This is a genomic window from Halobacillus trueperi, from assembly GCF_003386945.1.
GTDB classification, from domain to species: Bacteria; Bacillota; Bacilli; order Bacillales; family Halobacillaceae; genus Halobacillus; species Halobacillus aidingensis.
This window is the reverse complement of sequence record NZ_QUAE01000026.1, coordinates 1-42,297: the sequence shown is the minus strand read 5'-3', so window position 1 is coordinate 42,297 and position 42,297 is coordinate 1. Positions and strand designations below refer to the sequence as shown.

At 44.5% G+C, this 42,297-nt stretch carries 40 protein-coding genes and 2 riboswitches; of the genes, 16 read left to right on the top strand and 24 right to left on the bottom strand.

The window, feature by feature from the left end:
- Positions 1-344: 344 nt before the first annotated feature.
- Complete coding sequence (locus DYE48_RS18930; RefSeq protein WP_115824932.1) at positions 345-536, top strand: hypothetical protein; 192 nt, start codon at positions 345-347, stop codon at positions 534-536.
- A 65-nt stretch (positions 537-601) separates the two neighbouring features.
- Here the strand turns inward: DYE48_RS18930 and DYE48_RS18925 are convergent, their stop codons facing one another.
- The 7 genes from DYE48_RS18925 to DYE48_RS18895 all read right to left on the bottom strand — a co-directional run bounded on the left by DYE48_RS18925 (position 602) and on the right by DYE48_RS18895 (position 7,085).
- Entirely contained in the window at positions 602-1,045 is a 444-nt protein-coding gene (locus DYE48_RS18925; RefSeq protein WP_115824931.1) for a YueI family protein, read from the bottom strand.
- A 63-nt stretch (positions 1,046-1,108) separates the two neighbouring features.
- Positions 1,109-1,990 (bottom strand): diacylglycerol/lipid kinase family protein, encoded by an 882-nt coding sequence (locus tag DYE48_RS18920; protein ID WP_115824930.1) that lies wholly within the window; start codon positions 1,988-1,990, stop codon positions 1,109-1,111.
- Between the two features lie 26 nt (positions 1,991-2,016).
- Positions 2,017-2,475, bottom strand: a complete 459-nt coding sequence (locus DYE48_RS18915; protein WP_089654718.1) for a GNAT family N-acetyltransferase — start codon at positions 2,473-2,475, stop codon at positions 2,017-2,019.
- 14 nt (positions 2,476-2,489) lie between these two features.
- Positions 2,490-2,765 carry a GNAT family N-acetyltransferase gene (locus DYE48_RS18910; protein ID WP_115824934.1) on the bottom strand — a complete coding sequence of 92 codons (276 nt, stop codon included), beginning with the start codon at positions 2,763-2,765 and terminating at the stop codon, positions 2,490-2,492.
- 263 nt (positions 2,766-3,028) lie between these two features.
- The gene (locus DYE48_RS18905; RefSeq protein WP_115824929.1) at positions 3,029-4,471 is read right to left on the bottom strand and encodes a carbon starvation CstA family protein; all 1,443 of its coding nucleotides are present in this window, start codon (positions 4,469-4,471) and stop codon (positions 3,029-3,031) included.
- A gap of 143 nt (positions 4,472-4,614) precedes the next feature.
- Positions 4,615-5,343: a LytR/AlgR family response regulator transcription factor gene (locus tag DYE48_RS18900; protein WP_115824928.1), complete on the bottom strand. Its 729-nt coding sequence runs from the start codon at positions 5,341-5,343 to the stop codon at positions 4,615-4,617.
- Entirely contained in the window at positions 5,340-7,085 is a 1,746-nt protein-coding gene (locus DYE48_RS18895; protein ID WP_115824927.1) for a sensor histidine kinase, read from the bottom strand. Before DYE48_RS18895 ends, DYE48_RS18900 begins: the two co-directional genes overlap by 4 nt.
- Before the next feature lie 328 nt (positions 7,086-7,413).
- Between DYE48_RS18895 and DYE48_RS18890 the strand changes: the two genes are divergently transcribed.
- Entirely contained in the window at positions 7,414-8,196 is a 783-nt protein-coding gene (locus DYE48_RS18890; protein ID WP_115824926.1) for a carbon-nitrogen family hydrolase, read from the top strand.
- A gap of 159 nt (positions 8,197-8,355) precedes the next feature.
- Here the strand turns inward: DYE48_RS18890 and DYE48_RS18885 are convergent, their stop codons facing one another.
- Positions 8,356-9,447, bottom strand: a complete 1,092-nt coding sequence (locus DYE48_RS18885; protein ID WP_115824925.1) for a nitric oxide synthase oxygenase — start codon at positions 9,445-9,447, stop codon at positions 8,356-8,358.
- 66 nt (positions 9,448-9,513) lie between these two features.
- Positions 9,514-10,842, bottom strand: coding sequence for an FAD-dependent oxidoreductase (locus tag DYE48_RS18880; protein ID WP_115824924.1), 1,329 nt, complete (start codon positions 10,840-10,842; stop codon positions 9,514-9,516).
- A gap of 136 nt (positions 10,843-10,978) precedes the next feature.
- Here DYE48_RS18880 and DYE48_RS18875 point away from each other — a divergent pair, with 136 nt between their 5' ends.
- Both DYE48_RS18875 and DYE48_RS18870 read left to right on the top strand, forming a co-directional pair.
- Positions 10,979-12,151: a pyridoxal phosphate-dependent aminotransferase gene (locus tag DYE48_RS18875; RefSeq protein WP_115824923.1), complete on the top strand. Its 1,173-nt coding sequence runs from the start codon at positions 10,979-10,981 to the stop codon at positions 12,149-12,151.
- A 232-nt stretch (positions 12,152-12,383) separates the two neighbouring features.
- Positions 12,384-12,587, top strand: a complete 204-nt coding sequence (locus DYE48_RS18870) for a hypothetical protein (RefSeq protein ID WP_115824922.1) — start codon at positions 12,384-12,386, stop codon at positions 12,585-12,587.
- A gap of 23 nt (positions 12,588-12,610) precedes the next feature.
- Here DYE48_RS18870 and DYE48_RS18865 read toward each other — a convergent pair whose 3' ends face one another.
- Positions 12,611-14,065 carry an aldehyde dehydrogenase family protein gene (locus tag DYE48_RS18865; protein WP_115824921.1) on the bottom strand — a complete coding sequence of 485 codons (1,455 nt, stop codon included), beginning with the start codon at positions 14,063-14,065 and terminating at the stop codon, positions 12,611-12,613.
- Positions 14,066-14,132: 67 nt separating this feature from the next.
- Complete coding sequence (locus tag DYE48_RS18860) at positions 14,133-14,576, bottom strand: GNAT family N-acetyltransferase (RefSeq protein WP_115824920.1); 444 nt, start codon at positions 14,574-14,576, stop codon at positions 14,133-14,135.
- 254 nt (positions 14,577-14,830) lie between these two features.
- On the opposite strand from DYE48_RS18860, the gene DYE48_RS18855 reads away from it, so the two are divergent.
- Both DYE48_RS18855 and DYE48_RS18850 read left to right on the top strand, forming a co-directional pair.
- Positions 14,831-16,204: a DUF2254 domain-containing protein gene (locus DYE48_RS18855; RefSeq protein ID WP_115824919.1), complete on the top strand. Its 1,374-nt coding sequence runs from the start codon at positions 14,831-14,833 to the stop codon at positions 16,202-16,204.
- Between the two features lie 184 nt (positions 16,205-16,388).
- Positions 16,389-17,270 carry a cation diffusion facilitator family transporter gene (locus DYE48_RS18850; protein ID WP_115824918.1) on the top strand — a complete coding sequence of 294 codons (882 nt, stop codon included), beginning with the start codon at positions 16,389-16,391 and terminating at the stop codon, positions 17,268-17,270.
- A 39-nt stretch (positions 17,271-17,309) separates the two neighbouring features.
- Here DYE48_RS18850 and DYE48_RS18845 read toward each other — a convergent pair whose 3' ends face one another.
- Entirely contained in the window at positions 17,310-17,735 is a 426-nt protein-coding gene (locus tag DYE48_RS18845; protein WP_115824917.1) for a pyridoxamine 5'-phosphate oxidase family protein, read from the bottom strand.
- A 208-nt stretch (positions 17,736-17,943) separates the two neighbouring features.
- Between DYE48_RS18845 and DYE48_RS18840 the strand changes: the two genes are divergently transcribed.
- The gene (locus DYE48_RS18840; protein WP_115824916.1) at positions 17,944-18,792 is read left to right on the top strand and encodes an alpha/beta hydrolase; all 849 of its coding nucleotides are present in this window, start codon (positions 17,944-17,946) and stop codon (positions 18,790-18,792) included.
- Between the two features lie 108 nt (positions 18,793-18,900).
- On the opposite strand, the gene DYE48_RS18835 is transcribed toward DYE48_RS18840, so the two are convergent.
- A complete protein-coding gene (locus tag DYE48_RS18835) occupies positions 18,901-19,581 on the bottom strand; it encodes a class I SAM-dependent methyltransferase (RefSeq protein ID WP_244199482.1) in 681 nt (226 codons plus the stop codon).
- Positions 19,582-19,750: 169 nt separating this feature from the next.
- Positions 19,751-19,924: riboswitch (cobalamin riboswitch) on the top strand.
- Positions 19,925-20,090: 166 nt separating this feature from the next.
- Here DYE48_RS18835 and DYE48_RS18830 point away from each other — a divergent pair.
- The 5 genes from DYE48_RS18830 to DYE48_RS18810 all read left to right on the top strand — a co-directional run bounded on the left by DYE48_RS18830 (position 20,091) and on the right by DYE48_RS18810 (position 25,646).
- On the top strand, positions 20,091-22,304 hold the full coding sequence (locus DYE48_RS18830; protein WP_115824914.1) for a ribonucleoside-diphosphate reductase subunit alpha: 2,214 nt from the start codon (positions 20,091-20,093) through the stop codon (positions 22,302-22,304).
- Positions 22,305-22,321: 17 nt separating this feature from the next.
- On the top strand, positions 22,322-23,362 hold the full coding sequence (locus tag DYE48_RS18825) for a ribonucleotide-diphosphate reductase subunit beta (RefSeq protein ID WP_115824913.1): 1,041 nt from the start codon (positions 22,322-22,324) through the stop codon (positions 23,360-23,362).
- 201 nt (positions 23,363-23,563) lie between these two features.
- Complete coding sequence (locus tag DYE48_RS18820) at positions 23,564-23,896, top strand: P-II family nitrogen regulator (RefSeq protein ID WP_244199481.1); 333 nt, start codon at positions 23,564-23,566, stop codon at positions 23,894-23,896.
- A gap of 29 nt (positions 23,897-23,925) precedes the next feature.
- Entirely contained in the window at positions 23,926-25,335 is a 1,410-nt protein-coding gene (locus DYE48_RS18815) for an ammonium transporter (protein ID WP_115824912.1), read from the top strand.
- 215 nt (positions 25,336-25,550) lie between these two features.
- The gene (locus tag DYE48_RS18810; protein WP_075037849.1) at positions 25,551-25,646 is read left to right on the top strand and encodes a putative holin-like toxin; all 96 of its coding nucleotides are present in this window, start codon (positions 25,551-25,553) and stop codon (positions 25,644-25,646) included.
- Between the two features lie 197 nt (positions 25,647-25,843).
- On the opposite strand, the gene DYE48_RS18805 is transcribed toward DYE48_RS18810, so the two are convergent.
- On the bottom strand, positions 25,844-26,797 hold the full coding sequence (locus DYE48_RS18805) for a YndJ family transporter (RefSeq protein ID WP_167449557.1): 954 nt from the start codon (positions 26,795-26,797) through the stop codon (positions 25,844-25,846).
- Between the two features lie 171 nt (positions 26,798-26,968).
- Here DYE48_RS18805 and DYE48_RS18800 point away from each other — a divergent pair, with 171 nt between their 5' ends.
- Both DYE48_RS18800 and DYE48_RS18795 read left to right on the top strand, forming a co-directional pair.
- Positions 26,969-27,535 (top strand): sigma-70 family RNA polymerase sigma factor, encoded by a 567-nt coding sequence (locus DYE48_RS18800; protein WP_208639670.1) that lies wholly within the window; start codon positions 26,969-26,971, stop codon positions 27,533-27,535.
- Positions 27,528-28,175, top strand: coding sequence for a hypothetical protein (locus DYE48_RS18795; RefSeq protein ID WP_115824909.1), 648 nt, complete (start codon positions 27,528-27,530; stop codon positions 28,173-28,175). Before DYE48_RS18800 ends, DYE48_RS18795 begins: the two co-directional genes overlap by 8 nt.
- 73 nt (positions 28,176-28,248) lie before the next feature.
- Here DYE48_RS18795 and DYE48_RS18790 read toward each other — a convergent pair whose 3' ends face one another.
- The 4 genes from DYE48_RS18790 to DYE48_RS18775 all read right to left on the bottom strand — a co-directional run bounded on the left by DYE48_RS18790 (position 28,249) and on the right by DYE48_RS18775 (position 32,213).
- The gene (locus tag DYE48_RS18790; RefSeq protein WP_244199480.1) at positions 28,249-28,905 is read right to left on the bottom strand and encodes a uracil-DNA glycosylase; all 657 of its coding nucleotides are present in this window, start codon (positions 28,903-28,905) and stop codon (positions 28,249-28,251) included.
- Between the two features lie 90 nt (positions 28,906-28,995).
- Positions 28,996-29,982 carry a sodium:calcium antiporter gene (locus DYE48_RS18785; protein ID WP_089654742.1) on the bottom strand — a complete coding sequence of 329 codons (987 nt, stop codon included), beginning with the start codon at positions 29,980-29,982 and terminating at the stop codon, positions 28,996-28,998.
- A gap of 149 nt (positions 29,983-30,131) precedes the next feature.
- The gene (locus DYE48_RS18780; protein WP_115824907.1) at positions 30,132-31,643 is read right to left on the bottom strand and encodes a phytoene desaturase family protein; all 1,512 of its coding nucleotides are present in this window, start codon (positions 31,641-31,643) and stop codon (positions 30,132-30,134) included.
- A 12-nt stretch (positions 31,644-31,655) separates the two neighbouring features.
- Positions 31,656-32,213, bottom strand: a complete 558-nt coding sequence (locus DYE48_RS18775; protein ID WP_115824906.1) for a methyltransferase family protein — start codon at positions 32,211-32,213, stop codon at positions 31,656-31,658.
- A gap of 166 nt (positions 32,214-32,379) precedes the next feature.
- Here DYE48_RS18775 and DYE48_RS21275 point away from each other — a divergent pair, with 166 nt between their 5' ends.
- Positions 32,380-32,538 (top strand): hypothetical protein, encoded by a 159-nt coding sequence (locus tag DYE48_RS21275; protein ID WP_167449556.1) that lies wholly within the window; start codon positions 32,380-32,382, stop codon positions 32,536-32,538.
- Here the strand turns inward: DYE48_RS21275 and DYE48_RS18770 are convergent.
- The 6 genes from DYE48_RS18770 to DYE48_RS18740 form a co-directional block, all read right to left on the bottom strand.
- On the bottom strand, positions 32,535-32,756 hold the full coding sequence (locus DYE48_RS18770; protein WP_115824905.1) for a hypothetical protein: 222 nt from the start codon (positions 32,754-32,756) through the stop codon (positions 32,535-32,537). The two genes, DYE48_RS21275 and DYE48_RS18770, sit on opposite strands and share 4 nt — an antisense overlap.
- Positions 32,757-33,348: 592 nt before the next feature.
- Entirely contained in the window at positions 33,349-34,587 is a 1,239-nt protein-coding gene (locus DYE48_RS18765) for a dicarboxylate/amino acid:cation symporter (RefSeq protein ID WP_115824904.1), read from the bottom strand.
- 661 nt (positions 34,588-35,248) lie between these two features.
- Positions 35,249-37,027 (bottom strand): PLP-dependent aspartate aminotransferase family protein, encoded by a 1,779-nt coding sequence (locus tag DYE48_RS18755; RefSeq protein WP_115824902.1) that lies wholly within the window; start codon positions 37,025-37,027, stop codon positions 35,249-35,251.
- Positions 37,028-37,164: 137 nt separating this feature from the next.
- Positions 37,165-37,275: riboswitch (SAM riboswitch) on the bottom strand.
- Positions 37,276-37,348: 73 nt separating this feature from the next.
- Positions 37,349-38,494 (bottom strand): trans-sulfuration enzyme family protein, encoded by a 1,146-nt coding sequence (locus DYE48_RS18750; protein WP_115824901.1) that lies wholly within the window; start codon positions 38,492-38,494, stop codon positions 37,349-37,351.
- Positions 38,495-38,553: 59 nt separating this feature from the next.
- Complete coding sequence (locus tag DYE48_RS18745) at positions 38,554-39,153, bottom strand: NUDIX hydrolase (protein WP_167449555.1); 600 nt, start codon at positions 39,151-39,153, stop codon at positions 38,554-38,556.
- Between the two features lie 225 nt (positions 39,154-39,378).
- Positions 39,379-41,523, bottom strand: a complete 2,145-nt coding sequence (locus DYE48_RS18740) for an EAL domain-containing protein (RefSeq protein WP_115824899.1) — start codon at positions 41,521-41,523, stop codon at positions 39,379-39,381.
- Positions 41,524-41,635: 112 nt separating this feature from the next.
- Here DYE48_RS18740 and DYE48_RS21270 point away from each other — a divergent pair, with 112 nt between their 5' ends.
- Positions 41,636-41,806 (top strand): hypothetical protein, encoded by a 171-nt coding sequence (locus DYE48_RS21270; protein WP_167449554.1) that lies wholly within the window; start codon positions 41,636-41,638, stop codon positions 41,804-41,806.
- Positions 41,807-42,297: the final 491 nt, after the last annotated feature.

Genomic DNA, 42,297 nt, shown 5'->3' with positions numbered 1-42,297 from the left:
GGGTTCGTTTCTCACTTTCATGGTAGGGGGTGGTTGGGAAGCTGCGAGACTCCCGTGGGAGAAGGAGATAGGCGAGATCCCGCAGGACGCAGTCCGAGGAAGCTCGGCGCTCCCCCACAGGAAAGTGAGTTGCTTCCCAGCCACCCCTGACGCTCAACTCAGCAACGAACCCCGAAACATCTCGAAATCAAGTCTTCAACAATCCTGCCAAATAGTTGAATAAGGACTTCATTTTAGACAGGATCCGTGCTTTGTGTGGACAAGCCGGCAAATTATTTTTTTAAAAGCTAAATATTCCACGTTTGTACATCATATATTGGAAGTACAAAGGAGGTGGAATAAAGATGGATTTCAACAACCGTGTGTTCTTGTTTTTAGCTGCTCTTCTCTCCGGGTATGCGCTTTACAGCATCGGTGACTCTGGTGCGAACTTTTTCGATCAATTCTTGTTCTACGCCGGCTACATTGCAATGATACTTTTTTCTTTTGCTATTATTATCGTCGGGCTGGCAAGATTCTTGAATCAGTACAAATAAAAATTGGCCTCTCTATGTGAGAGGGACGTGTGAAAAAAAGGCTGCGGATATCCGCAGCCTTCCTTTTATTTTGATGGTTTAAAAAGAGACTTGAAAAAGTCTGTCCACCCGTTCTGCTCAGATGACTCTCCGACTTCTTTTTGTTCTTCAATCCTTATATGCTCTTTTTCAATCGCATAATCCAATGTAAGGACAGCCCCGAATTCTGAATGTGTTTCCTGGTTCGAAACGGTCGAATGATGGATGTTATGCTTCTCGGCTAAATCCATGTAGGGAGATAAAAACCGGTAGCTCACATCTCCGTTCAAAAGCAGATTGGCATCTTGATAGCTTTTCATCAGATCCACCAACTCTTCCTGCCCCTTCTCCTGCATCACCTGACCCTTCGTCAGAGCGATCAAGACTCGTTCTCTTAACGTACCAAGGTATTGTTTTCTTTCTCCTGGTTTTGTTTGCCGGCTTCCATAAATGCCTTCCTGTAAGTAATCTTCCATATCTGGTTTCTTCATAGATGCACCTCATTCACTCCTAGTATGGCACAGAAAAAAGGCTGTACACATGACAGCCTTTACCTATTTTACAACGACGGATATATGAGAAGGAAGAACGGACAACTCCACAGGAAGGGAATCTCCTTCTTCTCCATCGACGTTCGTGACCAGGTTTTCTTCCGATGTAATACGGATATGATCCGCTTTGAAGTATTCCACGTCCTGCTCATCCTTAAGTCCACCTCTAAGAATGGCTGAAACGATGGACGCAAGACGAATCATATTCACTTTAGGTACGATATACCCGTGGATTTTCCCGTCATTCACTTTCGCTTCCGGAGATAATTTTTCAAATCCGCCTGCTGAATTTGTTAAAGCTGCTAGGAAAAGAAAAGATTCGCCTTCCCATGCCTTATCGTCATATTCAATCCGCATGGGATAACTGCTATGCTGGGTCAAGGTTTTCATCCCTTCCATCATATACGCAAGCGGACCAAATTTCGTTTTTTGTTCAGGTGTCACTTCATATGTCGCTTCAGCAAGGGCCCCCACTGCCACGATGTTAACAAAATACTGGTCATTAAACTTCCCAATATCCACAGATTTTGTCTGATCGGAACGGAGAACATCAATGGCCTCTTCAACCTTCAGTGGAATATCAAGGGCTCTTGCAAAATCATTGACTGTCCCAAGTGGAATAATTCCCAGACGCGGGCGATGACTTTCGTCTACCATCCCATTGATTGTCTCATGGAGCGTGCCATCTCCCCCCATAGAAACGACGAGATCGAACTCACCTCTGCAGGCGTTCTGGCAGTACTTTGTCGCATCAAACTCTTTTTCTGTTTGAGCAACTTCCACTTCGTATCCTTTTTCCGATAAAATGTGCTCGATTTGTTCAACATGATCGACGGCTTCCTCTTTTCCTGAAGAAGGATTGACGATCAGCATAGCCTTTTTCATTCTCTATCTCCTCTCCAATACATCCTTTATCCTTCTGCTTGATATTCATAAAGGGTGCTGACAGAAGAAAAACCGATTTTGCGGATGAATTCACTCACCCCATTCTGATGAGGCCTAAGGCTTACCTGGATGACTTTTGCTTCCTGTTCATACATCCACTGGACTAGTTCGTCACACAGTTCTGTACCAATGCCTTCCCGCCTGTAAAATTCATCCACAAATACTTCCCTGACATATCCATACACATCCTCTTCCCCATGGGCCTCGATAATGCCAAGGACATATCCGATCATTCTTCCATTCATATCAGCAACCAGCAGCTTCTGTTTCGGGTTCTTTGCTAAAAATTGATCTGCCGCCCAATACTTACGATTCCTCACTTCTTCATTGGTCAGCCTTTCTGAGCTCGTCACATGTAGAAAGTCGATGCTGTACCTTGTAAAGTGCATCAAATCCTTTTCCTCAGGTTCCCTGATTTTCACCATCAGAAACTCCCCCTCTAAGCTTTTAACACCACTTGATATTCCGGTGTATTTTCAATAACTTCCCGGGCGAAGGAGCAGACCGGGTCGATTTTTAATTTATGTTTGCGTGCGTAGTTCACGGCATAATCAATTAATTCTGCACCCAAACCTTTTTCGCGTTCAGACGGGGCAACGAAAGTACTTGTAATGACCATTGTATTATCATTCTCTTCAAATAGAAGCTGAGCTTTCGGTTCCTCTTCTTCTCCTATATAAAATGTTCCTTGTTTCTCTTGGATTTCTTGTTCCACAACAATCTCTCCTTTCCCTATAAAGGATACCCTTTCATCTCCAAGAAAAACATGACCTTCCCGTACGAGGGTAGAAGATAGTGATTGTATTAGCTGAGTATTCGGCAAAGATAATGAAGAATTCGACAACGCTATTTTAAAATCTGACACCGCTAATTGAGTATTCGACATAATAGAGGTGCTCAACATTCAACTCTCCTTAATAAATGCCTATAGAAAAAAGAAGAGCACCTACTTTTATAAAAGTAAGTGCTCTTTTAACATTAGGCCGTTTGTTTCAAATCTTCTTCTAATGGAATATCCTTCTGTAATCCACGGCGGGCGGCTATGATGAAGGCAGTGACAACGGCAACGGTGCCGATGGCTGCAACAACGTAGGAAACATTCAGAGCCAGGCCGAATCCGATCGGCGCGTTCAAGATATAGGTGAATGTGGCCATGGTCATGAACGTTGCAGGCACGGCGGCAATGAAGTAATTTTTACGGGATAGGAACAAGTACATCGCTCCTACCCAAAGCGCGATGACAGCTGTCGATTGGTTCGCCCAGGAGAAGTATCTCCATAGAAGTGTGAAATCGATCCGTGTCAATGCAAATGAGATGACGAACAATGGAAGTGCAATCCATACACGACTCATGATTTTCTTTTGTGGAACTTTAATATAATCCGCAATAATCATACGGGCGCTTCGGAATGCTGTATCTCCGGATGTGATTGGCAGTATGATGACACCAAGGACAGCAAGTGTACCACCGACAGCGCCTAACATAGCGATGGAAACTTCACTGACAACAGCTGCTGGTCCTCCGCTTGCAAGGATTTCATTCAGTCCTGCAGAACCGTTGAACAAGCTCATAGCTGCCGCTGCCCAGATCATGGCAATAATACCTTCGGCAATCATCATTCCGTAGAAAATACGACGTCCTTGTTTTTCTTTTTGTGTCGTTCTTGAGATGATAGGAGTTTGTGTCGCGTGAAAGCCTGACAGGGCACCACAAGAAATCGTTAAGAACAACAGTGGGAAAATCGGTGCGTTATCCGGGTGCATATTTGTAAAAGTCAATTCTGGGATGGGTGCTCCTGTTACGATAAGAGATACTCCGACTCCAATCGCGCTGATGAGTAGAAGGGCACCGAAAATCGGATAAAACCGTCCGATGATTTTATCGATCGGAAGCATCGTCGCTAACAAATAGTAAGCGAAAATCACAAGCAGAATGACAGGAAGAGCAAGCCAGCTGCTCGTCATGTTGTGTAAAAGGTCTGCAGGCGCTGTAACGAAGACAGTTCCTACAAGGACAAGCAAAAGAATCGCAAACGCATTGACTACATGCTTCATGACTTTTCCTAAAAACTTCCCTGCAAGCTCAGGCAGGTGGGCGCCACGGTTACGTATGGAGATCATTCCCGTTAAATAATCATGGACAGCGCCCGCAAAAATGGCTCCAAACACAATCCACAGAAAAGCGACAGGTCCATATAAAGCTCCTAGAATAGGACCGAAAATAGGACCTACCCCCGCGATATTCAAGAGTTGGATTAACGCATTCTTTTTTTCTCCCATCGGCAGGTAATCGACACCGTCACCATGAGAATAAGCAGGCGTTTCACGTCCTGTGTTGACGCCAAACGTTTTTTCAACATATTTACCGTACGTAAGATAACCGACAATTAAAAGTGCAATACTCACTAGAAAAGTAATCATTGTATTTCCTCCTTTTCGCGTTCATCTGTAATCGCTTACATAAAATATATCAAGAGAACGCTTCCAAAAGAGGGTTTTCTGTTTAACATGTTAGAATTAATGTCCAAGATGTCGTTCAAGAGGATTGAAATACAACGAAAAAATTACAACTCCAGCTTCTTACGTAATTCCTTCACGTAGTTCCGGCTGACGGAAAGCTTCTCCTCCGTCTCCTGCAGTTCCAACTGATAGGCTCCATTGAACCACGGAGTTAATCGATGCACGAAATCCAGATTCACAAGATAACTTTTATGAATTCGGAAGAAAGAGAAGCCTTGGAGCCGCTTCTCCACATCTTTGAGCGCATCTTTCGTTTCATAGACCTTTTGTTTGCCGACGATTTTTGTAATCCGATCCTCCCTGTGTACGTACATAATATCAGAGGGGTCCAGATATTCAATCGTATCCTCCACCTCAACTGCCAACTTGGAAGGAGATTTGACCACCTTTTCTTCTACCGGCTTCAATTTCTTCTCTATTCTTTCCACGGTTTCACTCAACTGTTCCTCATCAAAAGGTTTGAGCAAGTAATCGATCGCCTTCTGACGAAAGGCTTCGACAGCAAAATCTGGATACGCGGTTGCAAAAACGATCTCTGGTACCTTCTTGAGCTCTTGAACTGCCTTCGCTACCGCCATTCCATCCATCTTCGGCATTTCCACATCAAGAAAAAGAACGTCCGGCTGAAGCTTCAACGTCTGCATGACTGCTTCATCTCCTGATCCCGCTTCCCCTACAACTTCAATGCTCTCGTAAGGTTTTAGCAAAAAATTCAATTCTTCCCGACTGAAGCGCTCATCATCAACGATGAGCACCGTAATTTTTCCGTTCATGACCCTGTCTCCTTTTCATGAAGAGGGACCGTAAATGCAATGGTTGTCCCCTTTCCTTGCTCACTCATAATTTTTAGCTTCGCACTCTTTCCGTGCATGTATTCTAAACGTTTGTTGACGTTATATAGCCCGAACCCCGTCCCTCTTTCTGACGTGACTGATTGTTCTCCCAAGTTGCGTAATCTCATCGGTTCAATTCCTTTTCCGTTATCTGCTACGCTGATGTTGACGTTTTCTTTATCTCTACGGACACAAATCGTGATTTCCGCTCCCCCTTCCTGGTCTTTAATCCCATGTTTGATGCTGTTTTCGACCAGGGGCTGTAAGGTTAAAGGCGCGATTCGTGCTGATAATGCTGATTCATCAACATCATAGTGAACATGGAGGCGATCGACAAAACGCGTTTCTTCGATGAGAAGATAGGACTTTACATGTTTCAACTCTTCTTTTAAAGACGTCCAGGTTTTGGTGGTCGCCCCTAAGTTTTGCCTGAAGAACTTGGAAAGAGCAATAAGCAGCGCTCTTGCTCGATCAGGTTCCGTACGAGTCAACGAAACGATGACGTTTAACGAATTAAATAAAAAATGTGGATTGACTTGTGCCTGCAGGGCCTTCACTTCCGCTTCACGAGCAAGTTCTTGTGCTTTTTCAGCATCAGCAAGCTCAAGCTGCTGACTAAGGAGGGCACTCAATCCCTGGATCAATTCCAATAGAACATTCGAGATTTCTTTTTGTGACGAAACGTAAAACTTCAAGGTTCCGACCACTTCTTGACGCTTCTTCAATGGAACGATGACGGCTGCTCCAAGTGGACAGTCCGCCTGTTGGCATTGAATCTCTTCATGACTGACTACAACACGCTCTCCTGTCTCAATGACATCACGAGTGGCGTCCGTTTGAATCGGCTCTCCCGCCTTATGATGGTCATCGGCCTGTCCAACATGAGCGAGGATTCTTTGTTTATCCGTCATGGAAATCGCACTCACTTGAACTTCCCCATAAATGATCTGGCACGCCTTTTCTGCAGAATCCATCGTCAACCCTTTTCGCAGGTGAGAGACCGTCGATTCTGCCAATTTCAGTGCTTTTTGTGCCTGCAAAGCTCCGACTTTCTCTTCTTCATGAAGAACATTGCGGATGATTAATAAGAACAATGCGGAACCGACACCGTTCGCTACAATCATGGGGGCTCCAATCTCCTGGACAAGGGCCCACGCACGCGGAAATGGATCAGAGATAAGAAGGATGATCCCCATCTGCACCGTCTCTGCAAGGGCCCCAACAAATAAAGCTGTCTTCAGTTTTAAAGACTCCTCTTTTTTATGGAAGTAACCTGCAATGATTCCTGCTACCACAGCAGATATCCCGCAAGCGACCCCCGTGAATCCTCCAAGGGAAAAACGATGCAAACCAGCAATGACTCCGGCCCCTATACCAATGCGGTAACCACCGAAAAGACCGGCTGCCACGATTCCAATCACTCTTGAGTTCGCCAGTGCTTCCGATTCGACAAGGTTATAAGCCCAGCGTCCATAATCAAGTGAACTTGTATTATAAGTGATGCCTGTATATGTACCAATGATTCCGAACAACCCGAAAAAAGCGATCGCCATGTACCGCTGACGTTGGTCCAGCGTTTTTTGATCGATCAGCTCTCGAAAAAAACGGAAGCGAGTAATAATGAAAGCAACCGTTACGATAATCCCGAGCCTTTCAAGCATCGGAAGAAACAACTCAAACATAATCCCACTTCCTTTTTCATACCTCTACTCTTTCTTTCATATATGCTCCCTTTTGTGGTCGGATCAGTTTCGAGACGTTTGTCTGAAGGGATGGTGGTTGGGAAAGCGAGTTATTCCCCGCAGCCCCATCCACTCAAAAAACATCTGGAAATCGAGTCTTTCACAATCCTGCCATATAGTTGAATAGCCGTTTATGTTTATTGTAGCATGGGCGGTTTGTTTCGATACACAGAATACAGGCAAGAGATGAAACCTTCTCATCTAGGTAAAATGCTAATCGAAAACGTCAGAATTTTTTGATACACTAAGAAGAAAATGAGGTGATAGGATGACAACAAAAATAGCAATTATTCAAATGGACATCGTCTTCGGTAACCCTGAAGAGAACCGTAAACTTGCACAGGAGAAAATAAAAGAAGCCGCCGCACAAGGAGGCGAGGTCATCTTGTTGCCTGAATTGTGGACGACAGGCTATGATCTTTCCCGTTTTGAAGAAATAGCAGAAACACTCGAAGGCCCGACGCATCAGCTCTTGATTTCTTTAGCAAAGGAATTCAAGGTCACCATTGCAGGCTCCATCGCTGAAGAAGAAAACGGTAAGTTTTACAACACCTTCGTTGCTTATAACGCTGAAGGTGATCGGCTGTTCAACTACCGGAAAGCCCATCTGTTCCGTTTGATGAATGAAGAAAAGTTTTTAGAATCAGGAAACCAAAAAGGGAATTTCAATCTTGGTGAGGTGCCTGTGGCCGGTGTCATTTGTTATGATATCCGTTTCCCTGAATGGATGAGAACACACATGCTGGATGGCTCGCGTGGGTTGTTTGTCGTTGCAGAGTGGCCAAAACCCCGGGTTGAGCATTGGCGGAATCTATTGATCAGCCGGGCGATTGAAAATCAATGCTTCGTCATCGCCTGCAACCGTGTAGGTGCTGATCAAAACAATGAGTTTGGAGGCCATTCAATCGTTGTAGACCCGTGGGGCAACGTATTGGCTGAAGGTGGTTTTGATGAAGAAATCGTGTATGCCGACGTCGACTTCACTGCTGTCGAGGCGATTCGCGAGCAGATCCCTATTTTTCAAGACCGACGTCCGGACTTGTATGAATGAGTTCTTACTAGATCATCGAATGGATATTTATCATCTTTAGTTGATATATCTTGTATTTAATTGATTTATCACATTTTTAATTGATATATCCGTCATTTGATTGATATATTTCATATTCAGTCGATACCACCCACAAATAAGACAAAAAATCCTTCCGAATCACTCGGAAGGATTTTTTTCATAGGCCGGAGTTTGGTAGAAATAGTTCGGTGTGTCCATCCGGTTTTCGTATGCCGAATGAAAGATGTGTGTCGCTGCTGGCGAAATGGGTGGGATGAGCCATGTCCAGTCACCCTTGACCTCACGTCCGCACGACTGTTCTTTTTTCTCAAACTGATGGAACTGTTGAGCTGCTGTATGATGGTCGACAAGGCTTACCCCATCGGATTGATAAGAAAACAGGACAGCCTGATTAAGCTCAATCAAAGCGCGGTCCTTCCACAAGGATGAATTCCGTTTCGTATCAAGCCCCATGGCTTCCGCTACGACGGGCAAAAGATCATACCGAAAGTCATCAGCGAGGTTACGGGCCCCGATTTCTGTTTCCATATAAAAACCGTTGAACGGGGCGGCTGTATAATCAAGCCCACCGATTTCAAGTCGCATATCAGAAATCACCGGGACGGCATACCACTGCATGCCTAAGTCTTCAAACCAAGCATATTCAGGGTGACGAAGTGGTACTTCTAACACCTTGTCTAAAGGGATTTCGAACCACACGGGTTCCCGTCCATCCACTTGGACGACAAGAGGCAGCACATCAAACGACGTGCCTCCCCCTTTCCAGCCGAGCTTCTCACATTCCTTCGTAAACGCAACAGAAGCCGGGTCTCCAATCACACTTTCATTCTCTTCATAGCCGGCGTAACGGACGAGTTGATGATTCCAAACCCGTACTTCTCGCTCCGAGGTTTTGGGTTTGAAAATAGTAATCGTCGAGCGGATACGTCCCCCATTCGTGGCATAATCCAAGTGTTCAAAGAGTACATCGCGCATGCCTTCTTCTGTATCGACATGCCTGGCATCAAACACCTTCAAGCTGTTCCAAAAGAGACGTCCAATGCAGCGGTTGCTGTTCCGCCAGGCGACTTTGGCGCCATATTCAAGCTCGGGATAGGTGTGCGTATAGCTTCCCGTCTCACCAATTTCCTGCTCGATTTCCTTGAGCCTCTCATTTGTACCAGAAAGCTGTTGCTCCTGATGGTATTGGCGAACGAATGCTTCCGCCTTTTTATATAAATCTGTATTCACAGCATGAATCCTCCTGTATGGTGCTTCATTCCTATCCTACCATACACAAAGAACTTCCTACACGATTCAGTCTGCTTTGCGGGCTGCTTGCTGCACAGGATCCCACACGCTGTTATAAGGAGGTGCATAAGCAAGATCCAAGTCTTCTAATTCATCGATCGACATTTCATGGAATAGAGCAGTGGCCAGGACATCGATCCGTTTATCAGCTCCCTGACCTCCAATGATTTGAGCCCCGAGCAACAGACCGGTTTGCTCATGATAAATGATTTTCAATGTCATTGGATTTTGCTTGGAATAATAGCCGGCGGCATGTGTGGATCCAATCGTGATTTTTTTAAATGGAATCTTTTCGTTCTTAGCCTCCCGTTCAGAAAGACCTGTGCGGGCAAGCGTTAAATCAAAGAATTTCAATATCGACGTACCCACAATCCCTCGGAACGACCTTCTATGATCAATCATGTTCAGTCCTGCGATCTGCCCTTGTTTGTTGGCATGTGTGCCTAATGGAATATAATCATCCTTTTTCTTGATCCGGTGATACTGGGTGGCGCAATCCCCGGCAGCATAGATGTCCAGGATGCTTGTCTCCATAAAAGCATTCACGGCAATCGCGTCGTTCATCCCTTTGTACACGCCCGTATTTTTCATAAAGGAGGTGTTCGGCGTCACTCCTACGGCGACAAGGACAAGGTCGGATTCATATTCACCTTTATCCGTGATAACCGATTGAACATGCTGCTCCCCTTTGAATCCTTCGACCGATTCACCGAGGTGTAGTTCCACACCGTTCCGTTCGGCTTCTTCATGGACCATCTCCCCCATTTCCTCATCGAAGATTTTCGCTAGTTGAGGTCCGCGGTCAATCAAACGTACTTTCTTTCCAATTGACACAAAGCTTTCCGCCATTTCAAGCCCTATGTACCCGCCGCCGATAATGGTTACATGTTCCTTCTCCTTTGTAGTCGCTGTCATGATCTCCTTCATATCGGGAATGGTCTTTAGTGTGTAAATCCCTTCAAGCTCCCGTCCTTCCCATGGAGGCATGACCGGTGCTGCACCGGAAGCTACAAGCAGACGATCATAGGACAACTCAAATCCCTGATCCTCATGATCTTTTCCGTATACGACTTTATGATCGCAATCCACTTCCGTTACCGTGTGATAGGTGCGGACATCAATGCCGTACTTTTCGCGAAACGTTTCAGGGTCACGCGCGATGAGGTCTTCTGTAGACTCGACATCTCCGCTTAATACATACGGCAGGCCACACTGTCCATAAGAGGTGATCCCTCCATGTTCCAACACGGTAATCGAATGCCCCTCACTATTCCTTACAATTTGCATCGCTGCACTCATCCCTGCAGCATCTCCTCCGATAATAACGAAATCCATCCCAATCACTCCTTTTACGTACCTTCTATTCTCTTATTCTTTGCCTATATGGTTCCCACTCAAACTTCTCTCATGTTAAACTAACGATATTATCTTTTTGTACGACTTTTCAAAAAAAACATTCGAGGTGAAGGACATGAAGCAATTCCAAACATCCAAAGCCATACAGCGGCTTCCGGACCAATTTTTCGCAACTATGATCGATAAATTAAATCTTTACAAAAATCGTGGTTATGACACCTTGAACTTAGGGCAGGGAAACCCTGACCAACCCACCCCCTCCCACATTGTGCAGTCCTTACAGGAGGCGGCTGAAAACCCGGATTTCCACAAATATCCCCCCTTCCACGGTTATGAGTTCTTAAAGGAAGCCGTAGCTGAATTTTACAAGCGCGAATACGACGTAGACATTGATCCTGAAACAGAAGTCGCCATTATGCCTGGAAGCAAAACAGGGCTCGTTGAGCTTAGCCAGTGTTTCCTTGATCCAGGGGATGTCGCGCTCGTTCCCGATCCCGGTTACCCGGATTACTGGTCCGGCATTGAAATGGTCGGCGCAGAAATGAAGTCGATGCCCCTTCGCGAAGAGAATGGCTTTTTGCCTGACTACAGTGAAATTGATAAAGAGAGCTGGGAAAAAGCAAAGCTCATGTTCCTAAACTATCCCAATAACCCGACAGGAGCTATGGCTGGTGAGGACTTTTTTGTAGAAACCATCCAGGAAGCAGAAAAGAACGATGTCTGTGTCGTTCATGACTTCGCCTATGGGGCCATAGGATTTGATGGGAACAAACCGCTCAGCTTTATGCAATTCGAAGGTGCGAAAAATGTCGGTGTTGAGGTTTATACAATGTCTAAAACTTACAATATGGCCGGCTGGCGTGTCGCTTTTGCTGTCGGTAACCCAAGCGTCATCCATGCGCTTGAGGTCATCCAGGATCACTACTTCTGCAGTATTTTCGGCGGATTGCAGAAGGCATCAGCCACCGCCTTATTGAGTTCCCAGCAATGTGTCACAGATCTTGCCGAAACCTATGAAAAAAGACGTGACCTTCTCGTTCATGGTTTAGAAGAAGCAGGGTATCATGTCGCCCCCTGCCAAGGTTCCTTCTTTACATGGCTGGAAGTACCTGAAGGCTATACCTCCCAAGGCTTTGCGGATGATTTATTGGAATCGACAGGGTTGTTCGTTGCCCCTGGAATCGGCTTCGGTACGCACGGAGAAGGTTATGTGCGCATCGGGTTGAACAATTCGGAAGAAACATTGCGGGATGCCGTGAAACGATTCAAAGCATTTAAGCAGAAGTAAGATCAAGGACAGTACTTTCCAACTCGAAAGTACTGTCTTTTTATTCTTTCACTATAACAAGTGCTTCCATAATTCAATCATAAAGCGCAAGCGTATACGGACCTCCTGCTCCTGTCGAAACAAGTCTGATCGTTGGATAATTTTTTTAAAAATAATGATTGAATACTTGTTCAAAATGTATTTTAATTATCTTATACAAATATCCTACGCGGACTGTACAGGAGGGATTCACATGTATACGCTTATTAGAAAAGATGATCGTTTATTAGAAGTTTTAAAAGACCCAATTGATCGTAGAGACAGGGTTTTCCCTCAAGAAGAAGAAGCTGTGAAGTATGCTGAAAAATTGAATGGATATATACAATCCGGACCGAAGTGGGAAGTGCAGGAATATTTGATAAATGAACTTAAAAAAAGCAGAAGCTCCATTTCCTGAGCTTCTGCTTTTTCCTATTCGATTTAAAAAGGAAACTCGCGATAACCGTTCATCACGCCGATCCATTTAACGGTTGTGAATTTATCCAAAGCCCATTCGCCCCCGAAACGTCCGAGGCCGGATTCCTTTTCACCACCAAAAGCGACGTGTGCTTCATCATTCACGGACTGATCATTCACATGAATCATCCCCGTCTCCACACGTTTGGCTACTTCCACCCCGCGATGAACATCACGAGTGAATACAGAACCGCTCAATCCGTATGGAGAGCTGTTCGCCGCTTTGATCGCTTCTTGTTCAGATGAAACTTGGATCACGGAAGCAACAGGGCCGAAGACTTCATTCTTCGCAATCGGCATATCGCTCGTTACACCCGTCAAAACGGTCGGCTGCATGACACTGCCATCTGTCTCCCCACCTGTGAGAATTTCAGCGCCTCGGCCAACACTTTCTTTTACATCTTCCTGGATCCGCTCAATGGCATCCTTGTTAATAAGTGGGCCAATGACAGTATCTTTCTCCGAAGGATCGCCAGCTTTCAGGCTCTCAACCTTCTCTTTGAATTTTTCGATGAACGAATCATGAACACTCTCATCGACGATGATTCTGTTCAACGACATGCAAATCTGCCCCTGGTGCAGGAACTTCCCGAAAGCCGCCGCTTCCACCGCTTGATCGATATCCGCATCCTCAAGGACGATCATGGCATTGTTCCCGCCTAGCTCCAGGGCTGTCTCCTTAATATATTTCCCTGCGAGTTCACCGATATGGCTGCCGACTTCCGTCGAGCCTGTAAATGAAATCAGCTTCGCTGCCGGGTGTTTCACAAAAGCATCTCCGATTTCTGATCCTCGACCGACGACCACATTGATCACACCCTCTGGGAAACCTGCTTCTTCGAACAGATCGGCAATTAACAACCCTGATGTAACAGGTGCATCAGACGCCGGCTTAACGACGACGGTATTCCCGGTCGCTAAAGCTGGAGCAATTGACCTCATCGCTAGATGAAAAGGGAAATTCCAAGGGCCGATGACGCCGATGACACCTTTCGGAGACCGGTACACCCGGTTTTCCTTGCCTGGTGTGTTGGACGGTAAAATCTGGCCGCTCATCCGCGTCGGAAAACTAGCCGATTCCCGAATGATGCCGACAGCTGCCTGATATTCAACCTCTGCTTTGACAAGCGTGCTGCCCGCTTCTTTCACGAGCCAATCGATAATTTCATCTTTCCTCTCATCAACCACTTTCAATAGTTGATCAAAATACGCCTGCTTTTTAGCAGGAAGAGTCGTCATCCATGACTCCTGAGCATTTACGGCTGCCTCGTAGGCTTCGTTTAGATCATCTTCATTTGCAGAAGGGATCGAAGCAATCGTTTGCTGTGTATAAGGATTGACATTATCTACATATTTCTCACTGGAACCACTCTTCCATTGACCATTGATGTATTGTTTAGTAAATGTTTGCGGACTCATTTCAAAACCTCCATTCGGAAACTTTTCACAAAGCTATCATTCCCGGTTATAGAGGAATTGAAACGATTTAGACTTCCATCAGCATATCCACGTGTGGAATTCCATCTTCAAGGTATACATCTGACACCTCTTTGAATCCAAAAGAACCGTAGAAATGACGCAAGTGCTCCTGGCCATGCAGCCAGATGTGGTTGACCTTATAATCTTCCTTCAACACATGGATTGCACGGTCCATCACTTGACGGGCATAGCCACACCCTCGATGCCCTTCTTTAACGAGCACGCGGCCGATACTGTGGTACTGCTCATCTTTTTCTGGGGGGACGATGCGGCAGTAAGCCACCATCTCCTCTTCTTTTTCCATCCATATATGTAAACAACCTTCGTCTCTTCCGTCGACTTCAGGATAAGGACATTCCTGTTCAACAACAAAGACCTCAACCCTTGTCTGTAAAATCTCATATAATTCCTGCTTTGAAAGTTCAGCGAACGTTTTATGTACCCAGTTCATGTTGGATCCCCCTTTTCCATAATTATTCTCAATATACCTCACCGTTCTTGAGCTGACAAAGGTTCAGTCTATGAAAGTGAACGAAATGACAAAACATTCACGTCCAGCTTGCTGATGGTTGGATCGTAACAACGGAATGGCTAATTCTTTTGTGATTAGAGAGTTTTTGTAGAAAAAATATCCTATTCTCGTTTTATTGATTCTGACAAAGGGGAAACTACGATTATAATTCTTCGTCAGAAAGGAGGACCCCTATGTTTTTAAAGTTGCTACCTGTATCGATACAAAAGTATGCGAAAATGTCTAAACGGCAGCGTAAGCATGAAATGCAGATGACCTTATGGTACATGCCTTTTTACTATATATTATTGTCCATATTTTTTGTTGTGGTCACCCTGTTGTTGGATATCGTTTTTCAAATCGAACAGTATACGTTTGAAGTGTTCAGAATCAACGCAGATATTACCCGGATGCTTGTCAGTACACTCATTGGTGGTATTCTGACTCTGAGCGCTTTCACATTGAACTCCTTGCTCGTCGTCTTGACAACATTCAGTGGTCAGTTCTCACCAAGGATGCTTCTCAACTTCGTCGCAGACCGCAGGACACAGCACGCACTTGGGATATTCAATGGTAATTTTGTTTATGTTCTGCTCGTGTTCCTATTTATCGGAAATACAAGGCACGAATTCTTCGTAGCGGTGCCGATCGTCACAATTTTCCTTGCTTTCACATCTTCCGTTACATTCATTTATTTTATCAACCATGCAACAACTTGGATGCAAGTGCACAATATCACAGATACAATGAAACATTCTTCCGAGAAAATCATCAACCAGACCTTGAGGAAAGACCTTGAACAGTACCGGACCGAAGAACCAGGGGACTTGAGAGAAGCTGAACGATCGAAGGCGAACCCTATTGGTGCCATTAAATCTGGATACATTCAGCTTGTCGATTATAAGAAGATGATTGAAGAAGCAAGAAAAGATGACATCATCATTCAATTTCATGCCCAAGTGGGCGATTATATTTTGAAAAGCAACAATTTGATCAGCTACTGGGGGCCTGGTGCTGAAAACATTGATGAAGAAAAATATTGCAAGATGGTCATTATTGATTACAAAGAAACAGAACTGCAAGATATTCAAATGGGTATGCACAAACTAGCCGAAATCGCGATTAAATCTCTTGGAAATGACGATCCGAAAACCGCGACCAACACCATCCATCAAATGGCCGAGTTGATGCTTACCGTAGAGGATTACATTACATTCACTCCTTACCTGATGGATAACGAAAAGCAGGTCCGAGTGGTTCTGCTTTCTGAATCCTTTGAGTCCTACATCTACCGCGGCTTTGGCTATATTCGGCACTATGCACGTGACAATCATCTGATTATTACGGAGCTTGTCGACTCCATTGCGATGGTTGCCGAATCGATCGACAGCTCTAAGCACCAGATGCTATGGGAATTCGCCTGCAACACCATCGACCATATCGAAACAAAAGTCATCTACGAGTTGGACAAAACCTTCCTATTGGAGGCACTGAAGAGATTATCAACGGTGACAGGCAACAAGCTCGATTATTACTCGATCCATCGTAGGTTCTATCCAACCGATTAAAATCCATCCATTAAAAAAAGTTCAGGGCCCGTGTCCCTGAACTTTATCATGAGCGATGAAAGATCTAATGGAGGGTCATAGTCTTCCTTATGCAGGTAAAACCTAAAAGGATTGACAATACTTTTTATCTTTCATACGTTATATATATGAGCATATAATCATGTATTGAAAAAGGGTGAGCACTATGGGACATCATCACCACCATCATATCGATTCAACTACCGGTAAAATCAAAACCGCTTTTTTCTTGAATTTCTTTTTTACCATTATTGAATTGATCGGTGGTTTACTAACAAATAGTATGGCGATTCTTTCTGATGCCTTACATGACCTTGGGGACTCTCTTTCTCTCGGTCTCGCCTGGTTTTTACAGAAGTTTTCCCGAAAAGAACAATCGGATCATTTTTCTTTCGGGTATCGGCGTTTCTCTCTTTTAGCGGCCTTGATCAACAGCGTGGTCCTGATTGTCGGATCCATTTTCATTTTGACAGAGGCCGTGCCCAGACTCTTAAACCCCGAGCAGCCGAATGCAGGAGGAATGATCGCTCTTTCCATCTTAGGAATTCTCGTTAACGGTGCAGCCGTTTTCCGGCTTAAAGGCGGGGACTCCATGAACCAGAAGGTCATGACATGGCATCTCCTTGAAGATGTCCTTGGTTGGGTAGCTGTCCTTGGAGTCAGTATTGTTATGCTGTTTTTTGATGTGCCGATTTTGGATCCAATCGCTTCTATTGGAATTACATTATTCATCTTATATAATGTGGTGAAAAATCTCATCCAGACGATGCGACTTTTCCTTGAAGGTGTCCCATCGGAGGTTGACCTTGAGGGTCTTTCACGAAAAATTAACGATTTGACTGATGTTCAATCCACTCATCACACCCACCTGTGGTCAATGGATGGAGAAAATCATGCCTTTTCCACTCACATCGTTGTGCGTGCAGAAGCGACAAAGGAAGAGATATGTAAAGTGAAAGAGGAGGTCAAAGAAATCTTACATCCGATTTCACTCGAGCACATCACTCTGGAAATCGAATATGAAGACGAACCTTGTTCCCTTCAATAAAAAGAGTGGTCAGCCCTGGCAGCTGACCACTTTTTGCTTTTACATATCAAGACGTTCAGGTGTTTCCTGCCCCTGATTCATATAGCGTATATTTTCCGGCATGATTTCAAGTACCACATACTCAGGGTCATCTTTGCCATCAAACCAGCGGTCCATGTGATCGTTCCATAACTTATCTTTGATCTCCTGATCTTCACGAATCTTCGCCTGTCCCTCGACTTCTAAATACGAATCCCCATATCCTTCCCCTTCGTATCCGAGAAGGATATGGACATGTGGGTTCGCTTCAATTTCATCCGCTTTATGAGTCTCTCTGTTCGTTGGGGTATAGAAAGTGAACTCATCATCATTCCAAAACGTCATATAACGCGAATGGGGTTTATTATTTTTCACTGTGGCAAGCGTACCAACTTTATGTTGGTCCATGACTTCGTGGATCTTCTTTTTCAATTCTTCTTGATTCAATGGAAAGCTCCTTTCCGTAATCCAATCTTTTTACAATTTCAGTTTTCCCCGAAAAATGGGAGATAAACCCTTCGATGTCCATTGACAGATCCGGGTATGCTAATGATATCTTCGACACATTGTCATTCTTTTTTCATAAATATACCAGGAAGCGACACTCGTTAGCCGTTACACTATTCATAGATCTGTTTTTCAGGAGGAAAACGTTATGCTATGGAAAAAATGGGCGCCGATCTTGATGGGCTCCCTTCTGATCGGCCTGCTCTTTTTTATGATCAACTCAAGACCCGGAAGCTCTGAACCCGTGGACCGCGAAGACCTTGTACCCACATTGTTCGTGCATGGCTTTAAAGGTGGCCCGCGAAGCTTCGAAACGATGATGGACCGGATGCAGAACTTACAATGGGGACAGAAACATATGACAGTTTATGTCTCCAACCGTGGGCATGTCACCATCCGAGGTGGTTTTGCTGAAACACACAATCCATTCATCCAAGTGCTTTTCGAAAACAATCGTGCAAGTATCTATAACCAGACCCATTGGCTTTCTGAAATCATGCGGCGTTTAAAAGCCGATTACAACATTCAACAAGTGAACCTCGTCGGCCACTCGATGGGAGGTATCGCATCGGTCAATTACTTGCTGAGCGACCACCAATATTCTGTTCCTCGAGTAGAGAAACTGTCCGTCATTGCTAGCCCCTTTAAAGGCATTGAAAAAGAAGGCTACTTCGCATCCAATTACGGAGCGGCAACAACTGACCTGCGGCCGAATTCTGAAGCTTTAAAGCAGATGGTGCAGAATAAGGATCAGTTCCCGAATGATGTGGAAGTGTTTGCTATAGCTGGTGTCATCAATGCCGATGACCCTGAAGCCGAGCATTGGGACGGCCTTGTCCATGCCTCGAGTGTGAGTGGATTGGAAGAAATCGTCCCCTTTGGACAGTATGAGGAAAAGCGCCTCTACAACCCGCTTGCCACACATTCCGGCCTCCACGAACTCGAAGAAGTGGACCAATTACTCAAAGAATTCTTCTGGACCGAGGAAGGAGAATAAAGGACGACCTGGTCATACACTTATTTACTTCTATGTATTTATCTGGTGTACCAGGTCATACATTTATTCCCAAATAAAAAGCACCCGCTTATCGGGTGCTTTTGTTGTTTATTTTTTTTCAAAGATGAAGATCCACATGAAGGTTAAGGCCTGCTTTAATTCTTCATCCAGCTGCGCGATGTGATGGTCTTCCACCCCACGTTTGTACACTCCTTGACCTTCTACATAGGTCCAGCCGGTTTCTTCTGCCATTTTTTGAAGTTCCCATGGCATCATCGTATTACAAATGACCTCTTCCCCATATACCCTGCGATAACTATTGATGCGCGGCATCGCTGTAGGTCCGAGTAAGCCGACACATAATCGGCCGCCCGGCTTCAAAATCCGCTTCATTTCTTCCAGGCCCTTGTACGGGACTTCCGTCCATTCCAATGAATTGATCGCCATCGCCGCGTCAAACGATTCATCTTTAAACGGCAGGTCTGTCAAATCTCCTTGAACAAATGAGATCCGCTCATCATTCACTCGTTCATTCGCTCGCGTGACCATGTCTTCTGACAAATCGAGTCCTGTAACATTAAAGCCTGCTTTGTAAAGCAGATACGATCCATAACCATCTCCGCATCCAAGATCAGCGATTTTCCCTTTAGTTACATGCTTTGTCAAAAAAGGGACAATCGTACACCGGCTCCCGTCGTCCCACATCTCACGACTTTTTGAGTTCCACATTTCCGCACGATCATTCCATTGCTTTTCCGCTTCCTTATGCCAATTAAATGTTTGAGACACACCATCATCCCTTTCAATAATGTTCTTAACCTCCATTATAGCGGAACATAAAAGAAATGATAGCTCTATTCTTGTCGAAGATCGATAAAAAAGAGTTGCATGATTCCTTCTTCAGCGTTATGATAGAAACACAATATAAGCTAATATAAACTTAAATAAACACTATATATAGTATCTACGAACAGAAGATGCCACAAGGCTTAATAGGGAATCCGGTTAAAATCCGGAGCTGCCCCCGCAACTGTCATCACTCGCGAAATGGACATTCCACTGTGCTCTGCACGGGAAGGACTAGAGTAAGATCGAGTGTCAGCCAGGAGACCTGTCTTCGTTCGTCGCAGTTTCAACTTCTTCGGGGATTGAGAAGATGAAGCGATGGAACGAAGGCTCTCGTGTCTTCTCTTCGTTTCATGGTTTCATCCGCTCAATTTTCGTTGAGCGGATTTTTTTATTTTTTCCGAAACCTGACTTCATGACCGTACACCTTCATTTTTAAGGAGTGAAAAATAATGGAAACCTTAACAAGAAACACGTCCTGGCAAGAGAGAATTCAACAATGGCAAGCAGATTTTCCCCATTTAAATGTGCAACGACTCATCGATAAGTCCCCCACCCTCAAAAATGACAAAGATGCATTCATTTTAGAGTGTCTGGCGGAAATCGATGAATCGAATCCAGATTGGACCTATGTAGCAAGCCGCATCCATCTGGAAGACATGTACGAAAAATCTGCTCACAATCGATCCACATCTGGACCTTATGAAGACTTTTACGGGCTGATCCAAACATTGATTGAAAAGAACATTTACAGCAGGAATCTCCTTACATACTACACAAAAAAGGAAATGGAAGAATTGGAGGATTCTATCGTACCTGATCGTGATCATCTCTTCACTTATATTGGTTTGAAAACATTAAGCGACCGCTATCTTGCGAAAAGCAAAGAGAAAGAGGTTTACGAACTCCCGCAAGAACGTTTCATGATCATCGCCATGGTGGTGATGGCGGAAGAAAAAGCATCGAAGCGCCTTCCTCTCGTCAAAGAAGCGTATTGGGCGCTGAGTCATTTGTATATGACTGTAGCTACTCCTACCCTCGCCAATGCAGGAAAACGGTATGGACAGCTGAGTTCCTGTTTCATCGACACCATCGATGATTCCTTACAGTCCATCTATGACAGCAATACCGATATCGCCAACCTGAGTAAGCACGGTGGGGGCATCGGAGTTTACTTAGGTAAAATCAGGAGCCGCGGCAGTGACATCCGTGGATTCAAAGGCGTCTCGTCAGGGATCCTCCCATGGATGAAACAACTCAACAACACTGCTGTCAGCGTGGACCAACTGGGGCAGCGCCAGGGAGCTGTCGCTGTATATTTAGATGTATGGCACAAAGATATCTTCCCTTTCCTCGATAGCCGATTGAACAACGGGGACGAACGCCAGCGGACTCATGACCTTTTCACTGGAGTATCCATCCCTGACCTCTTTATGGAGGCAGTGGAAAACCGTGAAGACTGGTACTTGTTCGACCCTCATGAAGTCCGCAGCATCATGGGCTACTCGCTGGAAGACCATTTTGATGAAAAAAGAGGGTCTGGATCCTTCCGGGAGAAATATGCCGCCTGTGTCGCCCATCCCGACCTTTCTAAAGAGAAAGTCCCAGCGATCGAAATTATGAAGCGCATCATGATCGGTCAGCTTGAAACAGGAACACCGTATATGTTTTACAGGGATGAAGTCAACCGCATGAATCCGAACAGTCACGCGGGTATGGTTTATTGCAGCAATCTTTGTACAGAGATCACCCAGAATCAAAAACCGACCATCCAGGATGAACAATACGTGGAAGACGGTAAAATCATATCTGTGAAGACACCAGGAGATTTTGTTGTCTGTAACCTGTCGAGCATCAATCTCGGTCGTGCCGTCACGAACGGTGTCCTGAAGCGCTTGATTTCGATTCAAGTTCGTATGCTCGATAACGTCATCGACAGAAATACCCTTCCCGTTTTACAAGCACAGCTCACGAACCAGTCTTACCGTGGTGTAGGGCTCGGCACCTTCGGATGGGCCCACCTTCTTGCCAAGAAGAAGATCGACTGGGAATCACAGGAAGCACTCGACTATACCGAGGAAGTGTATGAAGCCGTCGCCTATCATGCTATTGAAGCTAGTTGCGATTTGGCTGCCGAAAAAGGAAGCTACCCTCTATTCGAAGGATCAGACTGGCAAACAGGAGATTTTTTCATTAAACGAACGTTTGACCAAGAGGGCACATGGAACTGGAAAGCCTTGCAAGACAAGGTTTCCAGGAATGGAATGAGAAATGGATATTTGATGGCCGTAGCACCGAATTCAAGTACCTCCCTCATCGCAGGAAGTACGGCCAGTATTGATCCGATTTTCAAGAAATTTTATTCCGAAGAGAAAAAAGATTACAAGATTCCTGTTACCGCACCTGATTTAACCCATGAAACTTATGGGTATTATCCATCCGCCTACGATGTAGACCAACACGCATCCATCAGGCAGAACAGCATCAGACAAAAGTATATCGATCAATCCATCTCGTTTAATCTCTATGTAAGGAACAACATCCAGGCGAAAGAGTTGTTGGATTTACACTTGTCTGCATGGAAACACGGATTGAAAACGACCTACTATACGCGATCAACATCCAGTCAGGAAGAATTTGATGATTGTGAAGTCTGCTCATCATAAAAAGGAGGAAGCCTACCATGAAGGGATCGATACAAAAAAGAAAGCTCGTCGATTACGAAGCACCAAATGCCTCGACAGGTGTCATCAACGGAAGAAGTTCGAACATCTTAAATTGGGATAACACCCGCTATTCATGGGCGTACCCGATGTATAAGACCATGCTTGCAAATTTCTGGATTCCTAATGAAATCAATATGAGCAACGACTTGAAGCAGTGGCCGGACCTTTCAGAGCAAGAACAGACCGCATTCAAGAAGATCATCGGTCTGCTCGCTTTTTTGGATTCCATACAAACCGATTATTCGGGGAAAATCGCGGACTATTTGACCGACTCGAGTCTATCTGCCTTAATGCAGGTGCTCGCCTTTCAGGAAGTCGTGCATAATCAATCTTACTCTTACGTTCTGTCCACGCTTGTCGATCAAGGAGAACAGGAAAAGATTTTTGATTACTGGAAGCATGATGAAGTGCTCAAAGAACGCAACACCTTTATTACTGATGGATATCAGGCATTCGCCGATGATCCTTCCGTGGACGGTTTTCTGAAGTCGATTGTTTATGATGTCGTGCTCGAGGGTCTCTTCTTTTATGCCGGTTTCGCCTTTTTCTATAATCTTGCGAGAAATCAAAAGATGGTCTCCACAAGTACAATGATCAACTACATCAACCGCGATGAACAAATCCACGTCAGTTTGTTCGGGCATATCTTTAACGAAACATTACATGAAAACCCTGAGTTGGATCACGATTACTACCGGACGTTCGTGACCGATACGTTCAAACAAGCGGCTGATTTAGAAATCAAGTGGGCACGTCACCTAATCGGGAATCAATTCCCAGGCATTCCGATTCAGGACCTGGAAGACTATATCCGTTACATCGCCAATAAACGCTGCAGGCTTCTTGGAGCAGAAAAGCCGTTCCCTACTTATACAGAAAATCCATTGAAATGGATCCGCGCTTACCAGGAAGTCGATGAAGGAAAGTCCGACTTTTTTGAACAAAAATCACGTCAGTACACCAAAGTGTCCGAAACCAACGGCTTCGACGACCTCTAATACAGTTTCATACCAATTCTTACCTGACCAGGTCATCCAGAATATGGATGACCTGGTCTTCCTTTTTTAAACAAGAAAGCGCTTTTATGTCAACTTTTCTAACATACTATCAAAAAGTGTATTGATTTTTCAGAATATTTATCTTATAGTTAGATTTAATTACTTACTCATTGTGTTAAGAAACCTTACACAATGTAAAAGGTGGAGGCAATCATCCGTCCCGAAGCATTCCAGGATTTGAGGCAGAGCCTGGATGAACTAGGCGTGAAAGGACTAACGGTATCAGAAGTTGCCGGATGCGGTCAGCAAAAAGGCCAGGAAGGAATCTTCAGAGGCAGTCGTTTTGAAATTAAGCTCTATCCAAAAGTAAAGGTAGAAATGGTCGTCGAAAACAGCGAACTAGGTTCAGTGATTGATGTCATCATCAATACCTGCGCTACAGATGAAGTCGGCGACGGAAAAATTTTCGTTTCTACGATTGATGAAGTGTTCCGCATCCGAACAGGAGAAACTGGCAAACAAGCACTAATCTAATACTTTATTTCGAAAGGAAGAATTCATTTATGAAAAAAATCGTCCCTCTGCTCCTATTTGCTCTTCTAGGATTCCCAGTTGTCGCAAGCGCTGAAACAGCAATCTCTGCAGAGTCCGTTCTGCAATCCGTCGACATGGTATGGGTCATGATTGCCGCTTTCTTAGTATTCTTCATGCACGCAGGCTTCGCCATGGTCGAAGCCGGATTCACCCGTTCAAAGAATGCACTGAACATCCTGATGAAGAACTTCATGACGATGTCCATCGCTGCTGTCCTTTATTTTGTCGTTGGTTACGGTATCATGTTTGGTACTTCCGGTGGTGGGATCATCGGAATTGACGGTTTCCTCTTAAGCGGTCAAGAAGATCAAATCGGGTTCTTCGTTTTCCAAGCGGTATTCGCAGCTACGTGTGCCACGATCATTTCCGGTGCCGTCGCTGAACGTATGAAACTAGGATCCTACCTTCTCCTTACTGTGGTTATGACCGGCTTCATTTACCCTGTCGTTGGACACTGGGTCTGGGGTGGAGGATGGCTTTCCGAGCTAGGATTTGTTGATTTTGCCGGTTCGACAGTCGTCCACTTAACAGGCGCGCTAGGCGCTATCGTCACTGTCATGTTCCTCGGACCACGTCTTGGTAAATACAGTGGTAAGAAGGTAAACGTCATCCCCGGTCATAACATTCCTTTAGGCGCTCTTGGTGTCTTCATCTTATGGTTCGGCTGGTTCGGATTTAACGGCGGAAGTACACTAGCTGCCGATCCGTCTCTTGTTCCTTCCGTTATCGCAACCACTCTGTTGTCTGCATCAGCAGGAATTATCAGCTCCGCCTTTTATTCTTACGCTAAGTTCAAACGCATTGACGCTTCTCTTACTTTGAATGGTGCACTCGCAGGCTTAGTAGGGATCACAGCAGGTACAGCCAACGTTTCTTTAGGCGGGGCTCTTGCCATCGGTTTGATCGCCGGTATTATTTTAGTAGAAGCCGTCCAGTTTCTTGATCGAGTCGTTCGCATTGATGATCCCGTCGGTGCCATCGCTGTTCACGGAATTTGCGGCATTTGGGGTACAATCGCTGTCGGTCTTTTCGCTGTGGAAGGTGGTCTCTTCTACGGTGGTGGCGCAAGCCTTCTAGGCATTCAGGCGATCGGTGTCCTAGCTGTCATTGCCTGGACAATGCTAACAACCGCAGCCGTTGTCTTCATCGTTAAAAGCACCGTCGGCATCCGCGTTTCCAGACAGGAGGAAATATCCGGACTCGACTTCTCCGAGCACGGATCCCAGGCCTACGAAACAAGCCGTGGAATCTTCAACGAGAACATCAACCCAAGCACAGGTAACGATTTCGGTGTCGGATTGCTCCACCGACTCGACGGTTTGAATTCTGAGTCTGAACCAAAAACAAAAACACCTACAGAGACAAAGACAGCACAATAAAATCACTGTGGATTCACCTTGGTTCCCCCCTACTATTCCAAGGTCAATCATATAAAAGACTCCGGCTCATCTTAAGGTGAGCTGGAGTTTTTAGTTCCTTCTGTCTATTTTGCGAACATACGTTCTTATTTATCGCAAAATATGGTATCCTTGTAGATAGATACCGTTCTCTATTTGAAGATAAAGACTGTGATAGAAAGGGTGTGAGGCCATCGATGAGCACATATGAATCCCTTATGATCATGTTAGCGTTCGGAACGTTCATCATTACGCTCCTTGCGCTCATCATAAAAATGAACAATAAAAAATAGACCTCCACACGTAGTGAAGGCCTAAAATCCATGATATGCGAACGGTATCTTGGCGACAGTTGCAGCTGTCGCCTTTTCACTTTTATTATAGCATAAATCCATGATAACTGAAGAGGAAGCTTCAGCTATTCTTCATAGAAGAATATGGAAATTATCGACAGAATGATCCAGTTCCACGTGAAACATTTTCCATCCCACTAATCACTCTCGGGCAGGATTCGCCGTGGTTTATTTACACCCCTCCACGCAAAAACAATCAGCCACGAAAAGAGCAAGGCAGAAAAGAATCCATACGGCGGAATGGTCGCAAGCATCCCCACACTACTCAAACGGCCGATACTCAACCCCTTCCACAATGCACTGCCAACGATACTGAATCCCATAAAGCTCGTCAAAATTAACGCCGTCTGTACCCAAGGCTTAAACTCAACCGATAACCAGAACCACCACAGGCACATCCAAACGAGCAAAAATGAAAAAATGACAACCGAAAGAATAATGGCTTCCGTTCCATACAAAAGACTGAAAAAACCGATGACTGGACTGACGAGAACCGTGATAACTAAAAAACGGTAAGGACGATCGACTTGCTTTTTCGGCTTAACTGCCATCTCTTTTCGGTACCGACCAAAGAAACCGGTGATCACCGCCAATAAAAAAACGACTCCATGAAAAAACAAAGCCAAAACAATCCATTCCCGTGGCGAAAATGAACCGAAATTTTTTACAGGGAGACGGGAGAAGAAAAGGAAAAGGCCAGCGAAAGCTAAATATAGAAAACCAGCATCAATGCTCAGCTCTTCCACTCTTGCCCCTTGACGCAACCGGAAACGCCAAACGCCTCCCACTGCCACGGATAATGTATAAATGAACCAAATCAATCCCCAAGCCGCTGCTTCCCAGCCCGACGGCATGGATAAAGATAGAACACCTGATATGGAAAATGGGAGCAAACATACGAGACACTGCCACAACCAATGATCCGCTCGATTTTCCCGAGAATCTTTGACTGCTTCTTCAAGTAAAAGCGGAACAAGGACAAATAAACTAAACCCTATCGAAAATTCCAGCCACTCAATAGAAAAGGAGAATTTCCATATCAGCCATAAGAAAAACCCTACAACAGCAAGCCAACGTCCAGGTCTTTGCATTCCATACCCCTCCGATAATCGCAGAGGATCGCATACACCCACGATCCTCCCTCTTTTTTTATAAAGGAAAACGGTGATGTCTATCGAATACATAGATAAGATCATAAGAAATCAAGCAAAGCAAAAACTTATTCTCGGGGAGTGTCGTCTAAACAGATGAGGTGGGAAAAATTGATACACAACCAACGCTCACAATCTACATATGAACCCGAAGAACATGGTGAGGAACGGCTGGAAGAATGGATTCAAGAATACGGCCATGATTTAAAATGGCTCGCTTATTCGTATGTAAAAGATTATGCGATTGCCGAAGATATCACTCAAGAAACATTTATTAAAGCATACCAGAAATATGCCAGTTTCAAAAAAGAATCGACCATTAAAACATGGTTGTACAAAATTACCATTAACTTGTGTAAGGATCATTTAAAAAGTTCTTACATGAAGAGGGTCGTCAAAAAAGGCACGGAACTATTCCGCTCCATCCCCTCAACAAAGGAGACGCCGGAAGAATTCGTGTTGCAGCAGGACGAGGATGAAACCCTGCTGGCACATGTCCTGAAGCTTGAAGATAAATACAGAGAAATCATCATTCTATATTACTTTGAAGAGTTCGACATCAATGAATTGGCGAACGTACTGAATACAAGTCCGAACACAGTAAAGACTCGCTTAAGACGCGCACGCCAACTACTGCAAGAAAGGTTAACATCGGAAGGGAGTTCCCAGAGTGAGTGATTTGATTGATCGTAAATTAAAAAAAATGGACCAGAAAGTGAAATATGATCAAGTCCCATTTGATGAAAGACATATGAAAAAAATGGTCTTGAAATCTTCCCAAAAAAAGATACAAAAGCAACCACACGCGGGCACGAAGACTTTCCTCATCCCAACGGCAGCCCTTCTCCTTTTTACAGGCTGGCAACTTTCACAAAACCAACAACCACCGGAAACAGCTGGTTTGTTGATGACCAAAGACACCGTTCCCGAGCTGAAAACAGCAGCTGTAGAGCCACCATCTACTTTTGTTAAAGCAGATAATTCTCAAAAACATATGACGTCGATGATGGTCAGGGAAACGTACGTCATTCATGAGGATGAGCAGTTTTTCCAAACGGCAAAGAGAGTAACACCTAAGGAGCTCGGAGAAGTAATCGGAACCATCAATCACAAAAATCCCGGGGAGGAGTCTGACGCTTTAGAGAGCGTAACCGCTTTTCTCCCTGAAACGAAAATTTACAGAATCAAAGGAGAAGAAGACAAAAATCGAATCGCCATCCGCAGTTGGAGAAGCACAGGCATAGGATCTGTAACGGCCAGCACACAAGGCTACTTTGTATTTGAAAAAGTTCAGATGAACCACAAAGAAGACAGTTGATCCCTTATACGGAGGGCCACCGTTACTTGCAGCTCTCCTTTAAATTAAAACTCACAATTGCTGAAGAATATTACTACCTATCACGCTCCAAATAATCTTTCAATCGATCAAGAGACCGATAGATATCTTCCTTGATTTTCGGATTATAAAAAACGGCCGCCGGATGATAGAGGGGAACAATGGTATATTCTTCCGCAGACTTTCTATATCCCCCTTCTTCTTCCTTCTGGACAGGGGTACGGATGGCTTCACCAACGACATCACTGATTTTCCCTTTGTCACCGGTCAACCGTTCATAAGCCACTCCTCCAAGAGCGATAATGATGTCAGGCTTCATTTGTTCAATTTGATAATCGAGAAGTTTGGCATGAGCATAGATTTCTTTTTGATTTGGTTTGCGGTTAGCTTTCCGTTTGCCTCCCATACCCTTCTTGTTCGTCTTCACCCATTTGTAGGGCCGGCTTCTTATTACACTCGTGATATAAACATCTTCTCTGGCCATACCGAGATAGTCGAGCTGTTTGTCCAGTTCATCGCCCGCCCTTCCAATAAAGGGCTCCCCTTTAATCGCTTCATTTTCACCAGGTGCTTCGCCGACAATCATGACCCTGCCACGATCATCCCCTTTGCCAAGAACGAAACCTTCTACATCATAAGGTTCCATCCTCTTTTTTGCTTCATTTACTAACCGTTCGGGCCACTCCATCCACTCACCCACCTTTCGCTTCACATCTTCCTCTTCTATTTCTTTCGTCTAGAGTCGAAAAAATTCTAATCCATTGGACAAACAACTTCCTCCACTCCGGGGAGCCAATTCTTATCATTTCATTTGAAACGCTAGATACGTAGTAACAAAATAGCTCACAATAATTAAGAAGGAAGGAATCAAGTAATTCCATGCACGAACATTCTTGCGTGTAATACTGTAGATGATTAATAGAATGAACACGATGGACGTTATCCCTGTGATCATGTTTGCAGGAGACGATTGTTGTAAAAGATTCCCTTTAAAGTAAATAAAATCTGTAATCGCAAGAATCATCAGGTTGAAGGCATTACTTCCGAGCAACGAGCTGATTCCAAGATTGAAGTTCCTGAGCTTGAGCGCTGTCCCTACACTGACAGCATCAGGTAATGACGTGCTGATCGCCACTAAGAATGCACCGATAAAGGACGCACCGATCCCCGTTATGACGGATATCCGCTCAGCCGTAATGGTCAATACGCTACCAATAACCATAATTAGAAAAGCATATAGAACAAAGCGCCAAAGCACCTGTTTGTATGAATAGTCCTTGTATCGTTCATTTTGTCGTTTCACTTTTCTACCTTGGTATTCTGTCCGGTCATTGATGAACTTTGAACCAACAAAGTAAAGAACCACAATGACAATCGACGTGTAACTAATGTGGAAAACATGGGTCGGCAAGGTCAAACTCAAACCGGCCATGACGATGAGTGTCATAAAGATCACAAGCCAGCCATATAACTTACTTTCCACCGTTGCATGCGTCAATATTTGATAGCGGCGATAGACAATGTCAAAAATCGCAAGACCCATGATGTTGAACAGGTTGCTTCCGATCAAGTTTCCAACAGCCAAGTCAGGGCTGTCGATGACAATCGCCGTAACACTTGAGGTTAATTCAGGCAGCGAGATGGCTATACCAATGATCGCTCCCATGAAAGCGGAAGATGCTTTCGTTTTTTCTTTTACCGCATCCCCAAATATTGCAAGCCTTGAGGCTATGAAAAAGGTTAAGATTCCTGATATAAAAAACAGAGCAAAAATCATCCAGTCGCTCATAAAAAAACTCCTTCAAATCAACTTCAATATGGCATTTTTCAACCATTCCCTTCCCTCTGCCCCGGTAAACAGTAAATGAATGGAACGCGAGAAGTCTTCCCCCTTTCTCATACAGAAAGCTCAGTGCCTCCGCGGCGCTGAGCTTTCTTTTACTGGTGAACGGGTTCTGTTTCTCTCTCTTTAATCAAGTCGGCAGTCAGCTGTCCCGACAATGTTACCATCGGTACACCTCCACCCGGGTGAGTAGAGCCACCGACAAAATAAAGGCCGTCGTAAATTTGACTCTTGGATGGTATCTTAAATCCACCATTGGACTTGCGGTCAGCCGCTATCCCGTAAATAGAGCCACCGTTCGGGCCATATAAGGCCTCGAGATCTTCAGGAGTAAAACGATACTCAAACTCAATTGAATCACGCAACCCTTCCATGCCCATGCGCTCTAACTTATCCAACACCGTTTCGCGGTAGGCATCCCAGTCGATCGGTTTACGCTTTTTGTTTTCGAGCGGCGGAACGTGCGTCAGTACAAAAAGATTGTCTTTCCCTTCAGGCGCTTGCGTTTCATCAGACCTTGCCGAAATTCCGATATAGATTGTCGGATCATCCGCAGGCTTCCCTTCTTCAAAGATCTGTTTGAATTCTTTTTCCGGATCTTCGGAGAAAAGGAAGTTATGATGCTTTAAGTTCTCGAATTTACGATCCGTTCCAAGCAATAGCACAAGTCCTGATACGGTCGGGTCGAACTTTTTCTCGAGAGCTTTTGTTTCTTTCTTCACTTTGGATGTTTGTGGAGCCAGCTTCCGATATGCCGGGATGACCTCAAGGTTAGAGATGACAACATCCGCTTCGTGAATCGTTCCCTCAGCCGTTTCTACACCAATAACACGATCACCATCAACGACAAATCGCTGGACTGGAGTATTCAATTCCACATCGATACGCAGCTCTTCCATAAGACGTCCCATACCTTCAGCAATTTTGTACATGCCGCCTTTAACATAATGGATGCCAAGCCCAAGCTGAACATAGACAAGCTGATTTAAAATAGCCGGTGTAGCGTAAGGATTGGATCCTACATACATCACAAAATAATTGAACAGCTGCTCCAAATATTTGTTATCAAAGTGCTTGTGCGTCGCTTTCGCTACCGTATTCATCGGATCCATCTGGAATAATTCACTTAATTTATGATGTTTCTTCAAATCTTTCAAGTCTTCGATACTATATTTATAAAAACTCTTCATACAGAGTTCATACATATCCTGACTGTAGGACAAGAAATCGGTCAGCTTTCGGTTCGGCCGTTCCGTAACCTTGGCCATCTCCTCAAGCATATTAGGTAGATCGCTCGTTACGTCGAGTTGTGTGCCATCTTCGAAAAATGTGCGCCACTGCGGTTCGACACGTTCTACAGTGATATAGTCCTCAAGACGGCGATGCACACTTTCAAATAGCTGCTCAAGAACCCAAGGCATCGTCAATATGGATGGTCCAGTATCAAACGTGAACCCTTTCCCCTCTCTGCGGTTCAGCTTTCCACCTATGTTGCTGTTTTTTTCAATGATTTTCACATCATAACCATCTGCTGACAGTCGAATTGCTGCTGACATACCACCTAAACCTGCTCCCACTACAACCGCTGTTTTCTTTTTCAAAACCATCCACCTCCAAAATTAATAGACAAAAGGAATCAGCCGGTACCTCGAACGGCACCATTTCCTGTACCTTTCCCCATGCTGCTCCACGAGCATCGCTTCTTCGAGCTTAATTCTATGTAGTAATGCGATCGTCATGAAAATTCCACATAGGAGTGCTGCATACAGGTTGCCGAGTCCTGAACAAAACCCAATAATGATGAATAAAAGCCCTGTATAAAGAGGGTGTCTGAGCAGACGGTAAGGACCACTACTTACGAGGCGGTCTCCTTCTTGAACAGAGACATTGCGCGTAAATTGATCTTTCAGATGAAGAATCCCCCAATATCTAAGACCTACTCCAAGGGCGTATAAGACCAACCCCATCCACCAGATTCCTCGATGATGAATAATCCCAATGTCCCATTCCTGCATAAAGAGAGAAAATACGAGCGTCACGACCACGGCCGCGAGGATCAGCAGAAAAGAGCGGCGTTCATAAGAACCACTTTCTCCCGACCGATCATTTCTGAAGATAAAAAACTCTGCCAGCCAAAAGGCCGTCACTACTAAAAACAATCCATCAAACAGGGTCATGGAGCACCCGCCCTCTCTGGATACTATCTTCCATTGTTCCCTTTACATTCTGCAGATAAACCGTAGCTTCCCACTCATTTTCAAACATTCCGCCCCCTTCCTACCCTCGCATAATTGTTCAGTTTCCATTACAATAGCAACAATAATGAAAAAGGGGTTAAAGAAGTTGGACATTTTTTATAGTGTTTTTATCATTTCCGCAGTCATCGCCACTTTCTTAGTGATCTTTAAAAAAATTACAAAGTCCACGTATTGGACAATGGCGATTGTAGGCGTCTTATACATAACCATTCTATTATTCAGTTTTTTCTACGATTCTCCTTAAAAATTCTTGTTTTGTTTATTGATAGCTTCACGGATATGATAGAGTTCCGCGTACATGGCCGTAGCATACACACTGATGATACTTAAGAACATAGAAAGGACGAAAACGGAACCATCAAGACCGAATCCGAGAACGGATGAAAATCCTATGATAGCACCAATAATGACACCGATTCCTGTTAGAAAGATTATTTTTTGTAACGTCACTGAATAAAACATCGTATCACCTCTTCCAAGTTATCTATCTGTTACTATACCCATCAGAGGCTTTGGATACACGTCACCCCTCTCCCATTCTTCCTTACTTATATTCTGCTTTCTCAAACGAAACCCTTTATGTCCAAACAACAAACCTAGTAGCTTTCCATAAAAAAAGCCCAGCTACCTCAAAAGGGCAGTAGGACTCCTCTTATTTTTAATTCCCAACCTTCCACAAACGCTCCTTATTCTTGAAGTATCAGTTTCGAGGCTTTTATTGAGTGGATGGGGGCTGCGAGACTCCCGCGGGAGAAGGAGATAGGCAAGATCCCGCAGGACGTAGTCCGAGGAAGCTCGTCGCTCCCCCACAGGAAAGTGTTCAAATGCGGAATCGCACTGGGAGTGTCTGGGCGAGGGAGCTAGACGAGTTGCTTCCCAGCCACCCCTATCGCTCAACTCAGCAACGAACCCCTAAACATCTCGAAATCAAGTCTTCCACTACCCTGCCATTTAGTTTAATAATTTTTAAAGGAAGAATAAGTCCATTGGAGATATAATTTTATAAAAATAAAAAAAGTGCAACCAAAAAGGTTGCACTTTTGTTTATTATGCTTTATGCTTCCATACGTTTGGCATCTTCATCAATGCCGTGTTTTCTTTCAGATTCAGCGACTACGACGGCACATGCTGCGTCACCTGTGATGTTCAAGGATGTACGTAACATATCGAGCAGTCGGTCGATACCAATAATCAGCGCGATTCCTTCGACAGGCAGGGATACTTGGTTAAGAACCATAGCTAGCATGATCAATCCTACACCAGGGACTCCCGCAGTACCGATACTCGCAAGAACTGCCGTCAGAACGACCATGACCAGTTGCGCAAATGCAAGATCTGAACCATAAACTTGAGCGATGAAAATCGTCGCCACACCCTGCATAATCGCTGTACCGTCCATATTGATGGTTGCACCTAAAGGCTGGACAAAACTACTGACAGGCTTCGGTACATTCAAGTTTTCCTGTGCTGTTTTCATGGAAATCGGTAGCGTTGAACTACTGCTTGACGTACTGAAACCGACCGTCATCGCAGGGAAGAACCCTTTGACGAACTTGATTGGATTCATCTTTCCAAGGAAAGCGACCGCAGAACCGTACGTCACCACTCCGTGGATGATCAACCCCAGGATGACGACAATCATGTACATCCCCATCCCTTTCATACCGTCGATCCCCATCGTTCCGATTGCAGAAGCGAGGAGACCGAAAGCACCATAAGGAGCAAAGCGCATGATCAAGTTTACAAGGAACATCATGATTTCATTTCCTTGTTCGACAAGCTTGTAAATCCCTTCTGTCTTCTTGCCTAGCATCGCTAGTGCGAAACCGATAAAGATAGCGAAGGCAATAATCTGAAGCATGTTCCCTTCTGTCATTGCCTGAATCGGGTTTGTTGGGATGATGTTCGTAAATGTTTCAACGACACCAGGCGCTTCTTGAGCTTCATACTCTGCACCGGCAGGGTTGATATCAACATTTCCCGGTTGGAAGAGATAGGCTAGAGAAATCGCGATACTAATTGCAATCGTCGTTGTGACAAGGAAGAATGCAATGGTTTTCCCACCGATTCTACCTAGTTTCTTAGGGTCGCCAAGAGAAGCGGTACCTAGGGTGATAGAAAAGAACACGATCGGTACAACCAGCATTTTAATGAGATTTAAGAATACCGTACCTAAAGGACCGAAAACATAAGCATCTAACGTACTGAACAGATCCGGTGCAGCTAAATGCAGACCCAGGCCTACAATCGCACCAAGAATCAAACCTATAAAAATCTTGGTTGTTAGTTTCATGAAGTAACCTCCTACAACATTATGAAAACGCTTACTTATTATTTTGTTTAAAAAGTGAAAAATTTCAAAGGCGACATGTACCCAGTCATGTCAAAAAAGCATTAAAAAAAGACTTACTTACAATATGGGGTTCGGTACCTTTGAGCCTTGATATGAATGTGTTTCAGGCTCGTCATAGATGGTTGCAACCAGCGCGTGTGGAAATGTGCTTTATAAATTATAACATAGAATGAGTGAAAATTGAATAGAATTTGATGGCAGTTTCTTATACAACTATGTTCCAGTTGGTGTTGTACAACTTTCAATGGCCATTGAAACCGCGGGATACATAGTCATTTCTAGATTATGAGAATGTTTAGAATTTATTACATATTCATGAACTCCCCTTTATCCATGCATATAGTTTTATCCCGTTGCATAAAAAAACGGCCGCCTTTGCGACAGCCGTTCTTTATCAAGAATCCACTTTTTCCGCTTCCTCAATTCCCTCCGCAAACTTTCCCACTGATCTGGATTTTTGGAAGCTCTTCGATAAATTCTTACAGAAACTTTAGCCTTTTCCAACAGTCCATAACACGCTTTTGCTGAAAAACTTCCTCCGTAATGACCTATAGTGATGAACATTTTTTCAGCCCCATGTTATATCCTCTATTGTTGGGTTTTAGATTTCACATGCGTACGTATCGATGGTTCCCCGTAAGCGCTGGGCTTCTTTATACGTACAACGGTTATGAACCACCTCAAGTCCTGCTTCACTTGCGATCTGGGCCGCCTTCGGTGCGATGACGCCTTCTTGCAGCCAGAAGACGTCCGGACGTATATCCGCAGCTTCCTTAGCAATTTCAATGGCTGCTTCCGGACTGCGGAATACTTGGACGACATCGACTTTGAATGGAATCGATGTTAGATCTGGATACGCCTTCTCTCCAAGTACTTCTGTTTCTCTTGGATTCACAGGGACGATTTGGTACCCCAGCCTCTGCATTTTTCGAGCCAGACGATGACTCGGACGTGAAGGTTTTCCGCTCAACCCGACCACCGCCAAACGTTTTGGACGCGTTTCTCCATCTTCTTTGGTTTTGGAGGAGCTTAAAGCCCAATTGATGACTCCTTCATCATTTTCAGTAATCGCCGTTTGTTCCGTTTCTCTTCCTGTCGCTTTTGCAATGGCTCGATCAAGGTCATTGATCAAATCTTTGCTCGATTCGAGTCCTATAGATAAGCGAATCAATTCCTCTGTCACTCCACTTGCCGCAAGGTCTTCGACGGACAATTGCTGATGCGTCGTTGAAGCTGGATGGATGATCAATGATTTCGCATCTCCAACGTTTGCTACATGAGACCAGAGTGAAATATTATTGATCACTTGTCTCCCGGATTCCCTTCCGCCTTTGATGCCAAAGTTAACGATCGAACCATATCCTCCATCAAGGTAACGGTTGGCTAGCTCATGAGCGGGATGTGAGGGTAACCCTGGATACGAAACCCATTCCACATCAGGATGACCTTGTAAGTATTCCGCGATCTCCTGGGCATTGTCCCCGTGCCGGGCGACACGTAAATGCAACGTCTCCAACCCTTGCAATAACAAGAAAGCATTTTGCGGGCTCAAACATGAACCAAAGTCACGAAGCAGCTGGACACGCAGTTTCGTAATATAAGCAAGTGTTCCGAAATCGGCGGTATAAACGATTCCGTTATAACTGTCATCAGGCTCTGTGAAAACCGGATACTTGCCGTTTCCCCAATTGAACTGTCCTCCGTCTACGACAACTCCTCCAATGGCTGTACCGTGACCACCAATCCATTTCGTTGCAGAATGGATGACGATGTCGGCCCCGTGCTCAATTGGCCGGCATGTATAAGGGGTGGCGAATGTATTGTCAATTAAAAGGGGAAGGTCATGATCATGAGCTACGGCCGCCACCTTTTCAATATCCAGCACGTGAAGACTTGGATTTCCGATCGTTTCAGCGAAGACAGCTTTCGTTCGGTCTGTAATGGCTTTGCGGAAATTTTCTGGTTCCTCTGGGTCGACAAAACGGACTTTAATGCCATATCGCGGTAAAGTGTTAGCGAATAAATTATAAGTCCCGCCATAAAGGTTTGATGCGGCAACCACTTCATCTCCTGCACCTGCGATGTTCAGGATGGATAGAGCAATGGCAGACATTCCGGACGCCGTCGCAACGGAAGCGACTCCACCTTCTAGGAGGGCCATCCTTTTTTCAAAAACATCAACGGTCGGATTTCCGATACGGGAATAGATATTTCCAGGTTCATCGAGGGCAAAAAGGCTCTGGGCATGTTCTGTGTCATGGAAAACATAAGAGGTCGTTTGATAAATCGGCACCGCCCGAGATCCTGTCGTCGGATCGGGAGACTGTCCTCCGTGTAAAGAAATCGTATCTACATCATAGCTTTCAAATGAATTCGTCATGATTATTTCCTCCTCAAAAAGTTTTCTATTCTTATAGATATAGTTGTCTTTAAGCGTGTAAAAAGATTATGGACCTTTTTCCGAACAGCAAAAAACCCTCTTCCTAATAAGAAGAGGGTTTGTCATTTCGATTCCTCCTCTTATCTTCCAGATCAATCTGATCTGTAGGACTTAGCACCTTTTCAAACCGATGTTTGAAGGTTGCCGGGCTTCACAGGGCCTATTCCCTCAGCCTCTCTTGATAAGAGATGTATGCAGTTAATTGATTATGTTGAGAATTATAACGGACAAGAATCAGAAAAGTCAATTATTTTCGACAATTTATTTTTCCGAATCTGTTATCGCTTCTTTCAGCTGTTCAATAATATCTTCATGATCTTCAATTCCGATCGACAAACGAATCACATAATCATTGATGCCGATTTTCTCACGTTCAGCATTCGATAACGCACGATGAGACGTACGTACAGGATATGAAACCGTCGTTTCTACGCCCGCCAATGTAGGAGCAATTTTCACCCATCCGAGAGACCGGAAAAACGCCTCGATATCAATAGAATCATCAAGCTCGATGGTCACAATGGCTCCGTTTCCTCTTTCCGATACCTTTTCAGGATAATAGACGGTACGGACCGAATCATGGTCACCAAGGGCTGTTGCTACTTGTTTTGCATTGTGTGATTGTTTCTTCATCCTAAGACCTAAAGTTTTGGCTCCACGTTGAGTAAGCCATGCTTCGAAAGGGCTGAGATTCGCACCAAACGTGACAACTTTTTGGGTAGCGGCCTGAACCAAATCCTCATTCCCGACCAGCACTCCGCACGTCACGTCACTGTGACCACCTATATACTTCGTCCCACTATGTACGACAAGGTCGACGCCACGCGTGTACGGCTGCAATAAGTATGGGGTCGCGAACGTATTATCAACCATCGTTTTCACATTCTTTTTGCGAGCAAGAGCGACGAGGCCTTCAAGATCTTCCACCCGTAAAAAAGGATTTGAAATCGATTCCGTATAAAGCAGCTTCGTTTGGTCTGTGATCGCCTCTGAAACCTCCTCCAGATTTGAAAAAGAAACCATCGTTACATCAATCCCGAACGTGGGCAGCTCTTTGGTGATCAGCTTGTGTGAACCTCCATAAACATCCTCTGCGGCAACGATATGATCCCCGGGTTTTGCAACTGCGAGAATGCCGGCAAGGATGGCTGACATTCCGGATGAAGACGCTACTCCGGCTGGTGTTTCTTCCAGTTCAGCAACGGTTCCAGCAAGTTCATCTGTATTGGGGTTGCGCTCTCTCGTATATAAATAAGGGCTGTTTCCCTCATAATAACTTTCCAAGTGATCCAAATCTTTGAATGTAAAGGCGGACGTCTGGTAAATCGGTGTACTCTTGCTATTCGGTACAAGGCTTTGATCCGCCTTATGGTGGACTATTTTCGTATCAAAAGATGTATTCGTCATCGTTCGTCTCCTCTCTCTATCACTTAATCAAAAATTATATAGAACAAGCTGGAATATTGTCAAAGTTTTGCGACATATTCACGAATCGCTTGGAAAACATACCGCTCATATCCTTTCTCATGTGGGACAAGATTTTTACGATTCACTTCTTTTTCTTCACCATTAAGAATAGAGACCCCCTTCACGCTCCGTGGTATATCCATCAAACCTTCCATATCGTCCAGTGGCACAGAAACGATGTCCTTCACCTCTTCTCCGATCGTAAAGGTCCTGTCATTTGTCCATGGAAAGAGGTAAATGCGGCAAATCTCCCGGTCTACGAGAACCCCTTCCTTCAGTTCCTCCTTGTAATCGCCTTGATGGATTAACTCTTCGGGCACAACCGTCAAACCGACTTCCTCGTCAATTTCCCGGACACCAGCCAGAAGTACATCCTCCCCCGCTTCTATATGTCCTGCAGCGGTAATATCAAACAAGCTCGGGAAGTCCTTCTTGTGATCAGCTCTTTGTTGAAGCAATAAATGGATCGTTTCACCTTCCTTGTGGAACATCCAACAATGAAACGTTTCGTGCCAATCCCCGTCCAAATGCACCTTCTCCCTTTCTTTTATTCCAATTGGCTGCTCATTTTCATTATAAATGGTTAGCATTTCTGCCATAAGAATCCCCCTATACTCCAAATCCATTTGAATCGCTCTTCCTTTAATAGAAAGCATACTTGAAATAGACCTTCCCTGCATAAAGAAAATGCTCAGAGCCTGATACTCTGAGCGTGGGTCGACCGTATGCTTTCTTGCTAAAATGAATATCCATGATGAATACCCTCCAAAAGAGGTCACAGATCATGGACGGTTTTAGAGTGGTAAATTCGATGATCACTCATGTTAATTGTGTACAAGGCTTGCCGGTACAGGTTTACTGAAGTAATAGCCTTGATATTCATAACAGCCTTTTTGTTTTAAGTAAGCAATATGTTTACTTGTTTCCACACCTTCAGCAATGACTTGCAGGCCGAGACTTTTCGCCATACTGATGATGGCATTGACGATCGGCACCTCTTCCCCTCGTTCACCAATTTGATTGATGAAAGAACGATCGATTTTTATCGCATCCACAGGCAAACGGTTCAAATAACTGAGGGAAGAAAAACCGACACCGAAGTCATCCAGATGTACTTTAATCCCTTTTTTACGCAAACTGTTCAACGTGTCTGTGCTGCGGTCGAAATCTTGAAGGACCATCGTTTCCGTAATTTCGAGGATCAAGCTGTCAGGAGAAAGCCCTGAACTTTTGAGGGCTTCAAGCACTTTTCTGGGAAGATTTAAATCTTTGAACTGCTGGGCAGACAAATTCACCGATATTTTCAAATCCGGTCTACGATCTTCCACCTGCCATCTTTTTGTTTGCTGACAAGCTTCCTTCAATACCCATTCACCAATTTCTATGATCATCCCTGATTCTTCAGCAAGACTGATGAAATAATGGGGAGATAACAAACCGTAATCCGGATGGTTCCAACGGATGAGTGATTCATATCCGATCACCTGCGATGTTCTCCCGCACACTTGGGGTTGATAATGAAGCTCAAACTGATTGTTATCAAGAGCATGATGAAGGGATTGTTTCAAGTGAAGCTCTTCTCTCATCTGCTCACTCATCTTTTCTTCATAAACCGCATAGCGGTTCTTTCCGCTTCTCTTCGCTTTATGCATCGCTGCATCCGCATGGCGTAAAAGAGTCTCTCCGCTATAATGATCTCGAAGACGGGCCGGGGTGAACGCGACACCGATACTCACGGTATTGTAGAACTCTTTATCTCCAATAAGGAAAGGGCGTCGCATTGAATGAATAACGTAGTCACTGGCTTCCCTTAGTTCTTCAATGCTTCTGACATGTTTGAGGAGAACTACAAATTCATCACTGCTGATCCTGGAAATCACCGCATCATGCTTAGCGAATGTCTGCCTCAAGTAACGGGAGAACTGACGAAGCAGCTCATCCCCTTTCGTGTGCCCCCATGAATCATTGATCATTTTAAAATTGTCAATGTCGATGAGTAAGAGCGCAATGTTGTTCTCCTTTTCATTTATGAACTGAATTTCGTCTTCAAGGATTCCTGACAAATAGCTGCGCGTGACAAGCCCTGTCAAAGGGTCATACTGAGACAACATCTCCAGCTTCTTTTCCGCCTGCATCCGGGAAAGCTCATTCGCTGTCCGATCAGCAAAAATTTGAAAAAGAGCCTTGCTCAATGGCCCGCTCGTCTGTGTCCGGTTATCCATAATCGCAAGAATTCCGATCACTTCACCATCTGAATTAAGTAAAGCTTTCCCGTGATAACTCTCCACTCCATAATCGTTGATCGTGATATCTTCAGGGAAAAGTCTCCCTACATCATTAGGATAATAACATTCATGAGTCAACGTTACTTGCTCACAAGGCGTATCTTTTAACGCGTAGTGCAGCCCTGAACTAATCTCCCCTTTGTGAGACAAGGAGATCGCTGTCACTTGATCTTTGGCTTCTCCAGTCAATTCTCCGACCAGCACAGTTTCTACACCAAGCACAGAAGATAAATATTTCACAAGAAAGTCAAAGAACTCCTGTCCATTGTATGAAAGGAAAGCATCTCCGATTTCCACAATCGCTTTTTTAATCCGGCCCAATTCTTCAATGTAAGCAGAATCAGGAGCACCCATACCTGTATATCCCATAATCTTTCCATCTTCATCAAAGAAAGGCGTGACGATATCCTTCCTCCATTCGTACTTTCCATTGTTCAACACACGATAATTCATATAAAAAAAATGACGATCTTCTCTCGTCATCGCATGATGGTCCAAATATGCTAAATCATCCTTATGTATGAGTTGCATTAGATCATGCCGGTCCAAGATGGTTGAATCCAGCTTCCATTGATCTTTCAACCTTTCACTCACATAGATGTTCTCTTTTTCTATATCCAAGAACCATATAGGGATGGAAAGCTGCTTTAGTGTATCCCATGGATGTTCAATGATCCGAGCCATTCCGTTCACCTACTCCAAAAATTTTATTCCCTCTTCCTAAATATCGGAAAATTAGAACTAAAGTTTAATCCTTTTTTCACGAGGAAAACTACCTAAAAAGGAGGAAGTTTCTATGAAACAGAAAAAACAAAGACGAGGTACTGTCGAACAGACCAATGAAATGGCACAAGTGTTCAACCGAAAGTTGAGCTACAACCAATCCTTCTCCCATCAGGCAGATGATTCGGAAGTCCATTCTGAAAGCGATGCTCTCTACCACCACTATTCCGATGATGAAGATTAAGAAAGTGATCTCGAGTGCGAGATCACTTTTTTAGTGCCCCCCTCCTTAATGACCGAAAATTCTGTTATCATATGAGTGAAACACCTACAAATTTTTACAATAATCTCTAGAACACTGTGATTTTTTAAAGTTATTAAAGAATATGGCAGGATTGCGGAAGACTTGATTTCGAGATGTTTCGGGGTTCGTTGCTTGGGATGAGCGTCAGGGGTGGCTGGGAAGCTACTCGCTTTCCTGTGGGGGAGTGGTGAGCTTCCTCGGACTACGTCCTGTGGGATCTCACCTATCTCCTTTCTCCCACGGGAGTCTCGCAGCTTCCCAACCACCCCCTACCATGAAAGTGAGAAACGAACCCATTTACTGTGGGAGGGTGCCTTCCACTATCCTGGTCTTATACGCAAAAAGCGCTCTATAACAAGCTTTTCGCATGCAGAATAGTGTGCTTAGGAGTTGATTCTCCTCCAATAACCATGTGCATAAAAGCAGCTAAT

Excerpts from the sequence above, each read along its gene's own strand:
- DYE48_RS18930 (WP_115824932.1), top strand. The coding sequence starts at position 345 with ATGGATTTCAACAACCGTGTGTTCTTGTTTTTAGCTGCTCTTCTCTCC.
- DYE48_RS18925 (WP_115824931.1), bottom strand. The coding sequence starts at position 1,045 with ATGAAGAAACCAGATATGGAAGATTACTTACAGGAAGGCATTTATGGA.
- DYE48_RS18920 (WP_115824930.1), bottom strand. The coding sequence starts at position 1,990 with ATGAAAAAGGCTATGCTGATCGTCAATCCTTCTTCAGGAAAAGAGGAA.
- DYE48_RS18915 (WP_089654718.1), bottom strand. The coding sequence starts at position 2,475 with ATGGTGAAAATCAGGGAACCTGAGGAAAAGGATTTGATGCACTTTACA.
- DYE48_RS18905 (WP_115824929.1), bottom strand. The coding sequence starts at position 4,471 with ATGATTACTTTTCTAGTGAGTATTGCACTTTTAATTGTCGGTTATCTT.
- DYE48_RS18900 (WP_115824928.1), bottom strand. The coding sequence starts at position 5,343 with ATGAACGGAAAAATTACGGTGCTCATCGTTGATGATGAGCGCTTCAGT.
- DYE48_RS18895 (WP_115824927.1), bottom strand. The coding sequence starts at position 7,085 with ATGTTTGAGTTGTTTCTTCCGATGCTTGAAAGGCTCGGGATTATCGTA.
- DYE48_RS18890 (WP_115824926.1), top strand. The coding sequence starts at position 7,414 with ATGACAACAAAAATAGCAATTATTCAAATGGACATCGTCTTCGGTAAC.
- DYE48_RS18880 (WP_115824924.1), bottom strand. The coding sequence starts at position 10,842 with ATGGATTTCGTTATTATCGGAGGAGATGCTGCAGGGATGAGTGCAGCG.
- DYE48_RS18875 (WP_115824923.1), top strand. The coding sequence starts at position 10,979 with ATGAAGCAATTCCAAACATCCAAAGCCATACAGCGGCTTCCGGACCAA.
- DYE48_RS18870 (WP_115824922.1), top strand. The coding sequence starts at position 12,384 with ATGTATACGCTTATTAGAAAAGATGATCGTTTATTAGAAGTTTTAAAA.
- DYE48_RS18865 (WP_115824921.1), bottom strand. The coding sequence starts at position 14,065 with ATGAGTCCGCAAACATTTACTAAACAATACATCAATGGTCAATGGAAG.
- DYE48_RS18860 (WP_115824920.1), bottom strand. The coding sequence starts at position 14,576 with ATGAACTGGGTACATAAAACGTTCGCTGAACTTTCAAAGCAGGAATTA.
- DYE48_RS18855 (WP_115824919.1), top strand. The coding sequence starts at position 14,831 with ATGTTTTTAAAGTTGCTACCTGTATCGATACAAAAGTATGCGAAAATG.
- DYE48_RS18850 (WP_115824918.1), top strand. The coding sequence starts at position 16,389 with ATGGGACATCATCACCACCATCATATCGATTCAACTACCGGTAAAATC.
- DYE48_RS18840 (WP_115824916.1), top strand. The coding sequence starts at position 17,944 with ATGCTATGGAAAAAATGGGCGCCGATCTTGATGGGCTCCCTTCTGATC.
- DYE48_RS18830 (WP_115824914.1), top strand. The coding sequence starts at position 20,091 with ATGGAAACCTTAACAAGAAACACGTCCTGGCAAGAGAGAATTCAACAA.
- DYE48_RS18825 (WP_115824913.1), top strand. The coding sequence starts at position 22,322 with ATGAAGGGATCGATACAAAAAAGAAAGCTCGTCGATTACGAAGCACCA.
- DYE48_RS18815 (WP_115824912.1), top strand. The coding sequence starts at position 23,926 with ATGAAAAAAATCGTCCCTCTGCTCCTATTTGCTCTTCTAGGATTCCCA.
- DYE48_RS18810 (WP_075037849.1), top strand. The coding sequence starts at position 25,551 with ATGAGCACATATGAATCCCTTATGATCATGTTAGCGTTCGGAACGTTC.
- DYE48_RS18805 (WP_167449557.1), bottom strand. The coding sequence starts at position 26,797 with ATGCAAAGACCTGGACGTTGGCTTGCTGTTGTAGGGTTTTTCTTATGG.
- DYE48_RS18785 (WP_089654742.1), bottom strand. The coding sequence starts at position 29,982 with ATGAGCGACTGGATGATTTTTGCTCTGTTTTTTATATCAGGAATCTTA.
- DYE48_RS18780 (WP_115824907.1), bottom strand. The coding sequence starts at position 31,643 with ATGGTTTTGAAAAAGAAAACAGCGGTTGTAGTGGGAGCAGGTTTAGGT.
- DYE48_RS18775 (WP_115824906.1), bottom strand. The coding sequence starts at position 32,213 with ATGACCCTGTTTGATGGATTGTTTTTAGTAGTGACGGCCTTTTGGCTG.
- DYE48_RS18770 (WP_115824905.1), bottom strand. The coding sequence starts at position 32,756 with ATGTTTTATTCAGTGACGTTACAAAAAATAATCTTTCTAACAGGAATC.
- DYE48_RS18765 (WP_115824904.1), bottom strand. The coding sequence starts at position 34,587 with ATGAAACTAACAACCAAGATTTTTATAGGTTTGATTCTTGGTGCGATT.
- DYE48_RS18755 (WP_115824902.1), bottom strand. The coding sequence starts at position 37,027 with ATGACGAATTCATTTGAAAGCTATGATGTAGATACGATTTCTTTACAC.
- DYE48_RS18750 (WP_115824901.1), bottom strand. The coding sequence starts at position 38,494 with ATGACGAATACATCTTTTGATACGAAAATAGTCCACCATAAGGCGGAT.
- DYE48_RS18745 (WP_167449555.1), bottom strand. The coding sequence starts at position 39,153 with ATGGCAGAAATGCTAACCATTTATAATGAAAATGAGCAGCCAATTGGA.
- DYE48_RS18740 (WP_115824899.1), bottom strand. The coding sequence starts at position 41,523 with ATGGCTCGGATCATTGAACATCCATGGGATACACTAAAGCAGCTTTCC.
- DYE48_RS21270 (WP_167449554.1), top strand. The coding sequence starts at position 41,636 with ATGAAACAGAAAAAACAAAGACGAGGTACTGTCGAACAGACCAATGAA.